Raw genomic sequence first — 56,926 nt, 5'->3', positions numbered from 1 at the left:
GGTCGCCGAGCCCCTGCGCCACGAGATCCACCCGAAAAACATCCTGATGATCGGCCCCACCGGCGTGGGCAAGACCGAAATCGCGCGCCGCCTGGCCAAGCTGGCCAACGCGCCCTTCATCAAGATCGAAGCCACCAAGTTCACGGAAGTGGGCTATGTGGGCCGCGACGTCGACACCATCATCCGCGACCTGACCGAATACTCGATCAAACAAACGCGTGAACTGGAAATGCGCCGCGTGCGCACCCAGGCCGAAGACGCCGCCGAAGACCGCATCCTGGACGCCCTGGTGCCGCCGGCCCGCGGCGCATCCGGCGAACCGGAACGCGGCGAAGACAACAGCGCCCGCCAGACCTTCAGGAAGCGCCTGCGCGAAGGCAAGATCGACGATCTTGAAATCGAGATCGAAGTCGCCCAGGCCGCGCCGCAGATGGACGTCATGACGCCCCCTGGCATGGAAGAAATGGCCGAGCAGCTGCGCGGCATGTTCGCCGGCATGGCCCGCGACAAGAAAAAGGCCAAGAAGATGAAGGTGCGTGAAGCCTTCAAGCTGATTGTCGACGAGGAAGCCGCCAAGCGCGTCAACGAAGAAGACCTGCGCACGGTAGCCATCAACAATGTCGAGCAGAACGGCATTGTCTTCCTGGATGAAATCGACAAGATCGCCGCCCGCCAGGAATCCGGCGGCGCCGACGTGTCACGCCAGGGCGTGCAACGCGACCTGCTGCCGCTGGTTGAAGGCACCACCGTCAACACGCGCTACGGCATGGTCCGCACCGATCACATCCTGTTCATCGCGTCGGGCGCGTTCCACCTGGCTCGCCCGTCGGACTTGATCCCCGAGCTGCAAGGCCGATTCCCGATCCGCGTGGAACTGGAATCGCTGACCGCCGAGGACTTTGTGCGCATCCTGTCCGACACGGACGCCTCGCTGACCAAGCAGTACACCGCGCTGATGGCCACCGAAGACGTGCAGTTGGAATTCACGGACGAGGGCGTGCGCCGTCTGGCCGAACTGGCCTACGATGTGAACGAAACCACCGAGAACATCGGGGCTCGCCGCCTGTACACGGTGATGGAAAAGCTGTTGGACGAACTGTCGTTCGACGCCACGTCCAGCCAGGACAAGCACGTGAAGATCGACGCCGCCTACGTCAACTCGCAGTTGGCGGAAGCCGCCAGCAGCCAGGATCTGGCGCGCTACGTACTGTAAAGCGGGCGGCGCGCATGGCGCGCCCTGCCTGACGCCGTTTACCCCTGGTTTGGGGTAAACGGCGTTTTCCATTGGGGCGTCAGTTCGTGATGGCGGTCACGACATACTTGCCATCCTTGCGGGTAGCGGTGAAGCGGACTTTGTCGCCCGCCTTGATCTTGGCCAGCAGGGCCGGCGGATCCGCCTCGTAGACCAGCGTCATGGCCGGCAGGTCCAGGGCTTTGATTTCGTCGTGCTTGATCGTGACCTTGCCCGCGGCCGGGTCCACCCGGCGCACTTCCCCGCTGGCGTCCGCCGTTTGGGCGAACGCCAACGGCGTAGCCAGGGTAACGACGGCCATCGCGGTGGCGATGGCCATGGGCATTGCATATTTGCGGTCAAAAGCCATACGGCGTCCTCCATTGACAGCGAAAGCCAGGGCCAAGCCCTTGCTGCTTTCCACAATGCTAGGATACCGCCGTTATGAAACAGTTCCGGCGGCATGACGCAACAATCCTGACAGTTGATTGCGAACGGGCCGCCCGCCCGCGCGGCCGCTTACCGCCGGACGCAAACCCTCTCCCATTTCCCGATCCAGGACGTCTTTCCCATGGCTAACCGCTTATCCGTCATTGCCACCCGCACGGGAGACGACGGCACCACCGGACTTGGGGACGGATCACGCAGCCCCAAGGACGCCCCCCGCATCGCGGCGCTGGGGGATGTCGACGAATTGAACAGCGCCATCGGCCTGCTGCTGACCGAACCCCTGCCGCCCGAGGTGTCGCTGGATCTGATGGCGATCCAGCACGATCTGTTCGACATGGGCGCGGAACTCTGCATCCCCGGCCACGCAGCCGTGACGGACGCGCAGATCGCCCGCCTGGACGCACGGCTGGCGCACTACAACGCGATGCTGGCCCCCTTGCGCGAATTCATCTTGCCCGGCGGTACGCGGGCAGCGGCACAGGCGCACATGGCGCGCACCGTATGCCGGCGGGCGGAGCGCGCGGTGGTAGCGCTGGCCAAGTCCGACACGGTGAACCCGCCGGTCCGGCAGTATTTGAACCGGTTGTCGGATCTGATGTTTGTGTTGGCGCGTTGTATAAATCAGGATGCGGGGCAGAAAGACACGTTCTGGGCAGGCGCCCAGGCGCGCCGATAAGGCGCGGCCGGATTACGCCCGGACGCCCTCGGGTCCTGAGGTTTCCAAGCACATGAGCATTATCGTCACCGGCGGCGCCGGCTTCATCGGATCCAACTTCGTGCTGGACTGGCTTGCCCACAGCGACGAGCCCGTCGTCACGCTGGACAAACTTACCTACGCAGGCAACCTGGACAATCTTGCGCCGCTGGCGCAAGACCCCCGGCACACGTTCGTCCACGGCGACATCGCTGACCAGGCGGCGGTACTGGCCCTGCTGCAATCGCACCGCCCGCGCGCCGTGCTCAATTTTGCGGCGGAAACCCACGTCGACCGCTCCATCGCCGATCCGGGCGCATTCCTGCAGGCCAATGTGATGGGCACCTTCCACTTGCTGGAGGCGGTGCGTGCCTACTGGACGGCGCTAGACGCCGGCGGCAAGTCCGACTTCCGCTTCCTGCATGTCTCGACCGATGAAGTCTATGGCTCGCTGGACGACGACGGCCCGCCGTTCACCGAACTGACGTGCTACGCGCCAAACAGCCCCTATTCCGCCAGCAAGGCGGCCAGTGACCATCTGGTGCGCGCCTACCATCAGACCTACGGCCTGCCGGTGCTGACATCGAATTGCTCCAACAACTATGGGCCGCGGCAATTCCCGGAAAAACTGATCCCGCTGGTTATCCACAACGCGTTTGCCGGCAAGCCGCTGCCAATCTACGGCGACGGCCTGCAACGGCGGGATTGGCTGTATGTGGCCGACCATTGCGATGCCATCCGCAGGATGCTGGAAGCTGGCGCGCCGGGCGCCACCTACAACGTGGGCGGCTGGAACGAAAAGACCAACCTGGAGCTGGTGCGCGGCCTGTGCGCGCTGCTGGACGAGTACCGGCCACGGGCCGATGGCCAGTCTTACGCGACGCAGATCGTCCATGTGCCGGACCGGGCCGGCCATGACCGCCGCTATGCCGTGGACGCGACGCGGTTGCAGCGCGACTTGGGATGGATGCCCGCCGAAACCTTCGAATCCGGCATCCGCAAGACCGTGCTGTGGTACCTGGACGAGGCGCGGTGGGTGGCGAACGTGGCCAGCGGGGCCTATCGCTCCCAGCGCCCGGCATAGCGGAGATCGCGTGAAGATCCTATTGCTGGGCAAAGCGGGGCTGGTTGGCCAGGAATTACGGCACGCGTTACCCGCCTTGGGGCAAGTCGTCGCGCTCGGCCGCGATGATATCAACCTGGGTGATCAGGACGCCTTGCTGCGCACTTTGGCCGCGCACCGTCCCGAAGTCATCGTCAATGCGGCAGCCTATACCGCCGTCGACCAGGCCGAAACCGACCAAGACACGGCCGCTCGGGTCAATACGCAAGCGGTCGCCACGTTGGCGGCTTATGCGAAGGACACGGGCGCGCTGCTGGTGCACTATTCCACCGACTATGTTTTCGACGGCGACAGCGACCAGCCCTACACGGAAACCGACGCGCCCCATCCGCTGAATGTCTACGGCCTGACCAAGCTCGCAGGGGAATCCGCGATCCTGGCCAGCGGCTGCGATGCGCTGGTGTTCCGTTGCAGCTGGGCCTATGCGCCCCACGGGCGGAACTTCCCTGCAACCATCCTGCGCCTGGCGCGAACCCGGAACAGGCTGGATGTCGTGGCGGACCAGGTCGGCGCGCCGACTTCGGCCGCGCTGATCGCGGGCGTTACCGCGCTGGCCATTGCCCGACACGGCCAACAGCCTCTGCCAGGCGGCATCTATCATCTGGCCGCCAGCGGCGCCACCAGTTGGCATGCCTTCGCGCAATACGTCGTTGCCGGCGCGGTGGCCAGAGGGGCCGCCCTGGCGCTTACGCCAGACCAGGTCCACCCCATCCCATCGAAAGACTACCCGGCCGCAGCCAAACGCCCGCACAATTCCAGACTGGACACGACGCGGCTATCTGATGCGCTGGGGCTGCGCCTGCCCTCCTGGACAGAAGGCGCGGACCACTTCCTGGATCAACTTTCCGCGCGCGGGGAATTCACATGATGCGCAAAGGCATAGTGCTGGCCGGCGGCGCCGGCGAACGACTGCACCCGGCAACGCTTGCCGTCAGCAAGCAGCTGCTGCCAGTCTTCGACAAGCCGATGGTCTACTACCCGCTCACGACCTTGATGCTGGCGGGCATCCGCGACATCCTCGTCATTTCAACGCCGCAAGACACGCCACGGTTCCAGCAGCTGCTGGGCGATGGCTCGCAGTGGGGCCTGAACCTCAGCTACGCAGTCCAGCCTTCACCTGACGGGCTGGCGCAGGCGTTCCTGATCGGTGCGCCATTCATCGGACAAGCCCCCTGCGCGCTGGTGCTGGGCGACAACATTTTCTACGGCCACGAACTGCCCCGACTGCTGCAAAGTGCCAACGGACGAGCGGACGGCGCCACGGTGTTCACTTACCACGTGCAGGACCCGGAACGCTATGGCGTGGCCGAATTCGACCGCGACGGCAAGGTACTGTCCATCGAGGAAAAGCCCGCTTGCCCCCGATCCAGCTATGCGGTCACGGGCCTGTACTTCTACGACAACGACGTGATCGACATCGCCCGCGGCATCCGGCCGTCGGCGCGCGGCGAACTTGAGATCACCGACGTCAACCGCCACTACCTGCAAGCAGGCAAGCTGGCCATGGAGATCATGGGCCGCGGCTTCGCCTGGCTGGACACCGGCACCCACGAATCGCTGCTCGAAGCCAGCCAGTTCATCGCCACGCTGGAGCACCGCCAGGGCTTGAAGGTGGCTTGCCCCGAAGAAATCGCCTTCCGCCACCGGTGGATCACCGCCGAGGCTCTGGAAAAACTGGCCGCCCCCCTGTCCAAGAGCGGTTACGGCCAGTACCTGATGCGCGTCTTGGTCGATAGGGTGTTCTGATGAAAGCGTTTGCTCAGGCGATTCCCGACGTGCTGATCCTGGAGCCACGCGTCTTCGACGACCCGCGCGGCTTCTTCTTCGAGAGCTTTAACCAGTCGGCTTTTGAAACCGCGACCGGCGTGGCCCGCCGCTTCGTGCAGGACAACCATTCCCGCTCCGCCAAAGGCGTTCTGCGCGGTCTCCACTACCAAGTGGTGCAGCCCCAGGGCAAGCTAGTGCGCGTCTGCGCGGGAGAGATCTACGACGTGGCGGTCGACATGCGGCGCGCATCGCCCACGTTCGGGCAGTGGGTCGGTGTCGTGCTTTCGGCGGAAAACAAGCGCCAGATGTGGATTCCCGAAGGCTTCGCCCACGGCTTTCTGACGCTGTCGGACTCGGCCGACGTACTGTACAAGACCACAGACTATTACGCGCCGCAGCACGAGCGCTGCATCCGCTGGGACGATCCCGCCCTGGCCATTGCGTGGCCGGGCGGCATGTCGCCGTTGCTGTCCGCGAAGGACCGCAACGGCGCGTACTTCAGGGACGCCGAAACCGGCTGATTCAGTTCACGCCAGCCGCGTGCGCCTGTTCGTCCGCATGATAAGACGAGCGCACCATCGCGCCCACCGCCGCATGCGAAAAGCCCATGGCATAAGCTTCGCGTTCGAACATGGCGAACGTGTCCGGGTGCACATAGCGCAGCACGGGCAAGTGATGTTCCGACGGCTGCAGATACTGGCCGATCGTCAACATGTCTACATTGTGTTCGCGCATGTCGCGCATCACTTGCAGGATTTCTTCGTCCGTCTCGCCCAGGCCCAGCATCAGACCCGACTTGGTGGGTACTTCCGGGTGCAGCTTCTTGAACTCGGCCAGCAGCTTAAGCGAGTGCATGTAATCCGAACCCGGACGAGCCTGCTTGTACAGACGCGGCACGGTTTCCAGGTTGTGGTTCATGACATCCGGAGGGCCGGCGTTCAGGATGGCCAGCGCACGGTCCAGGCGTCCGCGGAAGTCGGGCACCAGCACTTCGATGCGGGTGGTGGGCGACAGTTCGCGGATGTGCGTGATGCAATCCACGAAATGAGCGGCGCCACCATCGCGCAAGTCGTCGCGGTCAACGGACGTGATCACGACGTAAGACAGCTTCAACGCGGCGATGGTGCGCGCCAGATTCTCGGGCTCTTTGGTGTCCAGCGGGTCGGGGCGCCCGTGGCCCACGTCACAGAACGGGCAGCGGCGCGTGCACTTGTCGCCCATGATCATGAACGTGGCCGTGCCCTTGCCGAAGCACTCGCCGATGTTCGGGCACGAGGCTTCTTCGCACACGGTGTGCAGATTGTGTTCCCGCAGGATGCGCTTGATGTCGTAGAAGCGCGAGCCGGGCGCGGCGGCCTTCACGCGGATCCACTCGGGCTTCTTCAGGCGTTCTGCCGGGACGATCTTGATCGGAATGCGTGCCGTCTTAGCCTGCGATTTCTGCTTTTGCGTCGGATCGTAGGCCGAGTCCGCGGGCGCGGCGGCGGATTCGTTCGAGGGAACAGGAGACTCGGCAAGCGTAGACATTGGACACCTTCGAAACCGGTGCGCAAGACGGCCCGGTCTGGGACAAAAGAGGCATTTTACCCCTCCGCGCCAGGATCCGCCCCGGACGGACGCCTGCCCCGGGGCGGCGCCCGTCCGACTGGGTTATCGTCACGCCTGACGAATCCCCTGAAACTCCCCATGTCTTCCCTGCCTATGCTGCGCCCCGTCGCGCTCATCGCGCCCCGCCTGGATGCCGCGGCGGCCGGCCGCGCCATCCAGGCCTGTGCCGAACGCCTGGCGCCTGCCGGCTACTACCTGGCCGCCGGCCTCTGGCACGATGCCGCCATGCTGCCCCAACTGGCCGTGCTACGCCCGGCGGCGGCGCTGGTCATCGGCCCCTTGGACGAACCCGCACTGCGGGCCGGTCTGACTGCGCTGGAAATACCGGTAGTGGAAACCTGGAGCGCCTCGACACGGCCGCTGGATAGCGCAGTCGTGATCGACAACGAAGAAGCAGGCCGGGCGGCAGCCCGCCATCTGGCCGAAAAGCGCCATGCGCTGGTCGCCTGCATCAGTGCGGACAACCCCTGGGAACGCGCGCGGCGCGACGGCTTCCTCAGCGCGGCGGCCGCGCTGGGCTTGGACCGGGTCGCCGATATCGTGCAGCCCGAGGTGCAGCAGATGAATGATGGCCGCATGGCCTTCCTGCGGCTGTTGGCCACCAATACGATCTTCGACGCGGTGTTCTGCACGTCTGACCTGCTGGCCGCCGCGGCAGTGTCCGAAGCGCACAACCGAGACCTGCACGTGCCGCAAGACCTGGCGGTGCTGGGCTTCACGGACGACGGCAGCGCGGCCCAATGGGCGCAAGGGCTGACGACGCTAGGCGTGGACGCCGCCGATCTGGGCAGGCGGGCCGCTCAATTGCTGCTGGACCGCCTGGAGGGCGTTCGCGGCGCCGGTCAGGGCGACACGCTGGAAGCGGTCTTCGAGACCCGGTTAAGCACGTAGGATGGGTGCAGCGCGAGAGTGCTTGCGCAAGAAGGCGGGTGCCCAGCGCGCGAAACCCATCATGCAGCGGTAGGTTCTTACAGTCTCAGCCACAACGCGGAGGCCGCTTGATGGGTTGCGCGCGCTTAAGGCGCCGGTGTTCTTGTCTATGGACTCTCGCGCTACACCCATCCTACGATCCCTGCTGCCGCAGTGGCGCGTCAGGTCAAACCTCGTACAGCGCCGGGAATCCGCAGTCCTGCAGCATGGCGTTGGCTTCCTTCAGGAACGCCGGGGGGGACGTTTCCGGCACGCGGACCAGCCACTGCACCGCTTCCTGTTTCTGGCCACGCAACAGTAGCAGGCGGCCCAGATGGAACATGCCCCGGAAATCGCCGCCTTCGGCGCAGCGTTGGTAGCAGTCGAACGCGCGTTCCATGTCTTGCGCCACCACGTCGCCCGCTTCGTAGAAACGGCCGACCACGCCGATCGATTTCACGTGGCCGGTCTGCGCCGCCTGCTGATACAGCGCCAACGCCGCGGCCTTGTTCTGCGTGACGCCGCCGCGGCCGCTGCGCAGCATGTGGGCGTAGTTGTACATGCCCCAGTCCAGGCCGCGGTCGGCTGCCAGCCGGAACCAGTAGGCCGCCACCGTATCGTCTTGCGGCACACCCCAGCCGTTCTCATAGCAGCGGCCCACCATATTGATGGCCATCGGGTGGTCGGCGTTGGCGGCCCGCTTGAACCAGGCCAATCCCTGTTCAGGCTGGCTGTCGACACCCACGCCGTCCAGCAGCATCTGCCCGTAGATGGTCTGTGCCTCGACCAGCCCAAGTTCAGCGGCCGCTCGGATCCAGGCGGCATAGTCTTCGGCCGGCCCTTCGCGCAGGCGCGCCAGTTGTTCGGGGGACGTCGCGGCAACGTCGGCGGCACTGTAGGTCTTCATGCGGGGTTCCTTGCGCGGCGCCAGGCAGCCGCCAGGTTTTGCGCCAGCGCGTCGCCCACGCCAGCGGGCGCGCGCCGCACGCCACAGGCCGCCATATCGACCGTGCGCAGGCCTTCGTAGCCACAAGGGTTGATGCCCAGGAACGGCGACAGGTCCATCGCCACGTTCAGCGAAACCCCGTGATAAGCCCGCCCGTTGCGGATCTTGATGCCCAACGCGGCGATCTTGGCCAGTTCGCCACCGTCGGGGGCCGGCACATACACGCCCGGCGCGCCGGGCTTGCGGCAAGCGCCGACAACGCCGTGCTGGGTCAGCGTGTCGATGACGGCGCCTTCCAGCAAGTTGACGTATTCCTTCACGTACATGTCCACGCGGCGCAGGTCGAACAACGCATACGCCATCACCTGGCCCGGCCCGTGATAGGTCACCTGGCCGCCGCGGTCGCAATGGACAATGGGGATATTGCCGGGATTCAGCACGTGTTGGGGCAGGCCAGCCTGCCCCAACGTATAAACCGGCGCGTGCTCGCACAACCAGATCTCGTCAGGCGTATCGGCGCTGCGCTGGTTGGTGTACGCCTGCATTTCCTGCCAGACCGGCAGATAGTCCGCCGGCCCCGCGAGCCACTTGATCACGGCATTCCTGCTTACAAAACGATGGACACCATCGGGTGGCCGTGCAGCGCCTGGTAGAGGCTGTCCAGCTGTTCGCGCGAGGTTGCGCGCACGATGAAGGTCAGGCCCATGTAATTGCCGCCCTTGCTGGGACGCATCTCGACCGTCGCGGCGTCAAAGCCGGGGTCGAACTTCAATACGACTTCAGTCAGCGTCTGCGCGAATTCGGGGTGGTGCTTGCCCATGACCTTGATGGGGAAGTCACTGGGGTATTCGATAAGCGAGTCTTCGGGCGGAATATGCATGATTTGCCTAGTGTAGTGGTTGCCCCTGAATGTTCTTATATGGGGGCAAGCGGGGCGTTGGCAAGTGTCCGCCGGCTGCCGGACGGCCCCAAGGGCCGCCCCGAACAACGGTTTACAGCGCGGCGATGCGGGCATCATAACCCGCGCGTAATTGCTGGAAAACAGGGCCGGGCTTGCCGGAGCCGACCGGTTTCCCGTCCAGCGAAACAATCGCCAGCACTTCCTTCGTGGCCGACGACAGCATCAATTCCTCAGCGGATTGCACTTCTTCCTGCGTGATGCGGCGTGCCTCGAAGGGAATGCCCGCCTGGGCCGCCAGTTCACCCATCAAGCCATAGCGGATGCCTTCCAGGATCAGGTTGTTCTTTGGCGGCGCCAGCAACTTGCCGCCCGCGACCACCCAGATGTTGGTGGAGGAGCCCTCGGTCAGATAGCCATCGCGGAACTGCACGACCTCGTCGGCGTTGGCGTCCACGGCCTGCTGCTTGGCCAGCACGTTACCCAGCAGGGACACGGACTTGATCTCGCAGTGCAGCCAGCGTTCGTCGGGGATGCTGATGGCCGTCAAGCCCTGGGCGCGCTGCGTGGCAGGCGGCGGGGTCCACGCCGAAATCATGCCGAACACGGTGGGCGCAACCGGCGTGGCGGGAAACTGGTGGTCGCGACGGGCGACGCCGCGCGTCACCTGCAAGTACACGATGCAGGTGTCCAGGTTCGTGCGCGCCAGCAACTGCTCGATCAGAGTGGTCCAGCCTTCGCGGTCGAACGGCTGCGCGATCCGCAAGGCGGCCAGGCTACGATCCAGGCGGTCCAAATGCTCCGTCATGCGGAACGCTTTGCCTTGATACACGGGGACGACTTCATAGATGCCGTCGCCAAAAATAAAGCCGCGATCGAGGACGGAGACCTTGGCCTCGTCCACACGCAGGAACTCACCATTGAGATACACCTGGCTTTCGCCCGGCACGCCCGGAATCATGAGGCACTCCTGAATTTTCAAAAGTAAGGGACGAACCGCCCGGTCCGTCCCAATATGGAAAATGGGCGTTTCGCGCACGAAACGCCCATTGCTAGCTTACACCCGTGGCCGCGCCCATGGCGCGCCCGCTTGTCCGTTTACTGGAACCAGCGCTTGACGGTGTCGACCATGCGGCCGAAGAAGCCGGCGCGTTCGACGGCGTCCTGCACCACCAGCGGTTCCGTGCGCAGCACCTTGCCGTCCAGCGTGAATTGCAGCGTGCCAACCTGCTGGCCCTTGGCCAACGGCGCGATCAGCGGATCCGTGCGTTGCGCCACCGGCTTCAAATCGCCGGCCTTGCCGCGAGGCACCGCAATCGCCACCGGCTTGGGCGGGCCCAGCTTGACGTTTTCGGCCGTGCCTTCCCAGACGCGCGCATCGATGCCCGGCTGGCTCTTGTCGAACAGCTTCACGGTGTCGAAGTTCTGGAAGCTCCAGTTCAGCAGTTTCAGGCTTTCTTCGGCGCGCGTGGCTTCGCTGTCGGTGCCCACCACGACCACCAGGATGCGGCGATCACCGCGCACCGCGGTCGAGACCAGGCAATAGCCGGCCGAATCGGTGTGGCCGGTCTTCATGCCGTCCACCGACGGATCGGCCCACAGCAGGCGGTTGCGGTTGGGCTGGGTGATCTTGTTGTAGGTGTAGCTCTTTTGCTTGTAGTAGTGGAAGAAGTCCGGGTGATCGGTGATCAGGTGCGACGACAGGGTGGCCAGGTCGCGCGTGGACGTCATGTGTTGCGGGTCGGGCAAGCCGGTGGCATTCATGAAGTGCGTGCTTTTCATGCCCAGGCGTTCCGCTTCCTGGTTCATCAGCGACGCGAAGGCGGCTTCGCTGCCGCCCACGGCTTCAGCCAATGCCACGGAAGCGTCATTGCCGGACTGCACGATCATGCCCTGGTTCAGCTCGTCGACCGTGACGGGCTTGCGCGGTTCGATGAACATGCGCGAGCCGCCGGTACGCCAGGCGTGCTCGGACACGGGAACGGTCTGCTCCAGCGTCAGGCGCTTTTCGTCCAGCGCGTTGAACACGACGTAGGCCGTCATGATCTTGGTCAGCGACGCCGGTTCGACTTTCATGTCGGGGTTGGAGGCAGCCAGCGTCTGGCCGCTGTTCACGTCGATAACGATCCACGCTTTGGCCGCGATGGTGGGCGCCGGCACGGAAGACACGTCACCCACCGGCACCGCGCCAGACGCCGTCGGGGCCGGTGCCGTCGCGCCTGCGGCGGCTGGCGTGGCGGCAGGCGCCTGTTGCGCCCAGACCGGCATCGAGGCCGCGAGCATCGCCGACAGCACCGCGCCGGACAGCAGGCGGCGGGTCAAGACAACGGGGGATTGAGCGGAGTAAGGCAAATTCTTCATCGGCAACGTGGGTCCAGGAGAGACGCCCGCCGGCGCGGGGCTAATGGCTGACAATTATAGGCAGCCCGTTGGACCGGTCCGCCCCGCGCAGGGTTCCGCACGCATTTAAATCATGCAACCTGATGCAACCCCGCCGCAATGATCGGTCAATCCAGCGCGACTTTCAGGCGCGCCTGCACCAATTGGCGCAGCACCAGCAGCTTGCCGTGGAAGAAGTGCGACGCGCCCGGCACCACCACCACGGGAATCGAGCGCGGCCGCGCCCAGTCCATGGCTTCGGACAGCGGCACGACTTCGTCTTCTTCGCCGTGCACCATCAACGTATCGTCAGGAACCTGAACTTCATGTGACTGGAAGCGGTTCACGGCCGGCCCCATCAGCATCAGCGCTGACGGCAACACGGTATCGCCCGCCTCGGCCAGCGCCGAATAGGTCTGCGCGGCCACCGCGGTGCCAAAGGAGAATCCGGCCAACACCCAGGGGGCTTCGGCCAGCTCCGGGTGCAGCTCGCGCATCTGCGCCACCACGGCCAGCATGTCCTGCGTTTCGCCGACCGATTTATCGAAGGCGCCTTCCGACAGGCCCACGCCCCGGAAGTTTGGGCGCACCGCCACCAGCCCATGCTGCACGCAAGCGCGCGACAGGGTCGTGACGACCTTGTTCTCGCGCGCGCCGCCTTGCAGCGGGTGCGGGTGCAAGACAAGGGCCCAGCCTCGCGGCGTGCCGGCAGGCCAGTCGACGGCGCAATCGATGCGGCCGGCGGCCCCGGCAAAGGCGTGGGTATCAGTACGTGCGGACATGGCGGAACTCAGCGTGCGAAAAAGAGATTGATGTTAACCGCCCGGCCGGGGCGTGGAGGCAGGAGGGGATGCGGCGGTGGCCAGCCATTGCGCCAACTGGTCGGCGGCTTCGTCGGTGGCTTGACGCAATGCCGCGACACCGCCCGCGGCATCCTGCGTGGCTGCAGGCATCTGCACCTGGATGCGCTTCTGGCCCACCACGGCGCGGCCATTGACCAACACCGCCTGCAGCAGAATGCGGCCCTCGCTGGACTGGCCGTCTTCGGCGTACACCTGCTCGAACTGCATCAGCGACAGCTGCAACTGCGGCATCTGCAGGTTGACGCGATCGGCCAGCACCGCCCCCTGGCGGGACAAGCGGTCCGTGATGCGCTGGCGCACCAGTTCCGACGGCGACGAGGCCCAGCGGTAGGTCGCGTAGGCCTTCGGCGCGGCGCTGTCGCCCACCCGCCAGATCACGCTGGTGTCCGACAGCGCCGGCACGGCCTGCAAGCTCAGCGCGATCGGGGCGCGCGCGGGCAACGCCGGCACGGGCTTGGCGTCCAGGCCCAGGTCGAACACCGATGGCGGCGCCCCCACGCGGCCAATGCTGCAACCCGCCAGGGTCGTGGCCATGGACAATGTCAGGATCAAAACGGTGCGACGCATGTTCATTTTGGCTATCTCCCGAAGCCTGCGAATCCGGCTTCGCCGGGTCCCGGCGCGACGGGCGCCGGGCCGAACAAGAACGATTGCGGCGTGCTGTCCACACGGCGCAGGGTGGTGGCCGCGCCGCGCGCGGCGGCGCTGACGTTGGCGGCCATGTTGGTGACGGCGGGCAGGGTTTCGCCATCCAGCCGCGCGGCGGCCAGCGCGATGTCGTTCAAGCTGCGCGTGGCCACCGTCAACGGGCCGTCGGGCGCGTTCAGACGCGCCAGCGACTGCCGCGCCTGCTGCGCCAGGTCGCCCACTTCGCGCGCCGCGCGGTCCGCCTGGCGCGACGTGTTGCCCAGCGATTCAATCAGGGGGCCCAGCTTGGCCATCGTGGGCGCCAGCTCTCGGCTGGCTTCCTTCAACGAATGCGTGATGTCGGTGGCGTTCTGGAGGCTGGCGGTGAGTGCTTGCACATTCTGTTCGCTCAGCACGCGGCGCAACTGCTCGGTGGCCTCTTCAACGTTCGAAATCAGCTTGCCGCCGCGCTGCTCGATGCGGTCGAGGAAGCCCGGACGCAGCGGGATAGCGGCGGGATGCTCGGCCGACGACGCCAGGCGCTTGAGCGACGTGCCGTCGTCGCGCAGTTCCACATTGGCCATGCCGGTCACGCCTTGCACGCCCAGTTCGGCCCACGTCGACTCGGTGATCGGCGTGTTCGGCGCCACGCCGATGCGAATGCGCACCTGGCCCGGCTTGTTCGGATTCAGCGCCAGCGACTGCACTTTGCCGACCGGCACGCCCTGGTAGCGGACGGCCGACTGCGGATTCAGCCCGCTGACCGCCGTGGCCGACACGATTTCGTACGTTTGCAGCTTGGTCCGGTCCCGGCCAATCCAAACGGCCACCAACGCGGCGGCGGCCAGCAAGACCAGCGTAAAGATACCGGCCATGAGCGCATGACTACGGTTTTCCATGATGCAATCCCTTCGGCGCCAAATCCCCAAGCGCGCGCAGACCGCGTTCGCCCAGGAAGAATGTGTGAATGAACGGGTGATCAACCTTCAGGACTTCCGGCACCGTGTCGCACACGATCACCCGCTTGTCCGCCAGCACGGCGACACGCGTGGCCAGCGCAAGCAGCGTGTCCAGATCGTGCGTCACCATGACGACGGTAAATCCCAACTGCCGGTGCAAACTGCGCACCAGATCTACGAATTCGTCCGACCGCAACGGATCCAGTCCGGCCGTGGGCTCGTCCAGGAACACCAGTTCGGGGTCGAGCGACAGCGCGCGCGCCAGCGCCACGCGCTTGACCATGCCGCCGGACAGGTCCGAAGGCCGCTTGCCGGCGTCCTGCGCCGACAGGCCCACCATCGCCAGCCGGCACATGACGACGTCGCGCACCAGGTCTTCCGGCACCGTGCGCAGCTCGCGCAGCGGCAAGGCCACATTGTCGAACACCGACAGCGCCGAGAACAGCGCGCCCGCCTGGAACAGCATGCCCCAGCGGTAAGACAGGCGCCTGCGCTCGCCGGGCGACAGGTCGAACAGCGCATGCCCCAGCACTTTCACGATGCCGGCGGCGGGCTGGTCCAAGCCGATGATCTGGCGCAACAGCACTGTCTTGCCCGTGCCGGAGCCGCCCACCAGCACCAGGATTTCGCCCGGGAAGACGGTCAGGTCAAGGTTGTCATGGACCACGTGGTCGCCGAAAGCGGTGCGCAGCCCGCGCACCGAGATGACGGGCTCGACCGTGACGCTGTCATCGGTGAACAAACGGTGTTGGGCGGCGCCGCTCATCAGATGCCCACCGAACTGAAGATAATGGCGTACAGCGCGTCCAGCAGAATCACGCCCGTGATCGACGTTACGACCGATGTGGTCGTGCCGCGGCCCAGGCTTTCCGTGTTCGGCTGGATGCGCAGGCCGAAATGGCATGCGATCAACGCGATCAGGATGCCGAAGGTCACGCCCTTCAGGATGCCGATCCAGTAATTGGTCAGCGAGATGGCGTCTGGCAGCGATGTCAGGAACCACTGCGCCGAGACGCCCAACTGCATCTGCGCGGCCAGCATGCCGCCCAGGATCGCCATGGCATCCGTCCACAGCACCAATAGCGGCATCGTCACGGCCAGCGCGATCACGCGCGGCAGGATCAGCCGCTGCCCGTGCGAGATGCCCATGACCAGCATCGCGTCCAGCTCCTGCGTCACGCGCATGACGCCGATCTGCGCCGTAATGGCCGACCCCGACCGGCCCGCCACCAGGATGGCCGCCAGGACGGGGCCAAGTTCGCGCACGATGGACACGCCCAGCAGCCGAACGATGAAACGGTCGGCGCCGATCATCTGTAGCTGCTGCGCCGACAGGTACGACAAGACCACCCCGATCAGGAAGCCGACCAACGCCGTGATGCCCAGCGCCTGCGCGCCGGTGCGATACACCTGCGCGGAAATCTCGCGCCAGGGGCCCAGCCACGGGCGGCGCAGCATGCCGCCCAGGTCCAGCACCAATTGGCCCAACATGATCAGTAGCGCCCTGCCGTTTTCGGCGCCATGGAATATTGCGCCGCCCAGGGCACGCACCCAGCCCCACGATTCCGCCTTGGGCTCGGGCGCCCTGGTGCCGCCCTTGTTCATGGCCAGCGCATTGAAGACGTCTTGCTGGCCGGCCGACCAGCGCACCCGTTCGGGCAGCTTTTCGCCCCAGGCCTGCCAGATGAGCAACGCGCCGATAGTGTCCAGCCGGCTGATGCCGTGCAAGTCCCAGCGCACCCCGTCCCGGACCGCGCGGGCCAAGGCCGACCGCCGCCGATCGACTTCGCCCGCCTCTGCCAGCGCCAGGACGCTCCAGTCGCCCGCCATATGGCAGGCGTTCCCGTCCTGGCGGAACGGCGCGGCGGTAGACGCGGACGAAGCGGTTTGCGGCATGTAGGCGGGGGACAGATGCAAAAAATGTATCGCCAATCATAAACGCTTGAAGGCCGAAAGGCCGCGACGGCCGGCCGCGTGCCCTACAATCGCCGCCATGTCCGATCACGTCCGCCCTATCGACCTGCCCGCGCCAGAAGCCCTGGCCCGAGAGCTAGGCTCGCGCCTGCCCGTATTCCAAGACATTGCCTGGACAGGCAGCACCGGCTCGACCAACGCCGACCTGCTGGCCCGTGCCCGCTCGGGCGCCGGCGCCGGCAAACCCTGGTTGCTGGGCACCCATTTGCAAGAAACCGGCCGCGGCCGCGCGGGCCGACCCTGGCAGAACCGTTCGGGTTCCACCCTGATGTTCTCTTGCGCATTCGACGTTCATCTGCCGGCCGCGCAATTGCCCGCACTGTCCCCATTAGCGGGCGTGGCCGCCTGCGAGGCCTTGCGCGCCGTCGCTGGCCCCGAGGCCCAGGGCCTGTGCATGAAATGGCCCAACGACGTCCAATGGCAAGAGGCCAAGCTGGCGGGCGTGCTGGTGGAGACCACTCGCAACCCCGGTGGCCGAGAGGCGGGCTACACCGTCGTCATCGGCATGGGCGTGAACCTGATCGACGCAGCGGAACTGTCCCAGGCGCTGGGCCGCGAAGTCGCCGACTGGACGCAGGTGCAGGCCCGGGCGCACCGTCTGGCCACCGCCGCCGACCTGGTCTGCGCCAGCGCCACCGCTTGGCACGAAGCCGTGCAGACGCTGGAACGCGAGGGCTTCGCGGCGTTCCAACAACGTTTCGACCAGGTGGACGCGCTGGCGGGCCGCGTGGTCAACGTGCTTGAGAAAGGCGATATCCTGCTTTGTGGCGCCGCCAGCGGCGTGGACGAGCAAGGCCGCCTGCTGGTGCGCACGCCCGACGGCGCCACACCCATTTCGGTCGGCGAAATTTCGATTCGGCGCCAAGCATGATCATTCTTATCGACTCCGGCAACAGCCGTCTCAAAGTGGGTTGGCTGGACGCCAGCAACCCGGACATGCCGCGCGAACCGGCGGCGGTCGCGTTCGACGGCCTGGACCTGGATGCGCTGGACCACTGGCTGGCCGCCCTGCCGCGCCGGCCGCTGCGCGCCTTGGGCGTAAACGTGGCGGGCGATGCCCGTGGCACGGCCATTGCCGCCATCCTGCAAAAACACGGCTGCGCGGTCGCTTGGTCGCCCTCGCAAGCCAGCACGTTGGGCCTCACCAACAGCTATCGCGTGCCGACCCAACTGGGCGCGGACCGCTGGGCTTCACTGCTGGGCGTGCTGTCGCGCCTGCCCGGGGCGCACCCGCCTTTCGTGCTGGCCAGCTTCGGCACCGCCACGACGATCGATACCGTCGGCCCTGACAACGTTTTCGCCGGCGGGCTGATCCTGCCCGGTCCGGCCATGATGCGCACGTCGCTGGCGCACGGCACCGCCAACTTGCCGATCGCCAATGGCCAGGTCGTGCCCTACCCCGTCGATACGCACGAAGCCATCGCCTCGGGCATCGCAGCCGCCCAGGCCGGCGCCGTCGTGCGCCAATGGCTGGCTGGCCGCCAGCGTTATGGGCAGACCCCGCAGATCTACGCGGCAGGCGGCGGCTGGCCCGAAGTCCACCAGGAGATCGAGCGGTTGCTGGCGGACGCCGGTGGCGCGTTCGGCGTCGCGCCGGTGCCGGTCTACCTGGATCACCCCGTCCTGGACGGCTTGGCCGCGGTCGCGCGCGCCACCTTGGACGCCAACGCCTGAACGAGGCCCGCCATGCGAGTGCTCTTCATCCTGATCTTGCTGGCCAATCTGTGGGTACTGGCGCTGGGCCAGGGCTGGATCGGCGTGCGGCCCGAAGACGAAGGCCGCGACACCCGTCGTTTCAGCCAGGAGCTGAACCCGGGAGCGGTGACGCTGGTGCCCCGGAAGACGCCATAGCGGCTTAGTCCACGGCCCGCGCGTTGAACGCGCCGTCCGCTCAGTCCAGCCAGGGCGCCAATGCGTCCAGCGTCCGCCGCGTCGCCCCCGCATGCGTGTCGAACCAGGCCCGCGCCGCCTGGCTGGCCGCTTCCCGGCGCGGCGCATCGGCCAACAACGCCATCGCACGGTCCACCGCCTGCCCCGCATCCGCCGCGCGCCAGGCCGCTCCCTCGGCAATTGCGTCTTCCGCCGCCTGCTTGAAGTTGAACGTATGCGGCCCAACGATCACGGGCACGCCGGCCGCGCACGCCTCGATCAGATTCTGGCCGCCCAACGGCGCGAAACTGCCCGCCACGACGGCCACGTCCGACGCGGCGTAATAGAACGCCATCTCGCCCAACGTATCGCCCAGCATCACCACCGTGTCCGGGCCCGGCTCGACACCGTCGGCGCGCCGCACGAATGGCAGCCCCGCTTCCGTCAACTGGCGGGCCGCCTCGTCAAAGCGTTGAGGATGGCGGGGGATCAACAGAAACAGCGGCGCGTCCGGCCCGCGAGGCGCGGCAGCATGCCGTTTGATGGCGGCGATGAAACCGCTGTCTTCGCCTTCGCGGGTGCTGGCCACGGCCAACACCGGCCGCCCCCGCTGCGCCCGCCACGCCCGGCCCGCCTGCACCTGCGACGCCGGCAGCACCAGATCAAATTTCAGATTCCCGGTCACGATAGGCTGGGGCGCGCCCGCCTGCGCCAACCTGGCTGCGTCTTCGGATGTCTGCGCCAGCACCTGGTCCAGACCGGCCAACGCTTCACGCATCACGCTGCCCATCCGCCCTGCCTGACGTAGCGACGACGCCGAATACCGGGCGCTGACCAGCGCCATCGGCACCCGCGCGCGCCGGGCCGCAGCCAGCAGGTTGGGCCAGATCTCGCGTTCGATCAGCAGGCCGCAACGCGGCTGGTAGCTATCCATGAAACGGCGCGTCGCACCTGGAAAGTCGTAAGGCAGCCAAGCCTGGCGCAACTGTCCGCGGCCGATGGCCTCTGAGAACAGTCGCTGGCCTTCGGCGCGACCGGTCGCCGTCATATGGGTCAGCAGCACGGGCAGGCCGCGGTCCAGCAACGCCTGCAGCAGCGGTTGCGCAGCACGGGTTTCACCCAAACTGACCGCATGCACCCAAACGGGCTGCGTCCAGGACGGAGAAACCGGCAAGGGGGTGGGGACCGGCGCTGCGGCATGGCCGAACCGCTCTGGGGAAAAGATATCCCAGTGGCCGCCCGCGCGCCTGGCGCGATGGGCCATCCACACCCAGACCAGCGGTGACAATGCCCTGAGCGCCAGCGAATAGACGCCGCGGTTCATATCACTGGGCGGCCAATGCCTGCTCCACCGCCGCCATCACGGCCTCGCGCGACGGCGAAGCGCCGCGGTCGCCCAGGCTGGCGGTGTAGTTCGAACCCACCAGCGGCGTGCGCACCGGCGTGGAAGCGCGGTAGATGCCGATCGTGGGGCGCCCCAACGCGGCGGACAAATGGGTCAACCCGCTGTCCAGGCCCACCATCAATCGGGAGCCGGCCAGCAGGCGCGCCACGGAAGTCAGGTCCATCCGGGGCATCACTTCGGCCCCGTCCATGCCCGCCACCAGCAGACCGGCGCGCTGGGCTTCGGAGTCATTGCCCGCCAGCAGTTTCAGCGTGCAGCCTGCCTCGCGCAAGCGGCGGAAAACCGCGCGCCAGTCTTCTTCGGGCCACAATTTATCGTCGCGGCTGGCCGACGGCATGATCACCGCGTAGCCGCGATCGGTATCCAGGTGATGCAGCCGCGGCAACTCGGCGGCATTCAGCCCGTCGCTGCTCACTTCATGCGTGGGAGCAGCCGCTTGGCCCGCTTGGCGCACAAAGGACTGCAAGCCGAAGTCCGGCAAGCCGGTATGCTGATAGCCGAACGTCAAGCCAGCCAGCTTGCGCTGGCGGATCACGGCGGGCTGCCAGAATTCCACACGATGGCGAACGTTGTAGAAAAGCGAGGCCAGCGGTTCGCGCGCGGAACGCCAGTCCAGCCCGTGGCGCACGCCGCGCGCCTGGCGCACCAGCCACGCGGACTTCAGCAGCGCCTGCATGTCCAGGACAATGTCGTATTGGGTGGATCGCAGGCGTTCTTTCAATGCCTTGCGCTCGGCTCGCACCTGCGAGGACCACCACGATTTTCGCCACCGGCGATGCGCGACTTTGATGATTTCGTTGACTGCTGGGTGCCAGGACGGAATCTCACCGAATGCCTCTTCGACGACCCAGTCGATCTGTGCGTCAGGCACATGCCGGGCTATGTCGGTGATAGCCGGCAGCATGTGGACGAGGTCGCCTAGGGAAGACGTGCGGACGATGAGAATGCGGGTGGGCATCAAAACTGACGATCGTGCAATTGAAGGAGCGAATGTACAACAAACATCGCTTGCCACGAAGGGCGCAGGGAAAACTGGCGCTCCCGCCGGCGAATACCGCGAAACTAGCTCGGCCGCTCAAACTGGCGGCGCCAAACCTGCAGGGCGTCTAGCAACTTTTCCCACTGACAAAACTCCCGCTTCTCGTAGTAAAGCGCGCCATCGTGCGGACGTTGCAGCAGGCGCGTCAGGTCAAGCGGTTGGGTCGCCTGGCGCCCGTCCAGGACGTAATGGGCAACAACAAAGGGCAACAGACCCAGCCACGTCTTGGTCTGCGATGGATATCCAAGACAGTATCCGATGAACCGCATCCGGAAATGCCAAGGGATAGGCGTGTAGGTGACGGGGCCGTTGCCTACCAGCGGAAGCTGCACCCGGAATAGCGGCCCCTTGCAGCGGTAGGCGTTATATAGTGAAAACTGGCGGCACAACAGAAGACACCCCAGCCGATGGCTGACTATTGCCACCAGCGCATGCAAAGCATCGTGGTCATGGTGTCCGCCTTCCCATGCGGTGACATAGATTGCCTGCACAGCCTTGAATCCCGCCACCCAATTCTCGATCCAAGCGCCTGCCGCATCCAGGTTATCGACTAGGCGGCCATCCGAAATAGACAGCATTTCTCCGGCAAACACGACGTCGGACCCCGCCACGCCCAGCTTGCTCAACACCGTCAGAGACTCGTCGTTCCGGCGTTGAACAGAAACGCCGCCAAAACCCCCATCGGTCAAATAGCAGCACACCACTCTGCGCCCCTTACGCCTTTCCTCAGTAATCGCGTGGAAAACGCCAAACTCATCGTCTTGATGCGCAAAGAAGAAAAGAGCAATCGGCTCGGATTCGACGGCTTCAGTATGCATCGAAGTCCAGGAACGAAAATGCCACTGCCCCCGACTCCAACATAGACAGATTGGCCTTCAGTGGACGGAAAATAAAATTCAAAGGAGACGGACGGAACCGCTGCGGAATGCTGATATAACGCGCATAGTTGCACGCTCCGGCCGGATACAAACCGAGGAACAGACGCAGCGGTGATGCTGGCACTCCGGGGCCTGAGTACGCTTTCCCGAGCTCAGCACTCTCCAGTTGGGCGTAAGCCGAAAGCACGCGACCCTTGGCCTCGGCGAAGAACTGGCTGAAATCTCTGCCCGAGCGAGGCGAAATCCTGTTGACCGGATTGGCACAACGCCAGTTCAAATGCTCGCTCGTCCAAACCCGCTGAAACTGTGCCTCCTGTTTCAGGCGCTGTACGTCAACGTCCAGGCTTCCAACACCAACACGAGCCTCCAGGGGCTGCACGAGCTTGAACCCCAGCTTGCGGATAAATCCAGGGGTGCTGTTCGCATTGGCGACGCCGTGGACGGCATCGAATCCCAGAGCCGCAGCAGCATCGTAGGTCGCCTGCGCCAGCTTCGTGAACAGCCCGCGCCCCTGAAATGACGGGTGTGTCGCCGTATTCAGCGAAAGCAGCATCTTGCTATGTGTACCCGCGAACGAAACGATGGTGGGAATGCAGACGTAGTGCGCCGCAAGTTCATCGCCTTCCCATGCATCAAATCCCACGGCGTTGCCTGCGGGATTTTTCGTATAAAGCCAATTCAGGCCTTCCATGCCGAACTTGGCGGAAGGGGGAAAACAACGTGCAAAAAGCCCGGAATAGCTCTTCAACGAGTTTTCGTTGAACTGGATCGGCTTGATATTCATATATTTGAACGAGTAGTCCGACAAGCTGCTCGCAAGCTCGCGTTTTCGCCGGTCCTGATGGGGGGTGTGTACAGGCTCGTCAGCTTAGCACTAAAGAGATTGACCGGGCAGACCTTGAATCGGCCTTGGCAATGGCCCGAAGAAGCCGCCCTAGCTGCCGTAGCCGTCAGGATTCCCTGATTGCCAGCGCCAACCGTCCGCGCACATTTTTTCAATATCTCGTTCCGCCTTCCAACCGAGCAATCGGTAAGCCAACGCCGCGTCCGCCCATGCTGCAGCGATATCGCCAGGCCGGCGCGGCTGGATCTCACAGGCGATCTTCTTGCCACTGGCCTGCTCGAACGCCCGCACCAGCTGAAAGACGCTTGTCCCTTTGCCGGTTCCAAGGTTTATCGCAGAAAATGGGTCCGTCGCCCGACATGCGTACTGCACAGCCCGCACGTGGCCGTCGGCCAGATCCTCGACATGGAGATAATCTCGTACACCAGTGCCATCGACGGTGTCGTAGTCATCACCGAACACCATCAATTTTTCCCGCTTGCCCACAGCAACCTGCGTAATGAAGGGGAACAGGTTATTTGGCGTGCCTTGCGGCGCCTCACCCAGGATGCCGCTGGCGTGCGAACCAATGGGGTTGAAATAGCGCAGCGCCACCGCTCTACGGTCTTCGCCGGTCGCCGCCCAGTCCTTCAGCATTTGCTCCACCATCGCTTTCGTCCATCCATAGGGGTTGGTCGGTGCGATTCTGTGGTGCTCGGAATAGGGCAATTCGGTAGGCTCGCCATAAACGGTGGCGGACGAGCTGAATACGAGATGACGCACCTGCGCGCGGTCCATCGCCGACAACAAGGCCGTGGTTCCGCCCACATTGTTGTCGTAGTAGGCGAGCGGGTTCGCGACAGACTCGCCAACCGCCTTCAAGGCAGCAAAATGCACCACGCACTGGACGTGATTCCCCTCCTCCATCTTCCGCTGGAGCAGCTCGTCCAGTATTTTTGCGTCCCGAACATCGCCTTGCACGAATTCAATCGACGTTCCGCTCAACTGCTCCACCCGCCGAAGCACTTCCGGCACGCTGTTGGAGTAATTGTCCAGCACGACCGGACGGTAGCCAGCCATGATCAATGCAAGCAGGGTGTGCGAGCCGATATAACCGGCTCCGCCGGTCACCAATAATGTTCTATTTGTCATTTTGAATGTGAATGTCCTTTTCCGACGCGCAATATGCGCTCGTACAGAAATTGCCGGGACCGATCGGGCAAAATTCTAACGGGCAACCGGGACGCCAGATTCAACGCGAGGCGAAACAGGCCGATGAACCCCGATCGGTAAAACGCCCATTGGGCGCGGCACTCTCCCGCCACGTAGGCAAAGCCACCCCGGCGCGCATACATTCCAGCGCCCGCCCTGGCGTTGACTAAGACCACAGGCAGATTCGCCGTACGCGCGCCCGCTTGAATCATCCGGACCCATAGCGCATAGTCCTCATACAAATGCTCATTGCGATAACCGCCCAGCGACAACGCCAAGTCTCGCCTGAACATGACCGTCATATGATTGAATGGGTTACGCCGCTTGGCGTAGGCCAGGATGGCCGCATGGCTTTCAGGTACTCGGCGCAGACGTCCCTCGTCCGAACCGGGATCCGTCTCGAACTCCCATATCCACCCTCCTGTAAGATCAATCTCAGGGGCAGACATAATCAATTCCAATTGCCGCGCAAATCTGTCGGCAACGATCAGGTCATCGGTATCAAACCGGGCAATCCATCCATAGCGGCATTGCTTCAACCCTTCCGTGAGCGCCAGTCCCAGCCCCACGTTCTGCGCCAGAGGGACCCGCCGGAACTTCAACGCGGCTTCGTGATGCCGAATGACGTCGTGAAGCGTGTCCGGCAGCGGCCCGTCCTCCACCAGGACAACTTCGGGAAGCTCGACGGTAGAGGCCCGAAGGCTCCACAACGCGGCGTCAAGAAACGCGGGATTTTCCCCTCGATAGACCGACATGAGTACCGAAAACATCAGACCCGGCGCTGACTGCTCCTGACCTGAACGACCGTTGTCAGCAGTATGCGCTTCGAGATGGTTCACCGGACCAGTCTCCGGAGCCTCGAGTATCCACGGTATACCGCCACTACAACCTTGCGCAGCCTTGGCTTCTGCATCATCGAACGAATCAAATTGACCAACTCGATTTCTTTCTCCGACAGACTGGCCCCGGCCAGCCGGGCGCTTCCTTTACCACCATCCGTGTTCGCCAAACTGAACAGGATATTGGCATCAAGGCGGCTGAAGCCTGCAAGATTCCGCACAAGCCGGCGACGGCCAAAGTACTTGTTATATGTTTTGGACATGCTGCCAGGGGTGTTTCGATACAAATACCCCAGCGTCGGGATCAGGGAGAAACGCTGACCGGACCACGCCAGACGGGCAAAAAATGCCCAGTCTTCCCAAACAGACCTGTCCGAATCGTCCCAACCCCCAAGCTCAAGCAAATGCGCCGTGCGCACCATGACATTTGCGGTAATGTACTGGTTCTCCAGTATCGCGAGCGCCTTGGCTTCAGGCACACCTAGCGGCTTCCAGAACCATCCATCCCGCAGCGGTTCAGTGGTCTTCGGCAGCGACTTCACATCCGTAAAATGCAACGCGAAGCCGGTTGCGGCCACCAGCGACGCATCCAGCGACATTGCAGCCCAAGCCTCTTCCAGCGTCTGCGGCAACAGAACGTCGTCGCTATCGACGAAGAATGTCAACGGTGACCGCGACAGCTTGAGTCCGGTATTTCGCGCCCCCGCCAAACCGCGATTCTCCTGGCGATGAAGACGAACGGTAATCTTCTCGCCAATTATCCGATCGATCAGAATGCGCAACTCGGCGTGATATTCGGGAGCCGATCCATCGTCGATAACGAGAAGCTCCGTTGGTCTCAGTCGGGATCGGGCAATCGAAACCAGTAACTCTTCGACGTAATCCACTGGCGTGTTGAAAACCGGCACGACTACGGAGACATCACATGCCGGGGTGGCCTCGAAAGCCCGCCAATCCGGAATCCGAGACGGCAGATCAGAGCGACTCCAGCCTGCGTTGATGGCGATTTGCCTGGCCCTTGCCTGCTCGCGGGATGCATTCAAGTCGTCGCCGTATTCTTCGGGAGACATACTCAGGACTTGCCCAAGCTTTTTCGCAAGCGACGCGGCGTCCGGAGCCGAAAAAAAACGCTCGACGTGCTCCGGATCATCAACGACTTCGATCGCTCCCCCGGTGTTGTAAGCCACAAACAGCGAGCCCAGCAGTAACTGCTCAAGAACAACAAAGGGATAGTTTTCGCCCCGCGACGGCACAACGAACAAGGTATCCGACAGCCTTTCATACACGAACGCCAGCAATTGCTCGTGTGTTAGATGCAGATCTTTGTAGTTGCAGATGGCTGCGAGCCTCTTTCGATCTTCATTTCCCGGCCCCAACGGCCCCAGCGACACGACTTCATCAATGTCGCGCAGATGATCAGCAGCGGCAAGCGACTCCATTGCCGCCAGGAAGTCCGGCCATCCTTTTAACTGGTTGTACTTTCCGATAAAGACGATACGCTTTACCTTCTGAAAGCTCGTGGTCTGTGCGGGGGGCAACAGATCAAGGTCGAAAGGCAGCTTCCTAATGGAGAGATTATTTAGTTCATAACCGAACTCCTGCTGAAGCAGGCGTTCGCCCAGGTAGCGGGAGGGCGCAAAGCACTCATCCGCATACTTGAACAGGTAGCTGTCCCGGACCGCCCAGGCCAACTCGTGCGGCGTGTAGTCCATGGACGATTCATTCTGAACCCCGTATTTCACGTAGTCGATAGACCCATGCATGAACACGCGCAGGCGCAGCCATTGGGGCAGAACGCCAGTCTGCTTGGCTTGTACGACGCGAAAGCCGATTGATTTGTAATCCTGCGCCTCTACCAACGTTATCCGCGGCAACAAGTACAAGATGCCTTTCAGCGCCTCAAGCAAACCCAGCCCGTCGAAAAAGCTGTCAGGGCTGATACCGTCGAAGAACATACGTGGCACAAACGTGCGTCCGTCCAACCCGCCGGGACTCAGGTCGACATCGCACATCAGGGCACAGGAACGCGGATCCACTGCCTTGATGTTCTTCACATAGGTGCCAATTCCACCGGTGGCCCGAACGGTGGCATCCTCCGTTGTCAACAGCAACTGATCGGCGTCCAGCAGCCCCGCCGAAAACCCTAGCCCTTCCAAGTATCGGCCATACGCCTCTCGCTCCACGCTAGCCTCGACGAGCACCGCAGATGTCGTGGAGTTTCGTTGGCGATACGAAAAACCGCTCGCCTCAAGGAAATCCAGGAATTGCTTGTGAGTCCAGGTTAGGGTGTCCGACAGCTCTTTTTCCGCCACGAACAGAATCGGGCTCGCAACGTCGAGGCTGAGGCGCTTGAGCGCGGCAAGCAGAGGCCTGGGGTCGATTAGCTGCGCGAGCAGGCGGACGGACACGATCCACGCAGTGCCTGAAGAGGAATGCGAGCGGACAAGCGCGTCCACCTGCCCCGTCCAGTTATCAAGCGTCCAGGCCACGGGAGGTGCCTCCAAGGCGGCGCTTCGGCTTGGATCATGAACGATCACCGGCACCGACGCCTCAATCGGGCTAAAAGCGCCTACGAGCACGGCCTTCTGGACCTGAGGGTCGCTCAGGTACTGGCCCAGGTCCGCCGACCAATACGGCACAGAAGCGCTCAACGGGTCGCGCCCCAACCTGCCGAGCGCGCCACCGCCTTGAATTCCAGAATTAGCGAATGCGCCGATCTTTTTTAAGCTCATATATATGCGGGCCGAACATGTGGCCCATTTTACGCCGTCTAACTAATGGAGATTGTGAATGGGGGCCGAGCGTCCGGCGTTCTACGCCGAGTGCGCAGTCAATACGTCATCAAAGAACTTTTCGTACGCCTTGGTGGTTTTGCTCCAGCTCCAGGCCTGGATCCGTTCCAGGTTTTCGGTGGACAGGAGGCGCAATTTCTCCGGCTGTACCAGAAGCTGGCGTATTTTTTCGGCAAAGGCCTCGACCGAGCGTTCCGTAACGATAAATTCACTCTGCCTTGGGCCGAACGCCTCCCGGACCACTCCTACGTCGTGAGTGACGACAGGAACGCCGCAGGCCATGGCCTCCAATATCGGATTCGGCGTACCCTCAAACAAGGACGGGCAAACGTAGAGGTCTATAGACCCATAGAAAGCAGGCATCTCTTCATGCGGAATCAATCTTATCTGCCGATCCGCGAAACAGGTGTCAATACGATGGCCTTCCGCTCTCAGTTTCTCAAGAGTCGGGATTAAAATCGAATTGAAACCTTTGGCATCTTGCAGCTCCGTAGCCCACCTGCTATTTCCCGCCCAGCCGATCACCAGTGGGCGTCGACCGACTTCGCCGAGCCTCTCCAGTCTGGCGGGACCGAACCGTTCCAGGTCCACGCCGTCGTGTGTCACGATGGAGGGTGGCGGAAAATCTTCCAGGCCTTGATAGATGCCCTCCAACCGCTTCGACGACACTGTATAGGCGGCCACACGATCCTTGAAGAAGGCGGCACGCTCCTGGACTTCTTCCGGGCCGAGAAACAAATGATCGTATACGCTTGTCGTTACGGGTTTGCTGCGAACGAATCGCTTGTCAAAGACATCAAACGGAACACCCGCGCGCTGGACATGGTTTATGCACCAAGAACTTTCGATCATCCGAAAATACTCCCGCCAAAAGAAATGCACTAGATCGCACTTCTCAGCGGCCATGAAGATATGATGTACATGCTCCAGGACTTCCGATGGAATGATTTTAAAATCAAACCGATGGGACAAATGAAGCTTGAGCTGGCGCGCGATGTTTCCAAATGCCCAGTTATCCGTATCTATGACCAAGGCGATTCTTGGTTTGCTGCTGACAGACTGCACGCGACGGACAGCCGTCGGCAAAGCGTCAGAAACTATTCCCAGCTGCGCATGACGGCGGGCAATCCATCCTTCCAAGCCGTCGTTCCATATATCGAAGCCGTGCTTCTTCTCCATGTAACGGGCGGAATCATGAATCATCTGCCGTGAAAACCGCTGGCGCTCATAGGCTTGATCGGTTTCATTTTGAGGTGCGGGATGATCGTGCACCAAAACGACATGGCCTGTGACGCCAACTTTGTAACCCTCTTGGAAAAGCCGGATCGAGAAGTCGATATCCTCGAAGCCAATAAACATATTGTCATCGTAGCCTCCCAACTTCTCAAACGTCGAGCGCTTGCACACGCACGCGCCTCCGAGCAGGAAAGTCGAAAGAAAAGGATCGCCTTGGCGATCCTCGGTTGGCGCCTGCGCCAAGGCACTACTCGCGCCTACGTGCAATGCACCCACCCCTATCCCCACATGCAGATGCCCGCCGAATGAGAATATCGTCTCGCGGTCGGGATCTAGTAGCGGAACATTCAGGAAGTGGCACCCGAGGACCGCTATATCATTCTGAATTTTCGGCAGCGGGTTTGCCAGAAAAAAAATATCATTATCCAGGCAAAATACCCAGTCTTTCTTTGCCTGCGCAAATGCGCGATTCCTACCACCAGCCACGCCGTAATTCTTGCCCAGCTCCATCACGCGCCAGTTCAGTTTCAACTGCGCGCAGCCTTCGTACAACACTTGCAAAGCTTCCGGCGTAGACCCATTATCGACGATCAGTATTTCTCCCGCGAAGTACGGTACTTGCGCAGCGATAGAATTGATAAGACGCAGGGTCAATTCGCTTCTGTTGAGCGAGAGACAGGTAATTGTAAGATTCTCACCATTCCCGCCGATATTAGGGCCAGCAATACTGGCCGCATCGCTTGCCAGAACGCGATGGCGCGGGTCGGAAACATATGAATAGGCTGTCACGCCAGGAGCGAGGTTCGCTTTATAACCCACGATCAACGGTCCCCGGTGCCTTTGAAGACCTTAACGGCTATTGCGCGGATCCAATGCGGAACTTTGTCCCGCAAGCGGAAGTATCGTGCAGCGGGCAAGGCCAACTCCTCCATTTTCTCTTTAAGGGCAGCTATTTTCCCAAGCAACTGCTCGATTTCAAGTTCCTTCGCCCGCAACTGCGTTTCCCGCTCGGCGATGGTGCTCTGAGTTAACGCCAGTTCGGTATTTGCCGCTTGGGCTCTCAGGGCCGCATCTCTGGCAATGCGGTCGACGTCACCCGACGCAATGGCATCGAATATATCAATCGCTGACACCTGGGGCTGGGACTTCGCCTGCTGCCCCGCTTCCTCGCGAGGCAGGTGCCCCTGAAAGATCCCCTTCTTGAAGCAATCCATGGAGAGCGGAAGAATAGCCGTACCGGCGTTGGACCGAGATCCATATTCCGGTTCGCCCCAGATGCCGAGGAAGTAGCTGGCGTTCTCTGCCCCGGGCCCTGCATTCAACTCCGCAGGCACGAATTGCGCATGCAATGTCTCCGAGGTCTGCAGCATCTGGACTTGTCCCGAGCGATCGTCGTCAGCCAAGTACTCGTCGAGCTGCAGATTCGCAAATCCTGTGATCGGACCGCCGACAAACCATGCAGATGCCTGTCCTAGGACGCCCTCGGTCATTGTTCGGAATTCGTCTAGGCGGTATTTTCGAAGATGGTAGGGATTGCGCTCGGCGTCGGTAGGAAAATACCACCAATCATTGGGACAACTAATTGCGACAACCCCCCCCGGTTTCAACAAATCGCGGATATTGCGCAGGAATAGCTCGGGGTCCTGCACGTGCTCGATGGTTTCAAACGAAACGATGAGATCAAAGCTATTTAATTCAAAATGGCGCGGTAACGTCTCCGCGTCGTTCTGGATAAACTTTACGTTCGGGCTGGAAAAATGTTGTTGCGCACTTGCTATCGCCTCGGCCGAAATATCGACGCCCACAACCTCGCTGGCACCCCAGTTCGCCAACAGCCGCGAGCCATAACCTTCGCCACACGCGGCGTCCAGCACGCGCTTTCCCGCGCATAGTTCCTTGGCAAAGGAATATCGCGCGATGTGAATTGCCGCCTCAAACCCGTCGTAGCGGCCGCTCTGTCCAAAACTCAGTCGTTCCATTATGTAGATGTGCTTTTAGTCAGGTTTAGTCGCGTTGCTGCTGAATTCAAATTCCCACTCGCGAGGCAAGCTCATTACGCCAACTGCCTCGAAGTCATCTGAGATCTGAAAAGGGCAAACATTATTGGCTTCTGCATGCACGACGAACCCTCCGCCGTCGTTGATGGCTACGCGCCACTTGTATGACCCACTCAAGAGGGGAACACTGGGAAAGTTGATGCTGAATTGGCCCGCCGGCGCCCCCGCATGGGCTGGGTACCCATCCATCAACGTGGTCGTGCCACAAATATACAAATCGTCGTGACGATACAGATTAAAAACAAAACTCATATCTTCCGGAACGATCGGACTCACCGCATGGAACCGCACATTCAGCCTCAGCGAAGCTCCGGTGCTGATCCGGTCCACCCGGTCGCCGACAGGCGTCGACAGCCAGACCTCATCTATCTCGTAGAGCCTATCGGGCTCTTTGCGGTACAACGGCCCCGCCTTTCCAGAAGCTCTAGCAACATCGACATGCGGCCCGAAGCCGGCCTCCGAAGCGTCGGCTCTCGGCGGATTGGAGTGGTCCAGCTCTTCCATCTCCGCAGGCACGACAGTATGCTTGCCTGCCGCCTCTTCCCTGGCCTCGAACTCGCGCAATGCCGCCTGCATGTCGATGGTGTATTGGTCGATCACCTTGCCAGCGGGCCCGAACGCCTTTTGAACGCCCCGCTCAAGATAAAGCGCTCGCTGGCAGATGGATTTGACCTGATATTGGTCATGGGACACAAACAATATTGTGCATCCCATATCGCGGATTTCGTAGAACTTCTTAAGGCATCGACGCTGGAAGGCCGCGTCGCCGACTGCCAAGATTTCATCCACGATGAGAATATCGGGCTCAGTGTGGATGGCTACCGAAAACGCAAGCCGCGCAAACATGCCACTGGAGTACTTCTTGACCGGACTCTCGATGAATTCCCCGATATCGGCGAATCCGGCGATACTGTCAAATCGCTGGTCAATCTGCTCATGCGTCAGGCCGAGCAGGGACGCGTTCAGGTAGACGTTTTCGCGGCCAGTGAATTCCGGATTGAATCCCGCGCCCAACTCGAGCAGGGCCGCAACGCGGCCATGAGTCGTGACCGAACCGGTGGTGGGTGTGACCGTGCCGCAGATCATCTGCAGCAGCGTCGACTTTCCAGACCCGTTACGGCCCACGATCCCGACGGTCTCGCCTTTTTTCACATCGAAAGACACATCCGACAACGCCCAAAATTCTTGCGCGTAGCTTTTTACACTGCGTCCCAAAAACCCCGCTCCGCGCGCGATCAATGCCTCTTTCAGCCGGTCCTGCGGCTTGGAATAGATCGAGTATCGTTTGCCTAGGTTCTCGACGTGTATGGAAACTGTATCAGAGCACATCCGCGAACCCTTTTCGTACTTTCTGGAACCAAATGAGCCCGAGCACCGCCACGGCCAGCCCAACAACCGTATATATCCACCAGCCAGTCCAGTTGAATGGTTTCCCGAAGATGACCGCATTGCGCGTCTCTTCGACGACAAATGTAATCGGATTCAATTTCACGTACTTTTGCATCCGCTCAGGGATGGCGGACAGCGGATAGAAGATTGGCGAAATGAAGGTGAGGACAATAGTAAATAGCGACACGGCCTGGGTCATATCCCGGATGTAAACGCCTAGGCCCGCCAGAAACCACGAAAGTCCAAGGCAGAGGAACATGAGAGGTATCAGGATCAACGGGAAATACACCACCGTCCAAGGAACGCTTCCGATGAATATAAGCTGCGCTGCAATCAGGACTACCAGGCTCACCAGCAAATGAAACAGCGCCGATCCCAAAGCAATGACGGCCAGTGTTTCCAACGGAAAGACCACCTTCTTGACATAAGTAACGTTTGATAGGATCAACGATGGCGCGCGGTTGATGCATTCAACGAACAGATTGTTCATGATGAGACCTGCGAACAGGATCACCGCAAAATCCCCATGCGAGTGCGGAGCTGTTGCCCCTGCCCCTCCCCACCGCGCCTTGAAGACGACAGAGAACACAAACGTGTAAACGATCAGCAGCAGCAATGGATTGAAGAACGACCACGCCAAGCCAAATACAGATCCTCTGTAACGGCCCAAGACTTCCCGTTTCACCATTTGCAGTATCAGTTGGCGATGGCGGGTCGCCATGCCGCGCACTACGTTCACCACTTCGGAAATCAAGAATTACCTCTCACATTCGCGTTCTGTTTCATGACCGGCGCGCATCAGCGGAGCGGCGGCCTAGCAGTCGTTTGGCGAAACCAATCGCCGGGCGCAAAGGCCTGCATCGCTGGTACAGCGCCACCACAAGATTCCCTATACGCAGCAGCAATCGCAACAGCTCCGGCGGCAGGGCGGTCACGTCCTGAAGCGCCTTTCTCTCGGCTGCCGGAGTATTGGAAAATGCATTGGAGTTCCACACGGCGATCGAGCTTTGGGAGAGCCGTTTTCGACGGGCCGCGCTGTCGTCCCCGTTCAGCAGATACGAGATCTGCTTGGCGCTCGGATAGTGGGCGTCCTCGGCAGGCAGTTCCATCAGGGCGCGCGGAATTAACAGGCCGATCTCGCCGTCCTGCGTCAGGCTCCATAGATGTTTAAGTTCCGCATACTCGGCAAGGCCGGTATCGAAGGTATCCAGGATAAGTTGACCCGGCCGAGTACGGAACACCGCCCGCATTCCCGGGCTCCGTCCGCTCATAGGCGCTGTATCCAGAGTCAAAGGCAGCGCGTACGTGTCAACTCGCGGCTCTCCGTTAGCACGACGAATCGACCATCCCGACACAAACGGAATGTCGGCGCGCGCGCTCAAAACGCGTACGGCGATATCCAGATACGACGGTTCGACGACATCGCACGCACTCAAAATGACAAGCGCTTCGGTCGTTCGCAATGCCTGTAAGCCGATAGGCGCCCCGGTGGAATCCACACTATAGACGTTCCGGCCGAACAAGAATGCCGAGCCCCTGGAATCGGCGTCCCGGGCGGGCAACAGGACAATGGCCCGATGGTTGCCTTCCGCGAGCCGCTTGCACAGCGGCTGCGCCTGAGCTAGCGTTTCCGCCTGAACAATCACCGACAGCTTGAAGCCCTGGGCAACCACAGGCACGGCCTTTTCCGTCGGTACCGCTTCGGCGCGCTCATAGATTGGTGCAACGCTGGCCGGCACCACAGGATAGGGGAATGTCAATCGATCCCGCAGCCCGGCGTCATCCCAAAGCCGGCCAATTTGTGCCGCAAGGGCATCGGACGATTTGCAATCGAACACTAAACTGTTGCGTTCATGCTGAAAAAAGTCGTCAAACCCAGGAATATCCGAAACGATAAGTGGGACGCCACCTGCGTACAGTTCATGCGCAGCGTAGCAAAATGATTCGGCGCGATTCGGAAAAACAGCAAAACGGACCTTTTCTAGCAGCGCTTCGGTTGCCTCGTGCGATAGATGTCCCAGGATGTGGAACCGTTCGCGCAAGTCTGGAGGAATGCGCCGCAGCAAGTAGTCCGCGTAAAGCCCGCAGCCATCCGGCGGCTGTTTGGAATCTCCACCCACAAAATAAAAATCAGGGGTCAACTCCGGTCTTTGGCGCATCCACAGAACGGCGGCATCCACCAGCAGGTCGACGCCCTTGATCGAAAACAATCTTCCATAAAACAAGATGCCATTCTCAACACCATCCGAGGCCCGCTTGTTGAGCGTCTTCTGCAGCGGCGGCACGGCCACCACTTGCCGGGAGGCTACCGTCGGATAAAGGTCCTCAAGCGAACGCTTGGATACAGACTCTGAAGGAACGATTACGGTTTCCGCCAATGCCAAGGCCGCGCGCTCAAGCGAGTAAAGGAGATAGAGCTCGGGATGAAGGGAATTCGTCAGGTCTACGCGATCCATCGCCTCGATCGTGGCGTGGTACCGGACCGCAATTCGCGCGCCTTCGTAGCTGCCAAATGCGAGCTTTTCGCATAGTGCGTAGTACGCAACGCCGTGATAATCGAAGAACTCGATGAGCGCCGGCCGCTCCAATTCGTGAACTCTACGGGCCGCCTCATTCAGCACATAGGAGCGCCACTCATACCATGAAGCGAAACTATCGCGCGGCAACAGACCTTGGCCGCAGATATCCTCGACCCGATGGGCGACGCAATTGTGCGGATTGGGAAGCTTGAGTCTTTCATCCTTGTCGAAATGCGCAAACACCTCAGCATCAACGTCCAGCAAGAAGACCACACGCCCGCCGGACTGAAGCAACTGTACGGCAAGGTTGTGAAGCAGCGCGCCACAACCGCCGCGGGTGACGGGGAATAACTCATAGCTGACGAAGCAGGTGGTCTGCATCAGTTCAGGAACCGTTGCAAGGACCGGACGGATTCCGCGTTGTGCTCGATCGCATATTCGCGATACGCCGAAACGATCTGGTCGCGCTCATCCAACGCCAACTCAATCTTTTGGGCGATTGCGTACGCGTCATCGGGCACAGCGACCACCAATCGGCTATGCAGATAGGGATGGTTTTCGAAATACGGAGTATTGGGGCCGATGATGCACGGCACTCCCGCTGCAAAACTCTCCAGCGGAAGCATTGGAGCACATTCATTGAGCGTCACATAAAGATTCAGGTGCGTGGTCGCAAGGTGACCGGGCATTTCGGCCTGAGGCACCATGCCCCCCAGAAAGCTATGTGCAAGACCGAATTCCCGGCAAAAATCCAGCATACGCTCCGAGGCGACCGAGCCGACAATCTGTGCATCCTTAATGGTGGAAGCCGCCGCCAGCATTTCGTAGGGCGGCTTGTGCCTCAGTTCAGAAATACTCCAGATCCCGAGCTTGATCGGCGCGACCGGCACGGCAGCAGCTCTTTCAGGAATCTCACGGTACATGTTCAACAGGTAATGCGCGTCAATTCCACGACGCCGCAGGATCTGCTCCTGACCTTTCTTCACCAACCCGATACGATGGATCTTGCCTTGCCGTTGTAGCGCACACATGAGGCGAAAACTCCGCCAGGCATAGTCTTCTGTCGCCTGCATGAACGTGCCATGCCACACGACATGGACGGGCAGATCCGGAGCTTGCCGATTCAGCGCCTCAACGAGATGTTGATAGGAGAACGGAAATCCCTGCAGCACCACCGCGGTTGGGCTCCTCTGGAGCAGGCGCTCGACAATGCCCTCGCTGTCATCCGGTGTCACCTCGTCTGTGAGCAAAAGCAGATGATCGAACATCTGCGCGGCTGAACTGCGAATGCCCAACCAATCCGGATGCGCGATAGCCACGGGGACGCTCAATGGCAGCGCTTGTATCACCGCATCGGGACAGAGGCTCCGTACCGCCTGCAATGGCATGCCAGCTGCGCCCTCAGGCGAGTTGCCGCTGGTGCCAGCTGGCCTCTCAGTCCCCCGGGATACGGGCTTTGGCACCTGGCGCCGCGCAACCGCGCGGTACACCCGACCCAATGGTCCCTTCGACAGACGCAGTCCAACGCGGTAGGCAACCGATCCTTCGATCTCGCGATAGCGGGCCGTTGTGTCGGCAAGCAATGCCACGGTGCTCGCCAATTCCATCCGCAGCTTTGCCGTTTCAGTATCGACCGCAACGCCCGTCGCAGGTGCGGTTTCCCCGATGGGATCTCGATGCTCTGGCGCCGCCCCGGAATTCGTCGAATGGATTGTCATGAAAGTCGAGTAATGGAATTGCTAGTATGCATCGTGCCCAGATCGAACTCCGCCCAGGAAATGCTCGATGGCGGCAGTTCGCGGAAGAAGAGATATGGCCAGGACGCCCGGCGTGCCCGACCCACGGCCTCGTGTCGACGAGGGCGCTCATATTTTAGATCAAAATTCGATGCGGTCCGGCCGCCATGTGGGCGACGAGCCGTGGATGTGGAGCGTCTGCACGCTACGATCCTTTGCCGGTCGTAGTTGCTGATCCTCTAAAACGAACGAACGCAAGCGTACACATCCGCGCTGCGATCAGACACCGTCTTTGCGCTTTCTTGCTATTCCACACGTTCGGAAGCGTCGGGTAACGGCGGCCAACCGCCTGAAAATCCTAGGCTTTTCCTGCCACGACAATCCCAACCATGATCAACGCAATGCCGAAAAAGTACTGCGTGCTGAATCGCTCTCCGAAAATGAGATGGCTTCCCAGCGGAACCAAGACGAATGCCAGTGCCATGATGGGGTACACCCGCCCGAGTTCGACGCGTTGCAGCACCCAGACCCAGGCGATCGACGTAATCCCGTAGAGCACCATTGCAGCGAACAAGGCACCAAGCGGTTTTGTCGAAAAAAAAGTGCCTGACTGCGCCAGCGCAGACGCACTTACTTTGAACAGGATCTGGCCGATTGCCAACCCGACGACGCACAATACGGCGGCAATGTAAATCATCGGCTTGCCACATCAGGCTTATCAACAACCGCGTGAAATGCCACGAAAAGATTCAGGTCCATCGCAGGCAATCTGGTGGGCCACCAAGATTCCTGAGCTTCTGGAAAATAGTGCTTCAAAATCGCCATAAGGTTATTGCACGGGTTCACGTGCTCGCGCGCCATCACGTAGTCGTAAGGAATCCCCATCGCCAATGCGGCTTTACGCGGACCAAGACGCCGCCCCAGGCGCCATGCAAATCCGGGGTCGGTAGGAATAAGGATTGACAACGTGCCCCCCGGCTTCAGCACCCGCCGCCATTCCTTCAAGGCTAGGTGGGGATGGTAGATATGCTCGAGCACATGCGTGGCGATAACCCGATCATAGCTATTATCAGCGCAATCGATGTCGGCCCCGGTCTGCACCGAATACGAAACGCGTCCACCATACTGGTCGCCAATCTTCTTGGCGGCGATATCCAGCGTCTTGGGATCCATATCGGTCAGGACATATTCGTCAAATTGATGTCTGACAAACGGCAAATGTTCGCCAGTACCCGCTCCAATTTCCAATACCCGACCAAACTGGACGCTGCTGTCAAATGGCCGTTCAGTGAGCTTGTGGCTCGCGCGCATCACCCAGGATTGCAGCGGGCTTTCGTAGTTGCGCTCATCGTAGACATCGGCGAATTTTTCCCGATATTCCACCCAAGCCTTGTCTTCATTATGCACTTCATTTCTCCGAATCTTTCAAACTTAACGCCGAATATCCACGAACGCGGTGAAATGGCCTATCCGGCACGGCACTGATATCGTGCCCGAGAAATGCCAATATCAATTGCAGTCCGACAATAATCGGCAAAGCAGACAGCATCACCGTTCCTGCGGGGGTGGTCGACCCGTGGCCCGCCGCATCAATCCAATTGTAGATACCAAACAAACTTCCGAATAAAATCATCAAGCATCCCAACGGCAATTCAATCGAAGCCAGGGACATATCCCTCAAGTAGTAGTTGTAGAAAATACGCTTCGAGAAATTTCTTACATGCTTGAAGAAAAATTCGCCGATGATTTTCCCGATCTTCAGATTACTGACTTCATCACCATATTTTGCGTCCATCGGCACATCGAGCACTACGGCCCGCAACGTATTCAATCGGAACAACAGATCCGTTTCGAAAAAGTACCGGTTGCTTATTTTGTCCATAGGCAAGTGCTTAGCGACTTCCCTATGAATGGCGGTATATCCGTTGGTCGGATCAAACAAATTCCAATATCCCGACGACAGTTTTGTCATGAACGATAGCACAGCATTTCCGAACAAACGGATCTTCGGCATGGCCCTGATTTCCTCGAGGTCAAAAAACCGATTCCCCTTGGTATAGTCAGCTTCCCCACAAAGTATAGGTGCAACAAAATCAGGAATGAGCCTAGGGTCCATTTGCCCATCGCCGTCCAGCTTTACCATCACATCCATACCGTCCGCAATGGCAGCCCGATACCCCGCCATCACCGCGCCACCGACGCCTTGATTCACTTCATTGCGCAGCACGATAACTCGTTGATCGTCGCAATTCTCTCGGACGAATGCCCCCGAGTCGTCAGGGCAGGAGTCGTCCACAACGTATATCCGACTGACTTCCGGTCCAATGCCCTTTATAACCTCGAGAATGTGCTTCTTGACCTTATAACTGGGAATAACGACAGAAATTCTCGAAGACATCATTTAGCCTGTTTAGTCATTTCGCCCAGCCGCGCACCGGAGACGGCCATGCCTATCGCCATCATGACAACCAGCAACGACATCGCCACGGATGGCCATAAGTAACGATAGTCCTGCGCGCTCATGAGCACGCTGAGCCCGACACAATTGAACAATGCCGGAGCGAATATCAAGGCCGCCGCGGGCACGCTACGATACATCACCATCAACGTGGCCAGCAGACCAAGAAGGATATATAGCGCGGGACGAGTGTAGACGGTGCTCTTCGCGAAGATCTGGCTATGCCAAGTGTCCAGCACCTGCTTGGCTTCCGGCAGCAGCGGCCGAGTACTGAGACCCAAAGCCTCGCCTTCCGGCATCCGGGTGATTTCTCCCGGCGATATCGCGACCATTTCGTCACCAATGCCACCGATACGCCAGATCAATCCTGTAACACAAAGCTGATGCTGTAGAAACACGCCGGGATGGCGCAAAATTTCCTTGAACATCAGAGCGTTCAAATCCCCCGCGCTTTCAGCAAGTAATTTATAAGAAACATGCTTATTCCAGAACAACGGAACAACCGACTGGCAGTTGTACCCTTGGATCCACTCCTGGCGTGGAAGTACCTTCTCCATCAGGTCGTTGTCGGCGGAATCGAATTGCACGCCGGCGCTCTCCATAGCGCCCAGTATGTGAACAGCAAAAATGGATCGGTAATGAGGAGCAACGGGATACGCGCCAAGAACGCTCAACAAGAGTGTTTTCGAAATAAGGAACACGGCGAGTTGAGCAAGCAAAGCCCCCCCAACTCTCAATTTGCTGCGCCGGCCCTTCGCAAAGACGAAGAGCAACACGAAGAAGAGGACAACAATGATGATTCCGTTATGGCGGACGCCAAAGGTCAAAATGCCCGCTAAGCTCATCGCAACGATCGAGCCCCACGTTAGGGTCAGGTTGCGCCTGACTTCCCGGGCAGCCAACGTACTCAATAGAATGATGCCGATGGTGAACGGCACATCCTTCCACAATGTCGTGACCAGCATGAAATTCGCCGGAAACAGGGGAAAAATGACCATCGACACCGCTGCGACATTTCGGTGCACACCCCACGCCATCGCTTCCTTCAGGAAAAACCAGGTCACAGCCGTAAAGGCGATAATCTGAAACAAAGCCGCCGCCTGAGGTGCGGGGTATATCAGATACGCCAATTTATAGAGGAAGGTCGACATAATGGGATGCGCGTCCGCGTAATACCCGTGGACGATCTGCCTCCATTGGTCGATCGAATCCGGCGACATCTGCGCTGGCCAGTACGCTGCAAGCACCAGCCCGTAAATGAGAACGCTCGGAATCGCAAGCCACAAGCTGAGCGGCAATTTGCTGTTTGCGCAAGCACGGGGTTCCGTACTGTCGGAACGCAGGCGAGCTAGAAATTTTGTCGCGGCAAGGAACGCCATAAACGCGGTGACAAAGACCAGGATGCCTTTCAGCGCCGTGCGCCATACATTCAGCTCAAGCGGCAGCGTCCTATAGAGATCGACCCTGAGTGTGCCCGGCGTGGCGGAATACAGGTCATAACGTTGCGAAAAATCGCCACTACTGATTTCGACTATTCCTGAATATTCATGCTTCGTGAAATTCAGCGTGTCTCCGGATCCGATCCGGGCATTGGTTTGAATCGTCGCAGGTTGATTTTGAAACGAAACCAAACTGCCGTCGCGCCGCTCCCAGCCGCTATCCAATTGCGTGGCGGAGTCGCGGACATCATCGACCAGCGGCGAGGAAAGCCAGACTTCGGTCGATTTCGCCAGGGGGTTCCGCTCACCCGTGGCGGTTATCTTCAGTGCTCCTGAGGCATCTAGGACCGGTTGCAGGGGAAGCATTATCAGCAATAACAACGCGAATATCACCGATATTACAACGCCCTTCCTGTTGGACAGCACAATTATTCTTCCTATTAACCGAATTATCTAAAATTTACCTAACATCACAGCAAGACGATGCTCTCAGAGTTTCGTTTTCTTGAGACGTGGCCGTTTTCTCTGCCTCATTACCAACCATCTCGGCATATCGAACCGGACGAGCTTTCTGTAAAGAATAAGGTAGGTGGTCGAAAACAGAAAAACGAACAAAATGAGTATGTACTCGTACTGCCAGAACAACACCGCCGGTATGACGGCAAACGACGACAGCAACCAGAGATACGGTGAGGTCATTGCATTCCGCTGGATCTGATGACGCACTTCCTGCCCGCCGGCCCACCGGATCAGCCGCTTGTATATAAGCATGTGGAGATGCACACCGTCCGGCATACCGGGAGACTGGCCCCTCAAGAACTTCTTCCTATATATCGAAAACAAAGTTTCGAAAACCGGGTAAATACATAGCAACAGCGGAAACCATGCCGAAACTTGCGGATGCCGGGCGAGCATGAGAACCGATATCGCACCGATCATGAAACCCACGAAGTAAGCCCCGCCGTCTCCCAAGAAGATGAGACCGCGAGGGTAATTCCATACCAGAAAGCCCGCGATGGCGCCGATCATCCCCACGGCAGTCACAAGAAGGAACCTATCACCCAGGTAATAGGAGACATAGGCGAAACCTGCAAATATCATTGCTGAAATCACCGCGGCAAGTCCGTTATAGCCATCGATGATATTGATCGCGTTCGCTGCACCAGCCATGGCGACTGCCGTAAACATGAACGACACGACAGTGAATTTAAGCAACCAATCGACGCCGATGATATCGAGGCGCGTCAATTCCGCGCCAAGAAAATAATATGCGGCACATCCTGACACCATCGCCAGCCCTAGACGCACAAGGACCCTCACCCTTTTCGTGAGGTCCTCAGCTAATCCACCGAGAAACGCGGGCATGGAAACTGCCATGAGCGTCAGCAACTCCTGTTGCAATGACGGCTCCCTGAATGCGACCAGCCCGCAAATGCTAAACATCGCGACGATAATCGACACGCCACCAACTCGCGGCACAGGAACAACATGATATTTCTGAATACCCGATACGTCGTGGTCAGCGGTATATTTGGCATGCAACGTGTTGTAGCGCACGAGCAAGAGTGTGACCACAAGCGAAATCAGGAATGCTACTAGCACATAAACCATAAAAACACCGCGTTTGTAATTTCGCGCAATTTTAGTACTAAGCCCTCCCCATGGAGCGCTACGCAATATTTATTGCCGTTTTGGTACACAACGGCCGGTGTTTTGTTGGGTTTTCACCCACATTCAATGCGCATGTCGCACGTCCCCTGAACTGTCCCGTGCTCGCCGCATTGGCGCACGATCAGATTTTACCGTGAGGGCTGCCCGGCGCACTACCGGCCACATGTCGCCCTCCGCTAGGGCTATTCGACTGGGCCACCCGTAGCCACCGCCCGCGCAGGGGAGAACTTTAACCGTTTCGACGGCTAGGTTCCCGATGACGTTCCCATGCTCGGCCTTGAAATCGCGCCGCCGCTTGGCAGATCCGCCACTGGCCATCGGCGTTGAGCAGTAGCCAAAAGTTCCAAACGGCGCAAGAATGAACGCATAACTCTTCCAAGGAGACTGCCATGCGCATTGCCGATGCCCAATGGATTCCTTCGACGCAACACCAGACTTGGGATGCGTTGACCGACCCGAGAGTGTTGCAGAAATGCATACCGGGCTGCGTGGAAGTCGCGATGCGCAGCCCTACGGAGTACGCCGTCACCTTGCGGGCCAATATCGCCGGAATCGACACCGACTACGAAGGCGAGATCCTGCTCTCCGATGTCAACGCCCCAGATAGCTGCACGCTGGTATTCGAAGGCAAGGGCCGGGCCGCCTGTCTCGCCATCGGCACCGCCCAGGTCAATCTCAGCACCAAGGACCAGGGCACCCGCGTGGCCTATACGGTGGCCGGCATGGCGGGCGGCAAACTGGCCGAATGCGGCGAAGGCCTGCTGCTGAAAGCCGGCGACAAGATCATCCAGAAGTTCTTCGCCGCCTTTATCGACCACATGGCGGCCCAGCCTCGCCTGGCGCCCCCGCCCCCTCCTCCGGAACCCGAACCCCGCGGACTCTCCAATTCGCGCTGGTCGTGGGTGCTGGTGCTGTTGGTGGTCGCGGTGTTCTGGGGTTACCACTCGTTCTACAAGTGAAAACCCTAGTGGGCCGGTGATATCCTAAGCGGCATGACTCCGCCGCCATCATCGCCCCCGCCAGCCGCCGACCCCGCCCGCTCCCGCAGGGACCTCCTGATGGCGATGGCGGGCGTGTCGGCGACGGTGGTGCTGGCGGCGCTGGATTCCACCATTATCAGCACCACGCTACCCCGTGTGGCTGAAGCGCTAAACGGCATGGCCCTGTATGCGTGGGTCGGCACCGGCTATCTGTTGGCCACCGCGGCGTCCATCCTGATTTTCGGCCGGCTGGGCGACATGTTCGGCCGCAAGCCTTTGATGCTGGTCTCGGTCCTGATCATCGCGTTGGGGTCGATCGCCTGTGGTCTGGCGCAGTCCATGACCCAGCTGATCCTGTTTCGGACCCTGCAGGGGGTAGGCGGCGGCATGATGATCGCCACCGCCTTCGCGGCGCCCGCCGACCTGTTCCCAGACGCCAAGCAGCGGGTGCGATGGATGGCCCTGGTGTCCGCCGCCTTCGCCATGGCCAGCGGCATCGGGCCGGTCCTGGGCGGTGCGGCCACGCAGGCGTTGGGCTGGCGCGCGGCGTTCTTCATCTCGCCCATCGCGGCGGCCGGCGCCTTTTTCCTGCTTGCGCGCTATTTTCCGCGTATCCGTCCCATCCACGATGGCAGCCGCAAAATCGATTGGGTGGGCGCCATCCTGTTGGTGCTGGCCGTGGGCGCGCCGCTGGCCGCGCTGGAACTGGCCTTCGCCAGCGGCGAACACGCGCGTCCGCTTCTGGGAGGCATGCTGGCGCTCGTCGGCGTGGCCGCCATCGCCATCTTGATTCCTACCGAACGTCGTGTGAAATCGCCTATTTTTCCGCTACGCGTCCTGGCGGGCCTCGATTCCCGTCTGCTGAGCCTGGCCGCCATGATGGTCGGCGCGGTGATGTTCGTGCTGATTTTCTACAGCCCGCTGCTGCTGCAGCAGGTGCTGGGCTACACGCCCAGCGAGGCCGGCTTGCTGCTGACTCCGCTGGTTGCGGCGATCTCGGTTGGCAGCATCGTCAACGGCCGGCTGTTCCCCAAGCAGACCGAGCCGCAGCGCCTGATGGTGTTCGGTGCCCTGTTGCTGGCGGCCGGCACGCTGATGGTGCTGCTGATTTCCCCGGGCACGTCGGCGTGGTGGATCCTTGCCGCCTTCTTCGTCAACGGCTGCGCGCTGGGATTCCTGCTGCCCAACCTGACGCTTTTCATGCAGATGCTGAGCGAACGCCGCGACGTAGGCGTGGCCTCGGCGCTGGTGCAGACCACGCGCGCCATCGGCAGCGCCTTGGGCACGGCGGTGGTCGGCATCATCATTTCACACAGCACGGTACTAAACGGAGTGCGGGCCGGCCTGGTCCTGTGTATTGTGCTGTCGCTGACCTGCGCGCTGCTGGCGTATCGGGTCAAGATGAAAAATCTGGTCACTGGCCGGAAGTAGGCGTCACCCCAGGCGCCACCCCAGTCCCCGGGCTTTACCCCAGGCACACCCAAGAACGCCCCCGAGGCGAATCCGAGACAAACCATGCGCCAACGCAATCTGCTGGACCTGCTGCTGCTTGCGGCGGTCTGGGGCGGCTCCTTCCTGTTCATGCGCGTCGCCGTCGGCGATTTTGGCCCGATCGCGCTGATCGAGCTTCGCGTGGGCCTGGCCGCGCTTTTCCTGCTGCCGGCCGCGCTGTGGCGCGGCAAGCTACCGGTGATCGTCCGGCACTGGAAGGCGCTATTGGTGGTGGGGACCCTGAACGCCGCCGTGCCCTTCCTGCTCTACGCCTACGCGGCGCAGTCGCTCGGCGCCGGCTTCCTGTCGGTGGCCAATGCGGTGACGCCCGTGTGGGGCGCGGTCGTGGGATGGCTTTGGCTGAAGGACAGGCTGCCCTGGATGCGTTCTCTGGGCCTGATGATCGGGTTCCTGGGCATCATCGTGCTAGTGTGGGACAAGCTGAATTTCCAGGCTGGCGGCACAGGGCCGGCGGTGCTGGCCGCCGTGTCGGCACCTGTCTTCTACGGCATCGCCGCCAATTGGACCAAGCGCTTCCTCACCGGCGTGGACGCCCTGGCCAGCGCCACCGGCAGCATGATCGCCGCCTCGCTGGTGCTGCTGCCGCTGGCGATCTCTGCGTGGCCCGAAGCGCCCGCATCGATGGCTGCCTGGATCTCCACCATCCTGCTGGCCGTCGTTTGCACCGGTGCGGCCTACATCGTCTTCTTCCGCCTGATCGCCAACGTCGGTCCCACCGGGGCGGTCAGCGTAACGTTCCTGGTGCCGATATTTGGCGTAGTTTGGGGCGCGTGGTTCCTGGATGAACGCATCACCCCGTCCATCGCGGTGGGCGCCGCCATCATCCTGATCGGCACGGCCCTGGCGCTTGGCCTGGTCAAGCGTCGCGTCTAAGCCCGCGCTCAGTATTTATCCGACGTGCCCGTCAACGCCACGCCGATGCGCAACAGCGTATAGGACACCGCATCCACCCAGCGCCGCACCCATCCCCGGCGCTGGTAGTCCAACGGGCGGATGAAGCGGCCGCCCTCGCGGATGGCCGTTTCCAGGCGTTCCTGCAAGTCCCACGCGAACGGCTGGTCGTCCACGACGACATTGGCCTCGCGCGCCAGCAGCAGGCTGAAGGGGTCCAGGTTGGAGGAGCCCACGGTCGCCACGTTGTCGATTACCGCCACCTTGGCATGCAGGTAGCTGGGCATGTATTCGTAGATTTCGATGCCGTCGCGCAGCAATTGGTCGTACAGCGACCGGGTCGCATGGTATTGCATGCGATATTCGACCTTGCCTTGCAGCAGCAGCCGCACTCGCACGCCGCGCGCGGCGGCCCGGGCCAGGGCACGGCGAAACTGCCGGCCGGGGAAAAAGTAGGCGTTGGCGATAAGGATGTCGCGGCGCGCCTGTGTAATGCCGTACAGGTAGGCGCGTTCAAACGTCTGCCGGTAGCGCAGGTTGTCGCGCAGCACCAACGCCGCGCGCAGCGTGCCGCAGGGGGCTACCGGCGCATGGCGCGGCTTGGTCAGCCGCATGCGGTTCCAGTCGCGCGGATGGCGCCGCAGGCGCGCCCAGTTCAACCGCACCCACAGCAGGTCTTGCGCATAGGCCGCGTCCGTCACCAGCGGGCCTTCCACCTGCACGGCAAAATCAAAGCGCGGCGCCGAGATGCCATCCGTGGGATCCAGGTCGTCGTAGTCGTCGATGACATTGATGCCACCGATGAACGCCACGCGCCCATCCACGACGGTGACTTTCCGGTGCAGCCGGCGCAAGCGGCTGCGCGACGGGATCAGACGGGCGAACCAGCGCGGTTCGGGCCGGAAAATGCGGCATTGCGCGCCCGCTTCCAGCAAGCGGTCGCGCACCATGGCCACGCTGTCGGCGCTGCCGAAGCCGTCCAGCACCACGCGTACCTTCACGCCGCGCCGGGCGGCTGCGGCCAGGCATTCCAGCACCCGTGAACCGGTGCGGTCCACCATGAAGATATAGGTTTCCAGATGCACGCTGAACTGGGCGGCATCGATGGCCGCGCACAGCGCGGGAAAGAAATCAGTGCCGTTCTGCAACAGCCGGATGCCGTTGCCGTCGGTCCATTCCAGCTTGACCTGCTCGGCCTTCACGGAAGTTCCAGCTCGGCCAGCAAGGGGGAGTGATCGGACATCCGCGCCCATTCGCGGCCGCGCAACACGCGCGCGCTGCGCACGGCAAAGCCGCGCTGGTAGATACGATCCAGGCGGAACCACGGGAACACGGCGGGAAACGTTCGGGGCGGCGGCAACAAGAGGCGCGAGCTGCCTTCCATGCCCAATTGGTTGTTGCGCTCCATGACGGACAGCCCACTGTTGGGCAAGCCCCGCAGTGCATTGCTTAAGCGCTTAACCGAGTCACGCAGACGCGGCAATTCGCCGCCATGGCTACGCGGTGCATGCGAAAACACTTCATACAGCCCCAGCTGCTGCACGAAAAGCGGGGCCAGGCGATCATTCCAGTCGTTGAAATCGCCCGCGATCAAGATGGGCTCGCCGTCCGGCACCATGTGCCGGATGCGTTCGGTCAGCGCCAGAATCTGGCGGCTGCGGCTACCGGCGAACAGGCCCAGATGCACCACGAAGCAATGCACCGCGCGGCCATCAAGCTCGATCCGCGCATGCAGCAAGCCGCGTTGCTCCAGCCGATGGTCGGAGATATCCAGGTTTTCGTGGTCAAGAATGGGAAAGCGCGACAGCAGCGCGTTGCCGTGATCGGTCGCATGGCGGATAGCGTTGCGGCCATAGGCCACATCCAGCCGCAGGGCGGCAGCTAGCGATTCGTGTTGAGCGTCAAGCAGCGATTTCTGCTCGTTGCGGCCTTGGACTTCCTGCAGGAAGACGAGGTCCGGGCGCAGGCCATACAGGCCCAGGCGAAGTTCATTCAGGGAATCGAGTCGGCCCAATGCCGAACGGCCCTTGTGAATGTTGTAGCTGACGACACGGATGAGCGACATAAAAGCGATGGCGCCTTTGAAAGCAGAGGAACCACTAGCCGGGCCCAAGAGCAGGCCCGGCAAGCACCGCCAACAAAGCGGCGTTTGCCAGATTACTCCAATTCAGCAACCCCTAGCCGCAACAGAACATTAACAAGCAGCCACGCCACAAAGGCAACGCAACACGCCGCAAGCAAGTACCGCCGCACAATCCGGGCCGCCGAGGATCCGGCTCCGCCGGTCCCGCGAGGCGCCCCCCTGGGGGGGAGGCGCCCCCGGCGCCTCGGGGGGGGGGGCTTACTTATTTTCGACGTTACGCAAGCGGATGTGCAATTCGCGCAGTTGCTTTTCATCGACTTCCGACGGCGCTTGCGTCAGCAGATCCTGCGCGCGCTGCGTCTTCGGGAAGGCGATCACGTCGCGGATCGATTCAGCGCCGGTCATCATCGTGACGATGCGGTCCAGGCCGAAGGCGATGCCGCCATGCGGAGGCGCGCCGTACTGCAGCGCGTCCAGCAGGTAGCCGAACTTCTCGCGGGCTTCCTCGGCGCCGATCTTCAGCGCGCGGAACACCTTGCTCTGCACTTCTTCGCGGTGGATACGGACCGAGCCGCCGCCGATTTCCCAACCGTTCAGCACCATGTCGTAGGCCTTGGCGAACGCCTTGCTGGGATCGGTTTCCAGGAAGTCTTCGTGGCCATCCTTCGGGCTGGTGAACGGGTGGTGAGCGGCGGTGTAGCGGCCGTCTTCCTCGTCGTATTCGAACATCGGGAAGTCAACCACCCACAGCGGCTGCCAACCGGCTTCGAACAGGCCGGTCTTCTTGCCGAATTCGCTGTGGCCGATCTTCACGCGCAGCGCGCCGATGGCGTCGTTGACGACCTTCTCGCGATCCGCGCCGAAGAAAATGATGTCGCCGTCTTGCGCGCCGGTGCGCTTGACCAGTTCGGCCAGCGCGGCGTCGTGCAGGTTTTTGACGATGGGCGACTGCAGGCCGTCACGGCCCTTGGCCACTTCGTTGACCTTGATGTAGGCCAGGCCCTTGGCGCCGTAGATGCCGACGAACTGCGTGTAGCCGTCGATTTCGCTACGCGACATTTCAGCACCGCCGGGCACGCGCAGGGCGACCACGCGGCTGCCGGGCGCCGTGGCGGCGGCGGCGAATACCTTGAAGTCCACATCGCGCATCACGTCGGTGATGTCGGTGAATTCGAGCTTCACGCGCAGGTCCGGCTTGTCCGAACCGTAGCGGCGCATCGCTTCCGTCCACGGCATGATCGGGAACGGCTGGGCCAGGTCGACGCCCTGCACCACCTTGAACACGTGGCGGATCAGGTTTTCGAAGATTTCACGGATCTCGAACTCGTTCAGGAACGACGTTTCGCAGTCGATCTGGGTGAATTCGGGCTGGCGGTCGGCGCGCAAGTCCTCGTCGCGGAAGCACTTGGTGATCTGGTAGTAGCGGTCAAAGCCCGACACCATCAGCATCTGCTTGAACAGCTGCGGCGACTGCGGCAACGCGAAGAAGTGGCCGGCGTTCACGCGCGAAGGCACCAGGTAGTCGCGTGCGCCTTCCGGGGTGCTCTTGGCCAGCATCGGGGTTTCAATGTCGATGAAGCCAAGCTGGTCCAGGAACTTGCGCGTCTCGATCGACACGCGGTAGCGCAGCATCAGGTTGCGCTGCATCTGCGGACGGCGCAGGTCCAGCACGCGGTGCGTCAGGCGGGTCGTTTCCGACAGGTTGTCGTCATCCAGCTGGAACGGCGGCGTGACCGACGCGTTCAGGATCTCGACTTCCTTGCAGAGCACCTCGATTTCGCCGGATGCCAGTTCGCTGTTGGCCGTGCCGGCCGGACGCTCACGCACCAGGCCGGTGACGCGAACGCAGAATTCATTGCGCAAGCGCTCGGCGGTGGCGAAGGCGGCGTTGTCCGGATCGAACACGATCTGGGCCAGGCCCGCGCGGTCGCGCAAGTCGATGAAGATGACCCCGCCGTGGTCGCGGCGGCGGTTCACCCAGCCGTACAGGGTGACGGTCTGGCCGAGATGGTCACGGCAAACCTGGCCGGTGTAGCAGGTACGCATGCGGGATGACTCCGTTGTGTGCTTAGTTTGAGCGTAAGGGTTACGAATCGGCGCGGGGTGCGTCTTGCACGCCATGCGCCGGAGAGAGCGGGGCCGGCCGGTCCTCCGGCGCGGACGCCAGGGCCGGGGCGACAACGCCCATGGAAACGATGTACTTCAATGCCGCGTCCACGCTCATATGAAGGTCGATCGCGTCGACGCGAGGCACCATCAGGAAAAAGCCGGACGTGGGGTTCGGCGTCGTCGGCACATACACGCTGATGTGGTCGCCGGGCAACAGGCTGGCGACTTCACCGCTGGGCGTGCCGGTGACAAAGGCAATCGTCCAGGAGCCCGCCCGCGGATACTGCACCAGCACCGCGCGGCGAAACGCCTGGCCGTTCGGGGCAAGCACGGTATCGCTGACCTGCTTGACCGAGTTGTAAATCGAGCGCACCAGCGGAATGCGGCCCAGCAGGTTCTCCCACTGGTCCACCATGGTACGGCCGATCAGGTTCGCCGCAAATACGCCCGTCATCAGCACCACCACGATGACCAGGACGAAGCGGAAGCCGGGGATATCGATGCCGAACAGCGATTCGGACGACAAAAAGCCAGGCACGAACCCTTCCAGGGTGGCGACCAGCAAACCCAGCACCCACACCGTGATGACCAGGGGAACCCAGATCAACAGGCCGGTGATGAAGTACTTTTTGATGAGGCGCATCCGCATGGCGTGCGCGCTAGGCGGCTGGCGTTCCGCTGGCCGGCGCGGCAGGCGCGGGAGCGGCCGCCGGAGCCGCCGGCGCGGCGGACGCCGCAGCGGGCGCGCCGCTTTCCGACGACGCCGGCGTGCTGGCCGGCGCGGCGCCGCCAGAACCGTTGCCGCGGAAATCGGTGACGTACCAGCCGGAGCCCTTGAGCTGGAATCCAGCCGCGGTCACCTGCTTGGAAAACGTGCTTTGGCCACATTCGGGACAAACCGAAAGCGGCGCATCAGAGATCTTCTGCAGAACGTCTTTGGCATGGCCGCAGGCGCTGCACTTATAAGCGTAGATGGGCATCAGGGGCTCCCAGGCGCGGGCCCGGCAAATCAAAAGCCGTCGGCCGCCGGACGAACGGATCCGGGGCGGCGGGTGGGCAAGGCCGGAAAAAGTACGGGAAAGTCTTGAATTTTAGCGGTTTTTCATGAACCGTCGGTGTCCAGCCCGTCGGGCGGGCCGGGAACGGCCTTCCCAGGGGGCCGGCGCCGGGATTGGCTCCCCCTTCCCCTAGACAGGCAGCAGGAACATGACGGCCGCCACGAAGGTCGGCCCCAGGGCGGACAGGAACAGCCGGCCGGACGAAATGCTGCCATCGGGAAAGTGGTTTTTCAGGATGGCGAAACCAGCCGGGTTGGGCGCATTGGCAATCACCGTCAGCCCGCCCCCCGTCACGGCGCCAGCCACCAGCATGTAGCGCCAGGCCTCGTTGGTGCCTTCCACCAGCGACCCCAGGTAGGTCAGCGCGGCGTTATCGGTAATGGCGGTCAGCGCAGTGGCGCCCCAGAACAGCACGAACGGCTCCAGGCCGCCCAGCAGGTCTTGCAGCCACCATTTCTGCAGCCCGCCCAACACCACCAGGCCGGCCAGAAAAAATCCGACCATCAGGCCTTCCTTGATCAGCAGGCGGTTCTGGTGGCGCTTGTACGCCTCGGAAAAGCCGATGAACATCATCAGCAGGCCCAGGAAGATCGCCGGATGATGCGCGGCCAGCACCACCGCCACCAAAAAGGCCAGGTGCACCAGGATAACCAGGGCGGGCACCGGAGGACGCGAATCCGCGCCTTCCGGCGCGTCCACGCCGCCGCCCGTGCCCACCGACCGCTCCATCAGCGCCTTGCGGCAGATGAAGGTCAGCAGGCCGGCGTTCAGGCAGACCGCCACCGCCGCGCGCCAGCCAAAGTGCTGCACCATGAAGGTGGAATCCCAGCCGAACGTGGACGCCACCATCAGCACCGGCGGCGCGGCGTATGACGTCAACACGCCGCCAATCGACACGTTCACGAACAGCACGCCCAGCGTCAGGTATTTGAAGCCGGCGCGCCCGCTTGTGCGGAAATACGCGTCGCGCAGCAAGATGGCGGCCAGCGTCATGGCGGCAGGCTCGGTGATGAACGAGCCGCCCAGCGGCACCAGCGCCATCACGACGAAAAACGTGGCCAGTTCGCGCGGCAGCGGCAGCATGCGCGCCACGATGCGCACCATCAGCCCTACCAGTTCCAGGATGGGCCGGCTGGCCGCCACCACCATGATCACGAAGACGAACAGCGGTTCCGTGAAGTTGCGCGTGTCCATGTAATTGATGGCGGAGGCCGGCCCCGACAACGCGGCCATCGCCACGATCAGCGCAAAGGCCCACACACCGAAGACGGCTTCGACTTCCGAAAACAGGTGCCAGAAGCCCGCATGCGGTCCGCCCCGATGCGCCAGCCGCGCAAAAACGGGAACCGAAAAGGTATGAAGGACCGCCACGGCGAACAAGACGGTGGCGATAACTTCGATGGGCTGCGGCATAAGAGAGACTTCCGGAATAAAGACTTACGCAACGGAGAATCACGCGATGCGAACGCGGTCCGGCGCATCCCGCCGAACAAGGGACGCAATATAACGCAGGCGTTTTTCCGTGTAACGCAGGGTCTACACCAAGTCGCTCCAACGCAAGTCAGGGCAGGCGGCCCATCGCCGCCCCGCATGCCTACGCGATTGGCGCCGGCGGTTCCGCCCCCTGCTGAGCGGCCTTCATCTCCATCAGCAGACTGTGCAGCATCTCGGTCGACAAGCCGTGCAACACCAGGCGATAGCCAGCGCGCAGCGTCGACATGGGCACCAGCGGATGGCTGTTGTTGACCAGGATCAGGTGCTGCGGCGCGCCCAGCAGCTTGGCCGCGTAGATGCCGATGGTCTCGTCCAGTTGCAGGGAATTGGCCGCGCGCCAGAAATCGTTGTCCGTCAGCATCAGCTGGTAGAGCGGCGTGAACAGTTCGATGGCGCTTTGCAGGTCCAGGAAGTTCAGCTTGCCCTGCGGCATGTCTTCCAGCTTCAACGGCGGATCCTTGATCATCGAAAAATCGACGGTCTGGGGCGCATGCATTTCCACACCCGCCTCGCGCAGCGCCTGGTTCAACCGGATGACGAAGTTGAACAGGTTCAGGTCGTGTTTGACGAAGAGTTCGTCCTTCAGGTCGTCGATCTCAAGCGGTTCGAGCGGATGGGTCGTGATCGGCACCGGCGAGTTCGCGGCGATGAAGGCCAGCGCCTGCGCGCCCAGGTGGAAGTGGCGCAGGATCAGCCAGTTGGCCTCGGGCGACACGAAGCGTTTGAGTCCCCATGCCAGGATGCGGTGGAGCAGCCGGGAATGCGACCAGCGGCGCGGCAGGAACGTCTTGATCACCTGAATCAGGATGATGAAGGCACGCGCCAGTGGCCGCAAAAACGGCAGCAGGTATTGGCGCGACGCGCAACTGGAATCCGTCAGCCAGGCCTTCTTCACCTTGTCGGGCAAGGGTGTGCTGCGATCCAGGTACAAGGCCAGCCAGGGGCTGGGGTCGGCCGGGTCGTGCGCTTTGGTCAGGAATTCGGGTTCCTTGCTCATGCCGTGTCGCCCTCCATCACATGATGGAACTGCATCAGGTACAGCGCGGCCGTGCGGCGCGCGGTGTCCACGATGCGCTGTTCGGCGCGGCCGTCCTCGTCGCAGTCCAACGCCAGTTCCACCGCCGACAACCAACGCGCCAAGTGGTGCTCATCGTTGTGGCCGTGGTATTCCAGGAAGCGGAAGGCATCGGGCGGCAGCGCCAGGCTGGCCTTCAGCAGCGGCAGTAGCGCCGGCACGATGCGCTGGCCCGTGCCTTCGATGATGTAGATCGCGCCCAGCAGGCCAATGGGGTCGCGCGTGGCGGCCAAGCTGTGCAAATACGCGTTCAGTGCTTCGCCGCCCGGATTGCGGCGCAGCTTGTCGATGCTGTCCACCGTGCCGCCCGCGTTGCGGTAGTCCTGGAAGAGTATCTGGAAGTCGTTCTGCTCTTCGCCCGCGTGCATGTCGATCAGCGCGGCCAGCGGCGCGTACTGCCCGGACAGCGAAGCCGCGCCTTCGCGCATCCACTTGCTGCCTTCGCGCACCTGCGGGATCCAGTTCTCCATCCAGTTCAGGTAGTCGGCAGTCTGGAACTGGCGATTGCGCAACCGCCGCACGACCGGCGTGCGCCAGACGCGCGATCGGTAGTCGTGCCAGATGGCCGCCAGCTCGGTCAGCAACTGGCCCAGCCCTTGGGGCGCCATATCCGGATCATGCGGCGGCGCGATCGCGTCGGCATCCCCGCTTTGCGCGTCGTCGCGCGCCGCCACCGGCCCCGCGCCTGCCGACTTGCCCGCCACGGCCAGCGGCGCGTGCACAGCTTCGGCCTCCAGCAGCATGTACGCAGCCATGAAGCGTCCCGACTCGGGGATATAGCAGAATATCTGCTCGCCCGGCTTTACTTCGCGCGTCTCCAGGAATTCGGCCAGCATGATCAGGATGGACGCCGCCCCGGTGTTGCCGCGCCACGCCAGGTTGCTGAACCAGCGTTCGCGCGGAATCACCAGGCCCGCTTTCTCCATCAGGTCTTCGACCACCGGGATGAATTTTTCGGACGAGTAGTGGCACAAGAAATGGTCCACCTGGTCCGGATCGAGCCAGCCGTCGCGTACCAGCTTGGCGTATTCGTGGATGCCGATATCGAACAGGTGCGGCAGCAGCCGGATGTCCTGTCGCAAGGACAGCGCGCCATCGGCCTCGGCCTCGTTCCAGGACGGATAGTCCAGGTGGCCCTTCTGCCGGTCCGCCGACAACCCCAGCTGCATGCACACCGGATAATCACCCGAGAATGACCGCTGGTGCACCCACTTCAACTTCAGCCGCACGCCGCTGGATGCGCCAGGCAGCGCGCGGCCGGTATTGCCCAGCAGCAGCGCACCGGCGCCGTCCGACAACATCCAGCGCAGGAAATGCGCGTCGAAGTCCGCGTCGTAGCCGCGCGCCGCAAAGCGCGAACGCTTGAACAGCCGCGACGGCAGTTCGCTGGCCACGGCCAAGGCACTGGCGTGTCCGCCCATCTCCACGCCCTGCGCGGCGGCCTGGATCGCCGATACGCCGGCGGCGCAGATGCCATGCACGGACAGCGTCTCCATCGGTTGCGCGGCCAGTTCGCCCTGGATCATGTTTGCAAAGCCCGGCATCAGCGCGTCGCCGCCCGACGAACCGCTGGTCAACATGGACACGGCGGACAGGTCGCTATCGTTGCGCCGCAGGCAATCGCGGATGGCGTTGGCGGCCAGCTGCGCATTGGTGAACACCGTGGCGCCTTCGGGATCGATGGCGTAGTAGCGATGCTTGATGCCGTTCTCGGCCAGGATGCGGCTCTTGATGCGGCTGGACATCCGGTTCAGCGGCGCGATGTAGCTGTCCATGGCGTCGTTGGACACGGGCTCGCCCGGCATGAAGTAGCCGGCGCTCTCCAGGTAGACACGATTGAACGCGATAGGCATGTGGCGGGTCTCTAGTGGGAATGGGGCGGCGCTAGCGGATATGCTCGGGCGCCATGCAGGAACGGCTGCGGAACCGCGGCAAGAACGCGCCCAGCACGAAGACGCGGAACATGTAGGGCGCAAGCCCTCCTTCGTTCAGCGCCGGATCGACGTGTTGGCGATAGTGCTCGCGATGCAGCCGGGTCAGGTCGGACCAGTGCGCGCGCGGATGCTCGTGATGCGCGGTATGCAGGCCGATATTGAACAGCAACGGGTTGACCAGCCCTTCGAAATTGCGCGCGTAATTCAGCCCGGCGACGGCGCGCGGCCCGCCGTCGGCATGCGCGTGCTGAAGGTAATTCGTGGCCAGCAGCCAGTGCAACCCATGCAGCTGCGGCACGATCACGAACACCAGCGCCTTGACCGGATTCACGGCCAACAGGCCGCCCCACAAACCCAGCCACGCGCCGTACTGGGCCAGGCAGTAGCGCCATGCGCCCGGCCAATGGCGGCGCAAACGCGCCAGCCACGCGAAGAACAGCGGATACAGCACCCAGCCAGCCTGCAACGGATGAATCAGATAGCCCCACAGGTGGTTCGTGTCGCCGCCGAACCGGTAGGTGCGCGCCACATCGCGCGCGCCATGCTTGAAGCGGTGATGGTTAGCCACATGCGCGGGATAGAACACGAAGGTGGGATGCCCCTGCAACAGGGTGATCCAAAAATCGGTGGCGCGGTTGGTCCAGCGCCCGCGCCACATCCTGATATGCGTGTGGTTGTGGTGGATGACACCGATGCCCAGCGTCAGGAACAGCATCAGCGCATACAGCGGCCACCAGAATCCATGCACCCATTGCCAGGCGGCCAACGCGGGCAGCACGGCCAGATAGGCCAGGCTTTGCCAGTCGCGCCAGTTGCGCAGCGACGGCAGCCGGCGTCTTGGACTACGCCCGTCCGCCAAGCGATTCTCTACGCTGAAACGCATCAAGCTGCACGGCGGCCGCCTCGGCCTTCAGCCGGGTGCGGAACAGACGGTCCATGAACGTGAACTGAAAACCGTAATTGCCGTTGTAGCAAGCATGATGCAGGTGATGCCGGCGGCTGGCTGCAAACCAGTGGGCATAGGACACCTTGGGGAAGAAGTCGTAATTGGCATGCCCGATGCAATTAAAGAACAGGCTGAACAACGGCACGGACGCCAGCGCCCAGAAGCTGAAATCATGCAGCAGCATCGGCAGCAAAATCACGTTGCCCAGCATCAGGGCTTCGATGGGATGAAAGCTGTAGGTGGAAAACGGCGTCGTCACCACCGAACGGTGGTGCGGCAGATGGAAGCGGCGCAGCGGCTTGGTGTGCAGCAGCCGGTGGTTGACCCAGAAATGCACGTCGTTCCAGGCTACCAGTACCAGGATTTCGACCACGACCTTCTGCCAGCTCGGGTTCGGGTCCAGATGGGCCCAACCCAACTGCAACAGGCCCCACGGGAAGATCATCCCCGTGCCGAACAACAGGATGGACAACCCGGACTGGGCGAATTCGCGTCGCAACTGGCCCGGCGCCAAGGGCCGCGGGTCCAGCGGCCGCCCCATGCCCAACGCCGGCAACACGTGCTGGGTCAGCAGCCAGGTCGCCGCGCCGAAGACCAGATAGATGCCGCTGAAAAACAGCAGCCCTGCCAGCATTACCTGCCAGCCGGACAAGGCTTCAAAAGCTTGGGCCATAAACGTTTGGTTTCACCCTGAGAATGGCCGCATCATAAGCAATCCGTCAGCTTCCCGGTAAGGCATTTATTACAAAATGAATCCGGGCACCACAAAGCTGGCGGACGGGGCGTCGGGAACGGTCTAACTTCCGGCTACTGGCAGGGATACTGGCGGTTCAAGCCCGCAACGGCCGCATCCATGCGCGCCGCCAGCGCCGCGCTTGCCGCAGGCATTGGCAGGCGCAACTCATCCGTCAGCAACCCCTGGCGCCCCAGGTGCGCCTTCAACGGCCCCGGATTGGGTTCCTCGAACGCCAGCTGGATCACGGGTACCAATGCCTGGAACAGCTTGCGGGCCAGGTCCAGCTGCTGCGCACGCACGGCCTGATACATGGCCACG

The 56,926-nt window shown here is 61.9% G+C and carries 54 protein-coding genes (2 of these 54 running past the window's edge); 13 read left to right on the top strand and 41 right to left on the bottom strand.

Annotated elements, in window-relative coordinates; all coding sequences use genetic code 11:
• Positions 1–1,213 carry the 3' portion of an ATP-dependent protease ATPase subunit HslU gene (gene hslU, locus ACI0FO_RS12895; RefSeq protein WP_169273399.1) on the top strand. Its footprint begins 122 nt before the window's first position, so only the last 1,213 of its 1,335 coding nucleotides appear in the window; the start codon falls outside the window, past its left edge; it ends in the stop codon at positions 1,211–1,213.
• A gap of 79 nt (positions 1,214–1,292) precedes the next feature.
• Here hslU and ACI0FO_RS12890 read toward each other — a convergent pair whose 3' ends face one another.
• Positions 1,293–1,601, bottom strand: a complete 309-nt coding sequence (locus ACI0FO_RS12890) for a copper-binding protein (RefSeq protein ID WP_416027166.1) — start codon at positions 1,599–1,601, stop codon at positions 1,293–1,295.
• A 201-nt stretch (positions 1,602–1,802) separates the two neighbouring features.
• Here ACI0FO_RS12890 and ACI0FO_RS12885 point away from each other — a divergent pair, with 201 nt between their 5' ends.
• The 5 genes from ACI0FO_RS12885 to rfbC are packed head-to-tail and all read left to right on the top strand — an operon-like array spanning position 1,803 to position 5,786.
• The gene (locus ACI0FO_RS12885) at positions 1,803–2,357 is read left to right on the top strand and encodes a cob(I)yrinic acid a,c-diamide adenosyltransferase (RefSeq protein WP_416027164.1); all 555 of its coding nucleotides are present in this window, start codon (positions 1,803–1,805) and stop codon (positions 2,355–2,357) included.
• Between the two features lie 52 nt (positions 2,358–2,409).
• Positions 2,410–3,459: a dTDP-glucose 4,6-dehydratase gene (rfbB, locus tag ACI0FO_RS12880; protein WP_416027162.1), complete on the top strand. Its 1,050-nt coding sequence runs from the start codon at positions 2,410–2,412 to the stop codon at positions 3,457–3,459.
• A gap of 10 nt (positions 3,460–3,469) precedes the next feature.
• Positions 3,470–4,366 (top strand): dTDP-4-dehydrorhamnose reductase, encoded by an 897-nt coding sequence (rfbD, locus tag ACI0FO_RS12875; protein ID WP_416027160.1) that lies wholly within the window; start codon positions 3,470–3,472, stop codon positions 4,364–4,366.
• A complete protein-coding gene (gene rfbA, locus ACI0FO_RS12870) occupies positions 4,363–5,244 on the top strand; it encodes a glucose-1-phosphate thymidylyltransferase RfbA (protein WP_416027158.1) in 882 nt (293 codons plus the stop codon). The genes rfbD and rfbA overlap by 4 nt, the downstream gene beginning before the upstream one ends.
• The gene (gene rfbC, locus ACI0FO_RS12865; RefSeq protein ID WP_416027156.1) at positions 5,244–5,786 is read left to right on the top strand and encodes a dTDP-4-dehydrorhamnose 3,5-epimerase; all 543 of its coding nucleotides are present in this window, start codon (positions 5,244–5,246) and stop codon (positions 5,784–5,786) included. Before rfbA ends, rfbC begins: the two co-directional genes overlap by 1 nt.
• Before the next feature lies 1 nt (position 5,787).
• Here the strand turns inward: rfbC and lipA are convergent, their stop codons facing one another.
• A complete protein-coding gene (lipA, locus tag ACI0FO_RS12860) occupies positions 5,788–6,792 on the bottom strand; it encodes a lipoyl synthase (protein WP_313462663.1) in 1,005 nt (334 codons plus the stop codon).
• 159 nt (positions 6,793–6,951) lie between these two features.
• Here lipA and ACI0FO_RS12855 point away from each other — a divergent pair, with 159 nt between their 5' ends.
• The gene (locus ACI0FO_RS12855) at positions 6,952–7,764 is read left to right on the top strand and encodes a substrate-binding domain-containing protein (protein WP_416027153.1); all 813 of its coding nucleotides are present in this window, start codon (positions 6,952–6,954) and stop codon (positions 7,762–7,764) included.
• A 205-nt stretch (positions 7,765–7,969) separates the two neighbouring features.
• On the opposite strand, the gene ACI0FO_RS12850 is transcribed toward ACI0FO_RS12855, so the two are convergent.
• The 10 genes from ACI0FO_RS12850 to ACI0FO_RS12805 all read right to left on the bottom strand — a co-directional run bounded on the left by ACI0FO_RS12850 (position 7,970) and on the right by ACI0FO_RS12805 (position 16,350).
• On the bottom strand, positions 7,970–8,689 hold the full coding sequence (locus tag ACI0FO_RS12850) for a tetratricopeptide repeat protein (RefSeq protein ID WP_416027151.1): 720 nt from the start codon (positions 8,687–8,689) through the stop codon (positions 7,970–7,972).
• Positions 8,686–9,324 carry a lipoyl(octanoyl) transferase LipB gene (gene lipB, locus ACI0FO_RS12845; protein WP_416027149.1) on the bottom strand — a complete coding sequence of 213 codons (639 nt, stop codon included), beginning with the start codon at positions 9,322–9,324 and terminating at the stop codon, positions 8,686–8,688. The genes ACI0FO_RS12850 and lipB overlap by 4 nt, the downstream gene beginning before the upstream one ends.
• 11 nt (positions 9,325–9,335) lie before the next feature.
• Positions 9,336–9,608 (bottom strand): DUF493 family protein, encoded by a 273-nt coding sequence (locus ACI0FO_RS12840; protein WP_416027147.1) that lies wholly within the window; start codon positions 9,606–9,608, stop codon positions 9,336–9,338.
• 112 nt (positions 9,609–9,720) lie between these two features.
• Entirely contained in the window at positions 9,721–10,587 is an 867-nt protein-coding gene (locus tag ACI0FO_RS12835) for a D-amino acid aminotransferase (protein ID WP_416027145.1), read from the bottom strand.
• Positions 10,588–10,724: 137 nt separating this feature from the next.
• Positions 10,725–11,987, bottom strand: a complete 1,263-nt coding sequence (locus tag ACI0FO_RS12830; protein ID WP_416027144.1) for a D-alanyl-D-alanine carboxypeptidase family protein — start codon at positions 11,985–11,987, stop codon at positions 10,725–10,727.
• Between the two features lie 146 nt (positions 11,988–12,133).
• Positions 12,134–12,787, bottom strand: coding sequence for an alpha/beta hydrolase (locus ACI0FO_RS12825; RefSeq protein ID WP_416027142.1), 654 nt, complete (start codon positions 12,785–12,787; stop codon positions 12,134–12,136).
• 33 nt (positions 12,788–12,820) lie between these two features.
• Positions 12,821–13,441: an ABC-type transport auxiliary lipoprotein family protein gene (locus tag ACI0FO_RS12820; RefSeq protein ID WP_416027140.1), complete on the bottom strand. Its 621-nt coding sequence runs from the start codon at positions 13,439–13,441 to the stop codon at positions 12,821–12,823.
• Positions 13,442–13,446: 5 nt separating this feature from the next.
• Positions 13,447–14,394 (bottom strand): MlaD family protein, encoded by a 948-nt coding sequence (locus tag ACI0FO_RS12815; RefSeq protein ID WP_416027138.1) that lies wholly within the window; start codon positions 14,392–14,394, stop codon positions 13,447–13,449.
• The gene (locus ACI0FO_RS12810; protein ID WP_416027136.1) at positions 14,381–15,220 is read right to left on the bottom strand and encodes an ABC transporter ATP-binding protein; all 840 of its coding nucleotides are present in this window, start codon (positions 15,218–15,220) and stop codon (positions 14,381–14,383) included. The genes ACI0FO_RS12815 and ACI0FO_RS12810 overlap by 14 nt, the downstream gene beginning before the upstream one ends.
• Positions 15,220–16,350, bottom strand: a complete 1,131-nt coding sequence (locus tag ACI0FO_RS12805) for an MlaE family ABC transporter permease (protein ID WP_416027410.1) — start codon at positions 16,348–16,350, stop codon at positions 15,220–15,222. The genes ACI0FO_RS12810 and ACI0FO_RS12805 overlap by 1 nt, the downstream gene beginning before the upstream one ends.
• 97 nt (positions 16,351–16,447) lie before the next feature.
• On the opposite strand from ACI0FO_RS12805, the gene ACI0FO_RS12800 reads away from it, so the two are divergent.
• From ACI0FO_RS12800 to ACI0FO_RS12790, 3 genes are read left to right on the top strand one after another with little or no spacing between them, the layout of a single operon-like run.
• Complete coding sequence (locus tag ACI0FO_RS12800) at positions 16,448–17,299, top strand: biotin--[acetyl-CoA-carboxylase] ligase (RefSeq protein ID WP_416027134.1); 852 nt, start codon at positions 16,448–16,450, stop codon at positions 17,297–17,299.
• A complete protein-coding gene (locus ACI0FO_RS12795) occupies positions 17,296–18,102 on the top strand; it encodes a type III pantothenate kinase (protein WP_416027132.1) in 807 nt (268 codons plus the stop codon). The genes ACI0FO_RS12800 and ACI0FO_RS12795 overlap by 4 nt, the downstream gene beginning before the upstream one ends.
• Before the next feature lie 12 nt (positions 18,103–18,114).
• On the top strand, positions 18,115–18,279 hold the full coding sequence (locus tag ACI0FO_RS12790; RefSeq protein WP_175170362.1) for a hypothetical protein: 165 nt from the start codon (positions 18,115–18,117) through the stop codon (positions 18,277–18,279).
• A 40-nt stretch (positions 18,280–18,319) separates the two neighbouring features.
• On the opposite strand, the gene ACI0FO_RS12785 is transcribed toward ACI0FO_RS12790, so the two are convergent.
• The 18 genes from ACI0FO_RS12785 to ACI0FO_RS12700 all read right to left on the bottom strand — a co-directional run bounded on the left by ACI0FO_RS12785 (position 18,320) and on the right by ACI0FO_RS12700 (position 41,730).
• Positions 18,320–19,621, bottom strand: coding sequence for a 3-deoxy-D-manno-octulosonic acid transferase (locus ACI0FO_RS12785; protein WP_416027131.1), 1,302 nt, complete (start codon positions 19,619–19,621; stop codon positions 18,320–18,322).
• 1 nt (position 19,622) lies between these two features.
• Positions 19,623–20,660, bottom strand: a complete 1,038-nt coding sequence (gene waaC, locus ACI0FO_RS12780; RefSeq protein WP_416027129.1) for a lipopolysaccharide heptosyltransferase I — start codon at positions 20,658–20,660, stop codon at positions 19,623–19,625.
• A 104-nt stretch (positions 20,661–20,764) separates the two neighbouring features.
• Positions 20,765–21,559, bottom strand: a complete 795-nt coding sequence (locus tag ACI0FO_RS12775) for a PIG-L deacetylase family protein (RefSeq protein ID WP_416027127.1) — start codon at positions 21,557–21,559, stop codon at positions 20,765–20,767.
• Positions 21,549–22,403, bottom strand: a complete 855-nt coding sequence (locus ACI0FO_RS12770) for a GNAT family N-acetyltransferase (RefSeq protein ID WP_416027125.1) — start codon at positions 22,401–22,403, stop codon at positions 21,549–21,551. Before ACI0FO_RS12770 ends, ACI0FO_RS12775 begins: the two co-directional genes overlap by 11 nt.
• Positions 22,404–22,553: 150 nt before the next feature.
• A complete protein-coding gene (galE, locus tag ACI0FO_RS12765; RefSeq protein ID WP_416027123.1) occupies positions 22,554–23,594 on the bottom strand; it encodes a UDP-glucose 4-epimerase GalE in 1,041 nt (346 codons plus the stop codon).
• Positions 23,591–24,493, bottom strand: coding sequence for a glycosyltransferase (locus ACI0FO_RS12760; RefSeq protein WP_416027121.1), 903 nt, complete (start codon positions 24,491–24,493; stop codon positions 23,591–23,593). Before ACI0FO_RS12760 ends, galE begins: the two co-directional genes overlap by 4 nt.
• Positions 24,490–27,225: a glycosyltransferase gene (locus ACI0FO_RS12755; protein WP_416027119.1), complete on the bottom strand. Its 2,736-nt coding sequence runs from the start codon at positions 27,223–27,225 to the stop codon at positions 24,490–24,492. Before ACI0FO_RS12755 ends, ACI0FO_RS12760 begins: the two co-directional genes overlap by 4 nt.
• An 81-nt stretch (positions 27,226–27,306) precedes the next feature.
• Positions 27,307–29,340, bottom strand: coding sequence for a glycosyltransferase (locus ACI0FO_RS12750; RefSeq protein ID WP_416027117.1), 2,034 nt, complete (start codon positions 29,338–29,340; stop codon positions 27,307–27,309).
• A gap of 2 nt (positions 29,341–29,342) precedes the next feature.
• Positions 29,343–30,500, bottom strand: coding sequence for a class I SAM-dependent methyltransferase (locus tag ACI0FO_RS12745; protein ID WP_416027115.1), 1,158 nt, complete (start codon positions 30,498–30,500; stop codon positions 29,343–29,345).
• A 15-nt stretch (positions 30,501–30,515) separates the two neighbouring features.
• Entirely contained in the window at positions 30,516–31,907 is a 1,392-nt protein-coding gene (locus ACI0FO_RS12740; RefSeq protein WP_416027113.1) for an ABC transporter ATP-binding protein, read from the bottom strand.
• A complete protein-coding gene (locus ACI0FO_RS12735; RefSeq protein ID WP_416027111.1) occupies positions 31,897–32,721 on the bottom strand; it encodes an ABC transporter permease in 825 nt (274 codons plus the stop codon). The genes ACI0FO_RS12740 and ACI0FO_RS12735 overlap by 11 nt, the downstream gene beginning before the upstream one ends.
• 28 nt (positions 32,722–32,749) lie before the next feature.
• A complete protein-coding gene (locus tag ACI0FO_RS12730; protein ID WP_416027109.1) occupies positions 32,750–34,867 on the bottom strand; it encodes a glycosyltransferase family 4 protein in 2,118 nt (705 codons plus the stop codon).
• Positions 34,867–36,204 (bottom strand): hypothetical protein, encoded by a 1,338-nt coding sequence (locus ACI0FO_RS12725; protein WP_416027107.1) that lies wholly within the window; start codon positions 36,202–36,204, stop codon positions 34,867–34,869. Before ACI0FO_RS12725 ends, ACI0FO_RS12730 begins: the two co-directional genes overlap by 1 nt.
• A gap of 376 nt (positions 36,205–36,580) precedes the next feature.
• Positions 36,581–36,919 carry an EamA family transporter gene (locus ACI0FO_RS12720; protein WP_416027105.1) on the bottom strand — a complete coding sequence of 113 codons (339 nt, stop codon included), beginning with the start codon at positions 36,917–36,919 and terminating at the stop codon, positions 36,581–36,583.
• Complete coding sequence (locus ACI0FO_RS12715; protein ID WP_416027103.1) at positions 36,916–37,629, bottom strand: class I SAM-dependent methyltransferase; 714 nt, start codon at positions 37,627–37,629, stop codon at positions 36,916–36,918. The genes ACI0FO_RS12720 and ACI0FO_RS12715 overlap by 4 nt, the downstream gene beginning before the upstream one ends.
• A gap of 1 nt (position 37,630) precedes the next feature.
• A complete protein-coding gene (locus ACI0FO_RS12710) occupies positions 37,631–38,623 on the bottom strand; it encodes a glycosyltransferase family 2 protein (protein WP_416027101.1) in 993 nt (330 codons plus the stop codon).
• The gene (locus ACI0FO_RS12705; protein ID WP_416027099.1) at positions 38,620–40,485 is read right to left on the bottom strand and encodes a hypothetical protein; all 1,866 of its coding nucleotides are present in this window, start codon (positions 40,483–40,485) and stop codon (positions 38,620–38,622) included. The genes ACI0FO_RS12710 and ACI0FO_RS12705 overlap by 4 nt, the downstream gene beginning before the upstream one ends.
• Before the next feature lie 123 nt (positions 40,486–40,608).
• Positions 40,609–41,730, bottom strand: coding sequence for an MraY family glycosyltransferase (locus ACI0FO_RS12700; protein ID WP_416027097.1), 1,122 nt, complete (start codon positions 41,728–41,730; stop codon positions 40,609–40,611).
• 449 nt (positions 41,731–42,179) lie between these two features.
• On the opposite strand from ACI0FO_RS12700, the gene ACI0FO_RS12695 reads away from it, so the two are divergent.
• The 3 genes from ACI0FO_RS12695 (at position 42,180) to ACI0FO_RS12685 (ending at position 45,155) form a co-directional block, all read left to right on the top strand.
• Complete coding sequence (locus tag ACI0FO_RS12695) at positions 42,180–42,749, top strand: SRPBCC family protein (RefSeq protein ID WP_416027095.1); 570 nt, start codon at positions 42,180–42,182, stop codon at positions 42,747–42,749.
• Positions 42,750–42,848: 99 nt separating this feature from the next.
• Complete coding sequence (locus tag ACI0FO_RS12690) at positions 42,849–44,201, top strand: MFS transporter (RefSeq protein WP_416027093.1); 1,353 nt, start codon at positions 42,849–42,851, stop codon at positions 44,199–44,201.
• Between the two features lie 84 nt (positions 44,202–44,285).
• Positions 44,286–45,155: a DMT family transporter gene (locus ACI0FO_RS12685; RefSeq protein WP_416027091.1), complete on the top strand. Its 870-nt coding sequence runs from the start codon at positions 44,286–44,288 to the stop codon at positions 45,153–45,155.
• Positions 45,156–45,163: 8 nt separating this feature from the next.
• On the opposite strand, the gene clsB is transcribed toward ACI0FO_RS12685, so the two are convergent.
• From clsB to dapA, 11 genes are all read right to left on the bottom strand, one after another.
• Entirely contained in the window at positions 45,164–46,375 is a 1,212-nt protein-coding gene (clsB, locus tag ACI0FO_RS12680; protein ID WP_416027090.1) for a cardiolipin synthase ClsB, read from the bottom strand.
• Positions 46,372–47,238, bottom strand: a complete 867-nt coding sequence (locus ACI0FO_RS12675; protein WP_105555779.1) for an endonuclease/exonuclease/phosphatase family protein — start codon at positions 47,236–47,238, stop codon at positions 46,372–46,374. The genes clsB and ACI0FO_RS12675 overlap by 4 nt, the downstream gene beginning before the upstream one ends.
• 276 nt (positions 47,239–47,514) lie before the next feature.
• Positions 47,515–49,302: an aspartate--tRNA ligase gene (gene aspS / locus ACI0FO_RS12670; RefSeq protein WP_105555778.1), complete on the bottom strand. Its 1,788-nt coding sequence runs from the start codon at positions 49,300–49,302 to the stop codon at positions 47,515–47,517.
• Between the two features lie 40 nt (positions 49,303–49,342).
• Entirely contained in the window at positions 49,343–50,008 is a 666-nt protein-coding gene (locus tag ACI0FO_RS12665; protein ID WP_416027087.1) for a DUF502 domain-containing protein, read from the bottom strand.
• A gap of 16 nt (positions 50,009–50,024) precedes the next feature.
• Entirely contained in the window at positions 50,025–50,345 is a 321-nt protein-coding gene (locus ACI0FO_RS12660) for an FmdB family zinc ribbon protein (protein ID WP_416027085.1), read from the bottom strand.
• A 207-nt stretch (positions 50,346–50,552) separates the two neighbouring features.
• Positions 50,553–51,836, bottom strand: coding sequence for a putative Na+/H+ antiporter (locus ACI0FO_RS12655; protein ID WP_416027083.1), 1,284 nt, complete (start codon positions 51,834–51,836; stop codon positions 50,553–50,555).
• Between the two features lie 181 nt (positions 51,837–52,017).
• Positions 52,018–52,914 carry a DUF6999 family protein gene (locus ACI0FO_RS12650; protein WP_416027081.1) on the bottom strand — a complete coding sequence of 299 codons (897 nt, stop codon included), beginning with the start codon at positions 52,912–52,914 and terminating at the stop codon, positions 52,018–52,020.
• Positions 52,911–54,845, bottom strand: coding sequence for an iron-containing redox enzyme family protein (locus ACI0FO_RS12645; protein WP_416027079.1), 1,935 nt, complete (start codon positions 54,843–54,845; stop codon positions 52,911–52,913). The genes ACI0FO_RS12650 and ACI0FO_RS12645 overlap by 4 nt, the downstream gene beginning before the upstream one ends.
• Before the next feature lie 31 nt (positions 54,846–54,876).
• The gene (locus tag ACI0FO_RS12640; protein ID WP_416027078.1) at positions 54,877–55,809 is read right to left on the bottom strand and encodes a fatty acid desaturase family protein; all 933 of its coding nucleotides are present in this window, start codon (positions 55,807–55,809) and stop codon (positions 54,877–54,879) included.
• Positions 55,769–56,545 carry a sterol desaturase family protein gene (locus tag ACI0FO_RS12635; RefSeq protein ID WP_416027076.1) on the bottom strand — a complete coding sequence of 259 codons (777 nt, stop codon included), beginning with the start codon at positions 56,543–56,545 and terminating at the stop codon, positions 55,769–55,771. Before ACI0FO_RS12635 ends, ACI0FO_RS12640 begins: the two co-directional genes overlap by 41 nt.
• A gap of 134 nt (positions 56,546–56,679) precedes the next feature.
• On the bottom strand, positions 56,680–56,926 hold the final stretch of the coding sequence (dapA, locus tag ACI0FO_RS12630) for a 4-hydroxy-tetrahydrodipicolinate synthase (RefSeq protein ID WP_416027074.1). It continues 647 nt past the right edge of the window; the window shows 247 of its 894 coding nt (coding positions 648–894); its start codon lies off the right edge, out of view; it ends in the stop codon at positions 56,680–56,682.

Origin of the sequence: Achromobacter marplatensis (assembly GCF_049060505.1) — a bacterium.
In the GTDB taxonomy this organism is placed as follows: domain Bacteria; phylum Pseudomonadota; class Gammaproteobacteria; order Burkholderiales; family Burkholderiaceae_B; genus Achromobacter; species Achromobacter marplatensis_A.
The sequence above is the reverse complement of the archived record's forward strand: the minus strand, read 5'-3'. Positions and strand labels throughout refer to the sequence as shown.

What these genes read in the sequence shown, in the direction of transcription:
- ACI0FO_RS12890 (WP_416027166.1), bottom strand. Translation starts at nt 1,601, where the DNA reads ATGGCTTTTGACCGCAAATATGCAATGCCCATGGCCATCGCCACCGCG.
- ACI0FO_RS12885 (WP_416027164.1), top strand. Translation starts at nt 1,803, where the DNA reads ATGGCTAACCGCTTATCCGTCATTGCCACCCGCACGGGAGACGACGGC.
- rfbB (WP_416027162.1), top strand. Translation starts at nt 2,410, where the DNA reads ATGAGCATTATCGTCACCGGCGGCGCCGGCTTCATCGGATCCAACTTC.
- rfbA (WP_416027158.1), top strand. Translation starts at nt 4,363, where the DNA reads ATGATGCGCAAAGGCATAGTGCTGGCCGGCGGCGCCGGCGAACGACTG.
- rfbC (WP_416027156.1), top strand. Translation starts at nt 5,244, where the DNA reads ATGAAAGCGTTTGCTCAGGCGATTCCCGACGTGCTGATCCTGGAGCCA.
- lipA (WP_313462663.1), bottom strand. Translation starts at nt 6,792, where the DNA reads ATGTCTACGCTTGCCGAGTCTCCTGTTCCCTCGAACGAATCCGCCGCC.
- ACI0FO_RS12855 (WP_416027153.1), top strand. Translation starts at nt 6,952, where the DNA reads ATGTCTTCCCTGCCTATGCTGCGCCCCGTCGCGCTCATCGCGCCCCGC.
- ACI0FO_RS12850 (WP_416027151.1), bottom strand. Translation starts at nt 8,689, where the DNA reads ATGAAGACCTACAGTGCCGCCGACGTTGCCGCGACGTCCCCCGAACAA.
- ACI0FO_RS12840 (WP_416027147.1), bottom strand. Translation starts at nt 9,608, where the DNA reads ATGCATATTCCGCCCGAAGACTCGCTTATCGAATACCCCAGTGACTTC.
- ACI0FO_RS12835 (WP_416027145.1), bottom strand. Translation starts at nt 10,587, where the DNA reads ATGATTCCGGGCGTGCCGGGCGAAAGCCAGGTGTATCTCAATGGTGAG.
- ACI0FO_RS12830 (WP_416027144.1), bottom strand. Translation starts at nt 11,987, where the DNA reads ATGAAGAATTTGCCTTACTCCGCTCAATCCCCCGTTGTCTTGACCCGC.
- ACI0FO_RS12825 (WP_416027142.1), bottom strand. Translation starts at nt 12,787, where the DNA reads ATGTCCGCACGTACTGATACCCACGCCTTTGCCGGGGCCGCCGGCCGC.
- ACI0FO_RS12820 (WP_416027140.1), bottom strand. Translation starts at nt 13,441, where the DNA reads ATGAACATGCGTCGCACCGTTTTGATCCTGACATTGTCCATGGCCACG.
- ACI0FO_RS12815 (WP_416027138.1), bottom strand. Translation starts at nt 14,394, where the DNA reads ATGGAAAACCGTAGTCATGCGCTCATGGCCGGTATCTTTACGCTGGTC.
- ACI0FO_RS12810 (WP_416027136.1), bottom strand. Translation starts at nt 15,220, where the DNA reads ATGAGCGGCGCCGCCCAACACCGTTTGTTCACCGATGACAGCGTCACG.
- ACI0FO_RS12805 (WP_416027410.1), bottom strand. Translation starts at nt 16,350, where the DNA reads ATGCCGCAAACCGCTTCGTCCGCGTCTACCGCCGCGCCGTTCCGCCAG.
- ACI0FO_RS12800 (WP_416027134.1), top strand. Translation starts at nt 16,448, where the DNA reads ATGTCCGATCACGTCCGCCCTATCGACCTGCCCGCGCCAGAAGCCCTG.
- ACI0FO_RS12795 (WP_416027132.1), top strand. Translation starts at nt 17,296, where the DNA reads ATGATCATTCTTATCGACTCCGGCAACAGCCGTCTCAAAGTGGGTTGG.
- ACI0FO_RS12790 (WP_175170362.1), top strand. Translation starts at nt 18,115, where the DNA reads ATGCGAGTGCTCTTCATCCTGATCTTGCTGGCCAATCTGTGGGTACTG.
- ACI0FO_RS12785 (WP_416027131.1), bottom strand. Translation starts at nt 19,621, where the DNA reads ATGAACCGCGGCGTCTATTCGCTGGCGCTCAGGGCATTGTCACCGCTG.
- waaC (WP_416027129.1), bottom strand. Translation starts at nt 20,660, where the DNA reads ATGCCCACCCGCATTCTCATCGTCCGCACGTCTTCCCTAGGCGACCTC.
- ACI0FO_RS12775 (WP_416027127.1), bottom strand. Translation starts at nt 21,559, where the DNA reads ATGCATACTGAAGCCGTCGAATCCGAGCCGATTGCTCTTTTCTTCTTT.
- ACI0FO_RS12770 (WP_416027125.1), bottom strand. Translation starts at nt 22,403, where the DNA reads ATGAATATCAAGCCGATCCAGTTCAACGAAAACTCGTTGAAGAGCTAT.
- galE (WP_416027123.1), bottom strand. Translation starts at nt 23,594, where the DNA reads ATGACAAATAGAACATTATTGGTGACCGGCGGAGCCGGTTATATCGGC.
- ACI0FO_RS12755 (WP_416027119.1), bottom strand. Translation starts at nt 27,225, where the DNA reads ATGAGCTTAAAAAAGATCGGCGCATTCGCTAATTCTGGAATTCAAGGC.
- ACI0FO_RS12745 (WP_416027115.1), bottom strand. Translation starts at nt 30,500, where the DNA reads ATGGAACGACTGAGTTTTGGACAGAGCGGCCGCTACGACGGGTTTGAG.
- ACI0FO_RS12740 (WP_416027113.1), bottom strand. Translation starts at nt 31,907, where the DNA reads ATGTGCTCTGATACAGTTTCCATACACGTCGAGAACCTAGGCAAACGA.
- ACI0FO_RS12730 (WP_416027109.1), bottom strand. Translation starts at nt 34,867, where the DNA reads ATGCAGACCACCTGCTTCGTCAGCTATGAGTTATTCCCCGTCACCCGC.
- ACI0FO_RS12725 (WP_416027107.1), bottom strand. Translation starts at nt 36,204, where the DNA reads ATGACAATCCATTCGACGAATTCCGGGGCGGCGCCAGAGCATCGAGAT.
- ACI0FO_RS12720 (WP_416027105.1), bottom strand. Translation starts at nt 36,919, where the DNA reads ATGATTTACATTGCCGCCGTATTGTGCGTCGTCGGGTTGGCAATCGGC.
- ACI0FO_RS12710 (WP_416027101.1), bottom strand. Translation starts at nt 38,623, where the DNA reads ATGATGTCTTCGAGAATTTCTGTCGTTATTCCCAGTTATAAGGTCAAG.
- ACI0FO_RS12705 (WP_416027099.1), bottom strand. Translation starts at nt 40,485, where the DNA reads ATGCTTCCCCTGCAACCGGTCCTAGATGCCTCAGGAGCACTGAAGATA.
- ACI0FO_RS12700 (WP_416027097.1), bottom strand. Translation starts at nt 41,730, where the DNA reads ATGGTTTATGTGCTAGTAGCATTCCTGATTTCGCTTGTGGTCACACTC.
- ACI0FO_RS12695 (WP_416027095.1), top strand. Translation starts at nt 42,180, where the DNA reads ATGCGCATTGCCGATGCCCAATGGATTCCTTCGACGCAACACCAGACT.
- ACI0FO_RS12690 (WP_416027093.1), top strand. Translation starts at nt 42,849, where the DNA reads ATGGCGATGGCGGGCGTGTCGGCGACGGTGGTGCTGGCGGCGCTGGAT.
- ACI0FO_RS12685 (WP_416027091.1), top strand. Translation starts at nt 44,286, where the DNA reads ATGCGCCAACGCAATCTGCTGGACCTGCTGCTGCTTGCGGCGGTCTGG.
- ACI0FO_RS12675 (WP_105555779.1), bottom strand. Translation starts at nt 47,238, where the DNA reads ATGTCGCTCATCCGTGTCGTCAGCTACAACATTCACAAGGGCCGTTCG.
- aspS (WP_105555778.1), bottom strand. Translation starts at nt 49,302, where the DNA reads ATGCGTACCTGCTACACCGGCCAGGTTTGCCGTGACCATCTCGGCCAG.
- ACI0FO_RS12665 (WP_416027087.1), bottom strand. Translation starts at nt 50,008, where the DNA reads ATGCGCCTCATCAAAAAGTACTTCATCACCGGCCTGTTGATCTGGGTT.
- ACI0FO_RS12660 (WP_416027085.1), bottom strand. Translation starts at nt 50,345, where the DNA reads ATGCCCATCTACGCTTATAAGTGCAGCGCCTGCGGCCATGCCAAAGAC.
- ACI0FO_RS12655 (WP_416027083.1), bottom strand. Translation starts at nt 51,836, where the DNA reads ATGCCGCAGCCCATCGAAGTTATCGCCACCGTCTTGTTCGCCGTGGCG.
- ACI0FO_RS12650 (WP_416027081.1), bottom strand. Translation starts at nt 52,914, where the DNA reads ATGAGCAAGGAACCCGAATTCCTGACCAAAGCGCACGACCCGGCCGAC.
- ACI0FO_RS12645 (WP_416027079.1), bottom strand. Translation starts at nt 54,845, where the DNA reads ATGCCTATCGCGTTCAATCGTGTCTACCTGGAGAGCGCCGGCTACTTC.
- ACI0FO_RS12640 (WP_416027078.1), bottom strand. Translation starts at nt 55,809, where the DNA reads ATGCGTTTCAGCGTAGAGAATCGCTTGGCGGACGGGCGTAGTCCAAGA.
- ACI0FO_RS12635 (WP_416027076.1), bottom strand. Translation starts at nt 56,545, where the DNA reads ATGGCCCAAGCTTTTGAAGCCTTGTCCGGCTGGCAGGTAATGCTGGCA.